General features: G+C 74.7%; 44 protein-coding genes (1 of these 44 running past the window's edge). 22 read left to right on the top strand and 22 right to left on the bottom strand.

Going from position 1 to position 45,997, the window contains the following annotated elements; translation table 11 throughout:
- Nucleotides 1-427, top strand: a 427-nt coding sequence (locus tag Sfr03f_RS29230) for a PP2C family protein-serine/threonine phosphatase (protein WP_159105756.1), incomplete at its 5' end; no start/stop codon positions are given.
- Nucleotides 428-469: 42 nt separating this feature from the next.
- Here the strand turns inward: Sfr03f_RS29230 and Sfr03f_RS29225 are convergent.
- Nucleotides 470-1,201, bottom strand: a complete 732-nt coding sequence (locus Sfr03f_RS29225) for a methyltransferase domain-containing protein (protein WP_108957219.1) — start codon at nucleotides 1,199-1,201, stop codon at nucleotides 470-472.
- 418 nt (nucleotides 1,202-1,619) lie between these two features.
- Between Sfr03f_RS29225 and Sfr03f_RS29220 the strand changes: the two genes are divergently transcribed.
- Nucleotides 1,620-2,204, top strand: coding sequence for a YdeI/OmpD-associated family protein (locus Sfr03f_RS29220; protein ID WP_108957218.1), 585 nt, complete (start codon nucleotides 1,620-1,622; stop codon nucleotides 2,202-2,204).
- 63 nt (nucleotides 2,205-2,267) lie between these two features.
- Here the strand turns inward: Sfr03f_RS29220 and Sfr03f_RS29215 are convergent, their stop codons facing one another.
- Together Sfr03f_RS29215 and Sfr03f_RS29210 are read right to left on the bottom strand one after the other, a co-directional pair.
- The gene (locus tag Sfr03f_RS29215) at nucleotides 2,268-3,551 is read right to left on the bottom strand and encodes a cytochrome P450 family protein (protein WP_108957217.1); all 1,284 of its coding nucleotides are present in this window, start codon (nucleotides 3,549-3,551) and stop codon (nucleotides 2,268-2,270) included.
- A 158-nt stretch (nucleotides 3,552-3,709) separates the two neighbouring features.
- Nucleotides 3,710-4,588, bottom strand: a complete 879-nt coding sequence (locus tag Sfr03f_RS29210) for a universal stress protein (protein WP_174721674.1) — start codon at nucleotides 4,586-4,588, stop codon at nucleotides 3,710-3,712.
- Between the two features lie 167 nt (nucleotides 4,589-4,755).
- Between Sfr03f_RS29210 and Sfr03f_RS29205 the strand changes: the two genes are divergently transcribed.
- Both Sfr03f_RS29205 and Sfr03f_RS29200 read left to right on the top strand, forming a co-directional pair.
- Complete coding sequence (locus tag Sfr03f_RS29205) at nucleotides 4,756-5,559, top strand: alpha/beta fold hydrolase (RefSeq protein ID WP_108957237.1); 804 nt, start codon at nucleotides 4,756-4,758, stop codon at nucleotides 5,557-5,559.
- A 186-nt stretch (nucleotides 5,560-5,745) separates the two neighbouring features.
- On the top strand, nucleotides 5,746-7,791 hold the full coding sequence (locus tag Sfr03f_RS29200) for an NAD(+) synthase (RefSeq protein ID WP_108957215.1): 2,046 nt from the start codon (nucleotides 5,746-5,748) through the stop codon (nucleotides 7,789-7,791).
- Between the two features lie 94 nt (nucleotides 7,792-7,885).
- Here the strand turns inward: Sfr03f_RS29200 and Sfr03f_RS29195 are convergent, their stop codons facing one another.
- Nucleotides 7,886-10,216, bottom strand: coding sequence for an SCO7613 C-terminal domain-containing membrane protein (locus Sfr03f_RS29195; protein WP_108957214.1), 2,331 nt, complete (start codon nucleotides 10,214-10,216; stop codon nucleotides 7,886-7,888).
- Between the two features lie 174 nt (nucleotides 10,217-10,390).
- Here Sfr03f_RS29195 and Sfr03f_RS29190 point away from each other — a divergent pair, with 174 nt between their 5' ends.
- A complete protein-coding gene (locus Sfr03f_RS29190) occupies nucleotides 10,391-10,978 on the top strand; it encodes a hypothetical protein (protein ID WP_108957213.1) in 588 nt (195 codons plus the stop codon).
- Between the two features lie 64 nt (nucleotides 10,979-11,042).
- Here the strand turns inward: Sfr03f_RS29190 and Sfr03f_RS29185 are convergent, their stop codons facing one another.
- On the bottom strand, nucleotides 11,043-12,335 hold the full coding sequence (locus Sfr03f_RS29185; protein ID WP_108957212.1) for a glycoside hydrolase family 16 protein: 1,293 nt from the start codon (nucleotides 12,333-12,335) through the stop codon (nucleotides 11,043-11,045).
- 388 nt (nucleotides 12,336-12,723) lie between these two features.
- Between Sfr03f_RS29185 and Sfr03f_RS29180 the strand changes: the two genes are divergently transcribed.
- Entirely contained in the window at nucleotides 12,724-14,160 is a 1,437-nt protein-coding gene (locus tag Sfr03f_RS29180) for an MFS transporter (RefSeq protein ID WP_108957211.1), read from the top strand.
- Nucleotides 14,161-14,239: 79 nt separating this feature from the next.
- Here the strand turns inward: Sfr03f_RS29180 and Sfr03f_RS29175 are convergent, their stop codons facing one another.
- Together Sfr03f_RS29175 and Sfr03f_RS29170 are read right to left on the bottom strand one after the other, a co-directional pair.
- Nucleotides 14,240-14,851 carry a YceI family protein gene (locus Sfr03f_RS29175; protein WP_245967831.1) on the bottom strand — a complete coding sequence of 204 codons (612 nt, stop codon included), beginning with the start codon at nucleotides 14,849-14,851 and terminating at the stop codon, nucleotides 14,240-14,242.
- Between the two features lie 451 nt (nucleotides 14,852-15,302).
- On the bottom strand, nucleotides 15,303-16,166 hold the full coding sequence (locus Sfr03f_RS29170) for a helix-turn-helix domain-containing protein (protein WP_108957209.1): 864 nt from the start codon (nucleotides 16,164-16,166) through the stop codon (nucleotides 15,303-15,305).
- A 102-nt stretch (nucleotides 16,167-16,268) separates the two neighbouring features.
- On the opposite strand from Sfr03f_RS29170, the gene Sfr03f_RS29165 reads away from it, so the two are divergent.
- Complete coding sequence (locus Sfr03f_RS29165; protein WP_108957208.1) at nucleotides 16,269-17,795, top strand: MFS transporter; 1,527 nt, start codon at nucleotides 16,269-16,271, stop codon at nucleotides 17,793-17,795.
- Nucleotides 17,796-18,174: 379 nt separating this feature from the next.
- Nucleotides 18,175-19,215, top strand: a complete 1,041-nt coding sequence (locus Sfr03f_RS29160; RefSeq protein WP_170145182.1) for a hypothetical protein — start codon at nucleotides 18,175-18,177, stop codon at nucleotides 19,213-19,215.
- 80 nt (nucleotides 19,216-19,295) lie between these two features.
- Here Sfr03f_RS29160 and Sfr03f_RS29155 read toward each other — a convergent pair whose 3' ends face one another.
- Both Sfr03f_RS29155 and Sfr03f_RS29150 read right to left on the bottom strand, forming a co-directional pair.
- Nucleotides 19,296-20,057 (bottom strand): ZIP family metal transporter, encoded by a 762-nt coding sequence (locus tag Sfr03f_RS29155; RefSeq protein ID WP_170145181.1) that lies wholly within the window; start codon nucleotides 20,055-20,057, stop codon nucleotides 19,296-19,298.
- Nucleotides 20,058-20,141: 84 nt separating this feature from the next.
- A complete protein-coding gene (locus Sfr03f_RS29150) occupies nucleotides 20,142-20,600 on the bottom strand; it encodes a VOC family protein (RefSeq protein WP_218028192.1) in 459 nt (152 codons plus the stop codon).
- Between the two features lie 115 nt (nucleotides 20,601-20,715).
- Here Sfr03f_RS29150 and Sfr03f_RS29145 point away from each other — a divergent pair, with 115 nt between their 5' ends.
- A complete protein-coding gene (locus tag Sfr03f_RS29145) occupies nucleotides 20,716-21,288 on the top strand; it encodes a hypothetical protein (RefSeq protein ID WP_108957205.1) in 573 nt (190 codons plus the stop codon).
- A gap of 164 nt (nucleotides 21,289-21,452) precedes the next feature.
- On the opposite strand, the gene Sfr03f_RS29140 is transcribed toward Sfr03f_RS29145, so the two are convergent.
- Entirely contained in the window at nucleotides 21,453-21,668 is a 216-nt protein-coding gene (locus Sfr03f_RS29140) for a DUF4177 domain-containing protein (protein ID WP_108957204.1), read from the bottom strand.
- 244 nt (nucleotides 21,669-21,912) lie between these two features.
- A complete protein-coding gene (locus Sfr03f_RS29135; protein WP_108957203.1) occupies nucleotides 21,913-22,344 on the bottom strand; it encodes a DUF5997 family protein in 432 nt (143 codons plus the stop codon).
- 59 nt (nucleotides 22,345-22,403) lie between these two features.
- Between Sfr03f_RS29135 and Sfr03f_RS29130 the strand changes: the two genes are divergently transcribed.
- Nucleotides 22,404-23,183, top strand: a complete 780-nt coding sequence (locus Sfr03f_RS29130) for a LysR family transcriptional regulator substrate-binding protein (protein ID WP_108957202.1) — start codon at nucleotides 22,404-22,406, stop codon at nucleotides 23,181-23,183.
- A gap of 168 nt (nucleotides 23,184-23,351) precedes the next feature.
- On the opposite strand, the gene Sfr03f_RS29125 is transcribed toward Sfr03f_RS29130, so the two are convergent.
- Nucleotides 23,352-23,831, bottom strand: a complete 480-nt coding sequence (locus Sfr03f_RS29125; protein WP_108957201.1) for an Lrp/AsnC family transcriptional regulator — start codon at nucleotides 23,829-23,831, stop codon at nucleotides 23,352-23,354.
- Nucleotides 23,832-23,991: 160 nt separating this feature from the next.
- On the opposite strand from Sfr03f_RS29125, the gene Sfr03f_RS29120 reads away from it, so the two are divergent.
- Together Sfr03f_RS29120 and Sfr03f_RS29115 are read left to right on the top strand one after the other, a co-directional pair.
- A complete protein-coding gene (locus Sfr03f_RS29120) occupies nucleotides 23,992-25,632 on the top strand; it encodes an FUSC family protein (RefSeq protein WP_372514319.1) in 1,641 nt (546 codons plus the stop codon).
- Between the two features lie 550 nt (nucleotides 25,633-26,182).
- Nucleotides 26,183-27,220, top strand: coding sequence for a lactonase family protein (locus tag Sfr03f_RS29115; protein ID WP_108957235.1), 1,038 nt, complete (start codon nucleotides 26,183-26,185; stop codon nucleotides 27,218-27,220).
- Between the two features lie 117 nt (nucleotides 27,221-27,337).
- Here Sfr03f_RS29115 and Sfr03f_RS29110 read toward each other — a convergent pair whose 3' ends face one another.
- Nucleotides 27,338-28,258 (bottom strand): sirohydrochlorin chelatase, encoded by a 921-nt coding sequence (locus tag Sfr03f_RS29110; RefSeq protein ID WP_108957199.1) that lies wholly within the window; start codon nucleotides 28,256-28,258, stop codon nucleotides 27,338-27,340.
- A 442-nt stretch (nucleotides 28,259-28,700) separates the two neighbouring features.
- Complete coding sequence (locus Sfr03f_RS29105) at nucleotides 28,701-29,696, bottom strand: BadF/BadG/BcrA/BcrD ATPase family protein (RefSeq protein ID WP_108957198.1); 996 nt, start codon at nucleotides 29,694-29,696, stop codon at nucleotides 28,701-28,703.
- 162 nt (nucleotides 29,697-29,858) lie between these two features.
- Between Sfr03f_RS29105 and Sfr03f_RS29100 the strand changes: the two genes are divergently transcribed.
- The 3 genes from Sfr03f_RS29100 to Sfr03f_RS29090 all read left to right on the top strand — a co-directional run bounded on the left by Sfr03f_RS29100 (nucleotide 29,859) and on the right by Sfr03f_RS29090 (nucleotide 31,895).
- Complete coding sequence (locus tag Sfr03f_RS29100; RefSeq protein WP_108957197.1) at nucleotides 29,859-30,536, top strand: uracil-DNA glycosylase; 678 nt, start codon at nucleotides 29,859-29,861, stop codon at nucleotides 30,534-30,536.
- Between the two features lie 391 nt (nucleotides 30,537-30,927).
- Nucleotides 30,928-31,323, top strand: a complete 396-nt coding sequence (locus tag Sfr03f_RS29095) for a hypothetical protein (protein WP_245967824.1) — start codon at nucleotides 30,928-30,930, stop codon at nucleotides 31,321-31,323.
- Entirely contained in the window at nucleotides 31,233-31,895 is a 663-nt protein-coding gene (locus Sfr03f_RS29090) for a COG4315 family predicted lipoprotein (RefSeq protein WP_245967830.1), read from the top strand. The genes Sfr03f_RS29095 and Sfr03f_RS29090 overlap by 91 nt, the downstream gene beginning before the upstream one ends.
- 61 nt (nucleotides 31,896-31,956) lie before the next feature.
- On the opposite strand, the gene Sfr03f_RS29085 is transcribed toward Sfr03f_RS29090, so the two are convergent.
- A complete protein-coding gene (locus Sfr03f_RS29085) occupies nucleotides 31,957-33,045 on the bottom strand; it encodes a WD40/YVTN/BNR-like repeat-containing protein (protein ID WP_108957233.1) in 1,089 nt (362 codons plus the stop codon).
- A 161-nt stretch (nucleotides 33,046-33,206) separates the two neighbouring features.
- On the bottom strand, nucleotides 33,207-33,899 hold the full coding sequence (locus Sfr03f_RS29080) for a DUF305 domain-containing protein (RefSeq protein WP_245967823.1): 693 nt from the start codon (nucleotides 33,897-33,899) through the stop codon (nucleotides 33,207-33,209).
- A 161-nt stretch (nucleotides 33,900-34,060) separates the two neighbouring features.
- Here Sfr03f_RS29080 and Sfr03f_RS29075 point away from each other — a divergent pair, with 161 nt between their 5' ends.
- Nucleotides 34,061-35,551 (top strand): LVIVD repeat-containing protein, encoded by a 1,491-nt coding sequence (locus Sfr03f_RS29075; protein WP_159105755.1) that lies wholly within the window; start codon nucleotides 34,061-34,063, stop codon nucleotides 35,549-35,551.
- A 269-nt stretch (nucleotides 35,552-35,820) separates the two neighbouring features.
- On the opposite strand, the gene Sfr03f_RS29070 is transcribed toward Sfr03f_RS29075, so the two are convergent.
- The 4 genes from Sfr03f_RS29070 to Sfr03f_RS29055 form a co-directional block, all read right to left on the bottom strand.
- Nucleotides 35,821-36,528, bottom strand: coding sequence for an HAD family hydrolase (locus tag Sfr03f_RS29070; RefSeq protein ID WP_245967822.1), 708 nt, complete (start codon nucleotides 36,526-36,528; stop codon nucleotides 35,821-35,823).
- Complete coding sequence (locus Sfr03f_RS29065) at nucleotides 36,525-37,277, bottom strand: phosphatase PAP2 family protein (protein WP_108957195.1); 753 nt, start codon at nucleotides 37,275-37,277, stop codon at nucleotides 36,525-36,527. Before Sfr03f_RS29065 ends, Sfr03f_RS29070 begins: the two co-directional genes overlap by 4 nt.
- Nucleotides 37,278-37,378: 101 nt before the next feature.
- Nucleotides 37,379-38,323 (bottom strand): M56 family metallopeptidase, encoded by a 945-nt coding sequence (locus Sfr03f_RS29060; protein ID WP_108957194.1) that lies wholly within the window; start codon nucleotides 38,321-38,323, stop codon nucleotides 37,379-37,381.
- 115 nt (nucleotides 38,324-38,438) lie between these two features.
- The gene (locus tag Sfr03f_RS29055; RefSeq protein ID WP_108957193.1) at nucleotides 38,439-39,104 is read right to left on the bottom strand and encodes a DUF5134 domain-containing protein; all 666 of its coding nucleotides are present in this window, start codon (nucleotides 39,102-39,104) and stop codon (nucleotides 38,439-38,441) included.
- Nucleotides 39,105-39,310: 206 nt separating this feature from the next.
- Between Sfr03f_RS29055 and Sfr03f_RS29050 the strand changes: the two genes are divergently transcribed.
- A complete protein-coding gene (locus Sfr03f_RS29050; RefSeq protein ID WP_108957192.1) occupies nucleotides 39,311-41,074 on the top strand; it encodes an FUSC family protein in 1,764 nt (587 codons plus the stop codon).
- Entirely contained in the window at nucleotides 41,071-41,622 is a 552-nt protein-coding gene (locus Sfr03f_RS29045; protein WP_108957191.1) for a MarR family winged helix-turn-helix transcriptional regulator, read from the top strand. Before Sfr03f_RS29050 ends, Sfr03f_RS29045 begins: the two co-directional genes overlap by 4 nt.
- Before the next feature lie 19 nt (nucleotides 41,623-41,641).
- Here the strand turns inward: Sfr03f_RS29045 and Sfr03f_RS29040 are convergent, their stop codons facing one another.
- Nucleotides 41,642-42,046 (bottom strand): VOC family protein, encoded by a 405-nt coding sequence (locus tag Sfr03f_RS29040; RefSeq protein ID WP_108957190.1) that lies wholly within the window; start codon nucleotides 42,044-42,046, stop codon nucleotides 41,642-41,644.
- Nucleotides 42,047-42,073: 27 nt separating this feature from the next.
- On the opposite strand from Sfr03f_RS29040, the gene Sfr03f_RS29035 reads away from it, so the two are divergent.
- On the top strand, nucleotides 42,074-42,643 hold the full coding sequence (locus Sfr03f_RS29035; protein ID WP_108957189.1) for a GNAT family N-acetyltransferase: 570 nt from the start codon (nucleotides 42,074-42,076) through the stop codon (nucleotides 42,641-42,643).
- A gap of 6 nt (nucleotides 42,644-42,649) precedes the next feature.
- Here the strand turns inward: Sfr03f_RS29035 and Sfr03f_RS29030 are convergent, their stop codons facing one another.
- Nucleotides 42,650-43,318, bottom strand: a complete 669-nt coding sequence (locus Sfr03f_RS29030; RefSeq protein ID WP_108957188.1) for a glycerophosphodiester phosphodiesterase — start codon at nucleotides 43,316-43,318, stop codon at nucleotides 42,650-42,652.
- A 250-nt stretch (nucleotides 43,319-43,568) separates the two neighbouring features.
- Here Sfr03f_RS29030 and Sfr03f_RS29025 point away from each other — a divergent pair, with 250 nt between their 5' ends.
- From Sfr03f_RS29025 to Sfr03f_RS29015, 3 genes are all read left to right on the top strand, one after another.
- Entirely contained in the window at nucleotides 43,569-44,975 is a 1,407-nt protein-coding gene (locus Sfr03f_RS29025; protein WP_108957187.1) for a DUF6421 family protein, read from the top strand.
- A gap of 67 nt (nucleotides 44,976-45,042) precedes the next feature.
- Entirely contained in the window at nucleotides 45,043-45,795 is a 753-nt protein-coding gene (locus Sfr03f_RS29020; protein WP_108957186.1) for an SDR family NAD(P)-dependent oxidoreductase, read from the top strand.
- Nucleotides 45,792-45,997, top strand: the 5' portion of a protein-coding gene (locus Sfr03f_RS29015; protein WP_108957185.1) for a threonine aldolase family protein. 868 nt of this gene lie beyond the right edge of the window; only the first 206 of its 1,074 coding nucleotides appear in the window; its start codon is at nucleotides 45,792-45,794; its stop codon lies beyond the right edge, outside the window. Before Sfr03f_RS29020 ends, Sfr03f_RS29015 begins: the two co-directional genes overlap by 4 nt.

Here is a 45,997-nt window from a genome sequence, read left to right as displayed (position 1 = left end):
CTGCACGGTCGTCGTGGGCCTCGTCGAGCCCGACCTCGCGCGCGGCGCGGCCCGCGTCCGGCTGGCCTCCGGCGGTCACCCCCCTGCCCTGCTGCTGCGGGGGACCGGCGAGGTGGAGTACCTGCACACACCCGGCGGGATGCTGGTCGGCGTCGCGGTGGACGCCGACTTCGTGGCGACGACCGCCACCCTCGGGCCCGGCGACACCCTGCTGCTCTACACGGACGGGCTCACCGAGGCCCGGACCGGGGCGCGGCCCGGGGAGCTCTTCGACGCGGAGGGCCTGTGCGACTTCGTCCGCGGCCTCGGGCCCAGCGGGGCGCCCCGGCTGGTCGCCGAGATCGAGGCCCTCCTGGACCGCTTCGGCGAGGCCCTCGACGACGACACCGCCCTCCTCGCCCTGGGAGTGCCGGCGGGCACTCCCTGAGGGGGCGCGCCTGCCCTGGCCGCCGGGCGCCGCCTGCCCGGACTACCGGGCGCCGTCCGCCGTGATCGGGTGGCGGCGGCCCGTGAACGTGTGGGCCACCCCCGTCTGCCAGCCCGGGAGCGGCAGGACGCGCACGCCGTCGAAGCCCGCCCGCCGCATCCGGGCGGCGAACTCGGGCGCGGTGTCGAACCTGAGGACGCTGTGCCACAGGTGACGGTAGAGCGCCCCGTCGCCGGTCAGGGCGCCCAGCGGCATCACGACGCCCCGGCAGACGGCGGACCACACCAGACGGTCGGCACGGCGGCCGCCCAGCGTGTACTCGTGCGCCACCAGACGGCCGTCGGGGACCAGCAGGTCGTGGACGCCGCGCAGCACCGCGTCGGGGGCGGCGACGTTGCGGAACAGGTAGGCGGCGAAGACGGCGTCGAACGGGCCGTGCCCGCCGTCCGCGGTGAGCTCCTCCGCCGTGGCGTGGACGAAGCGCACCCGCTCCAGTCCCCGGCGGCCCCGCGCCCGGGCCAGCATCGCCGACGACGCGTCCGCGCCCACGATCTCCGCCCGCGGGAACGCGGCCGCCAGCGCCGCGGTCGACGCCCCCGTGCCGCACCCCAGGTCCAGCACCCGGCGGCCCGCGCCGCCGTCCGGCAGGGCCAGGCGGCGGGCGGAGCGGCGCAGGTGGGCGTGGTAACCCGGGTTGAGGGAGACCAGACGGTCGTAGGAGTCGGCGCCGCGGTCGAAGGCGGCGGTCAGTTCGGCGTCGTGCAGCAGGGTCATCGATCGGCTCCAGGAAGCGGTACGGGGTCGGCGGTACGGGGCCGGCGGTACGGGATCGGCAGGACGGTCACGGCACCTCGTGGGCGGTGCCGACGGCACGGGTTCTCACGCGCACGGAGTATCGCGCCGCCCGACACCGCCCACGCGGCACCGGCACGGCGGGTGTCCGCCCAACGGGTGATCCACCCACGTGTTCGGGCCAACGGCCGGTCACGGATGCGGCCCGGGGCACCCAGGCAGTTGGGCGCCCGGCCCGGCGGACACGCGGCGGGGCGATCTACCCGGACGCCGGTCGTCCCTCGCGCGGCGCGGACGGCCCCCGATCTCCCGCCTCCCGTCGGAACACCGTGCGCACGCCCTTCCGCCGCCCTCCCCGACAGCGGCTCGGCGAGCGCGCGGCCGGGTTAGCCTGGCCCGCATGGAGGAGTTCAGCGGGGTGGAGGTCGTCGCCTTCCGGGACGCGGCGGCCTTCGACAGCTGGCTGGCCGAGCACCACGGCCGCCGCGAGGGCGTGTGGGTGAAGGTCGCGAAGAAGGCGTCGGGGATCGCGTCGATCACGGACGACGAACTGGTCGACGTGGGGCTGTGCTGGGGCTGGATCTCCGGGCAGCGCCGGGGCCTGGACGACCGGTACTACCTGCAGAAGTACGGGCCGCGAAGGCCCAGGAGCCTGTGGTCGCGGGTGAACGTCGAGAAGGTCGCGGCGCTGACGGCGGCGGGCCGCATGCGGGAACCCGGCCTGGCCGAGGTCCGCCGGGCCCGCGAGGACGGCCGCTGGGACCGCGCCTACGCGTCGCAGGCGACAGCCGTCGTCCCGGACGACCTCGCGGCGGCGCTCGCGGAGGACCCGGCGGCGAGCGCGGCCTTCGACGCGCTCGACCGGACCGCCCGCTACCTGGTGCTGCTCCCGCTGCTGCAGGCCGCGACGCCGGAGACCCGGAGGACGCGGCTCGAGCGGGCGGTGCGGGACCTGTCACAGGGGCGGAACACCGGCGACCGGTGACACCCCGGTGCTCCGCCTCCGGGCCGGCGCCCCGCCCGCGCGGCCGCTCGGGCGGGGCGCGGCTCAGGTGGTGAGGAACACCGGCACCTCGGTGACCGCGTTGGAGACGAGACCGGGGCGGCGGGGAAGATCGTCGCCGCCCGCCGGACGGATGCCGGGGAAGCGGGTGAAGAGGCCTTCGAGGGCGACCTCCACCTCGAGGCGGGCCAGCGGCGCGCCGATGCAGAAGTGCGGGCCGTGACCGAAGGACAGGTGCCGGAACGCCGGACGGCCGAGGTCGAAGACGGCGCCGCTCTCCCCGTACTCCCGCTCGTCACGGCCCGCCGAGGCGTAGGAGGCGAGAACGGCCTCGCCCTTGCGGATCAGCGTGCCCCCGACCTCGAAGTCCTCCAGGGCGTACCGCAGCGGGAAGTGGTTGACCGGGGAGTCCCAGCGCTGGGTCTCCTCGGTGACCGCCGACCAGGGGGCCTCGCCGGAACGCAGCAGCGCCAGCTGGTCGGGGTGGGTGAGCAGGGCGCGGATCGCGTTGCCCATCAGGTTGATCGTGGTCTCGTGCCCCGCCACCAGCAACTGCAGCAGCGTGCCCACGAGTTCCTGGGCGCTGAGCCTGCTGCCGTCCGCCTCGCGGGCGGCGATCAGCGCGGTGGTGAGGTCGTCGCCGGGCTCCCTGGTCCGCAGGTCGACCAGGTCGGCGAGGAGGGCGAAGGCGTCCCGCTGGACCGTGGCCATGTCCGGCCTGCCGGGACCCGTTCCGGCGCCGACGATGCCGTTGCTGAGCTCGTGCATCCGGTCCCACCGGTCGCGGGGCAGGCCGGTCAGCTCGCAGATCACCTGGATCGGCAGCGGCATGCAGAACTCGGGCCGCAGGTCGACCACTTCACCGGCCGGGTGCCGGGCGAGCCGGTCCAGCAGCCCGGACACCAGAGCCTCCACGCGCGGGCGCAGCCGCTCGACCCGGCGGGGGGTGAAGGCCTGGCCGAGCAGGTTGCGCAGGCGCCGGTGGTCCGCCCCGTCGGAGGTCAGCAGACCGGGGACGACCACGAAGTTGATCATCGGCCAGTCGGCGGGCACCCGGCCCTCGGCGAGGGCGCTCCAGTGCGAGGGATGCTTGCCCACCCGCGGATCGGCGAGCAGGTCCCGCAGGGTCGCGTAGTGGGGGACCACCCACGCCTCGACACCCTGCGGGAGCGCCACCCGGGTCGCGGGACCGGCCTCCCGGAGCCGGGCGTTCTGCTCGTGCGCGGTATCGCCGAGGGCCGTGATGTCGACGGTTCCGGTTCCGGTTTCGGCCCCGGCCCCGGTTTCGGCTCCGGAGAAGGGGCAGCTGAGGGCTTCGGGCTCGGCCATGCGGGCACTCCACGGGTCGGCTCGGTCGGCGGGTGTCGCCGGGCCAACAGCCCCTGGAGAAGGGGCAGATGCTGTTCCCCCGTGCGACTGTGCGACTGGGCCGGATCGTACAGGCAGGGCGGTGCCGACGACCCCGCCGCTGCGGGCCCCCGTGGACGTCAGTGCCGGCCGCGGACCACGACCACCGGGCAGTCGGCGTGGTGGAGCAGCGCCTGGCTGACCGACCCGAGGAGCATGCCCTGGAAGCCGCCCCGCCCACGGGCGCCGGTCACCAGCAGCCGGGCCCCGCCGCTCGCCTCCAGCAGCGCGGGGCGGATCCGGGAGCGGACCAGCCGCGCCTCGACCCGCACGTCGGGGTGGGCGGCCCGGTGCGGGGCCAGCGTCTCGTCCAGCAGCCCTTGCTGCACCTGCTCGAGCCGGTCGACGTCCACCACGATGCGCATCGGGTCGAGGGGGTCGTCCAGGCCGCGTTCGCTGCGGGTGTTCCACACGTGCATGGCCACCAGCCGGGCCCCGCGCAACGAGGCCTCGGCGAAGGCGAAGGCGACCGCCGCCTCGCCGGCCTCCGAGCCGTCGACGGCCAGCAGCACAGGGCCGGTGGGGGAGGGGCGGCCCCGCACCACCATGAGCGGGCAGTGGCCGTGGGCGGCCAGGTGGACGGCGGTGGAGCCCAGCAGGAGCGAGGAGAAGGAGTTCAGGCCCCGGCTGCCCACCACGGCGAGGGACGCCGACCGGGACTCGATGGTCAGCACCTCCAGCGGCTCGCCGGACACCACCGAACGGGTGACCTCGAGGCCCGGCACCCGCTCCCGGGCCCGTTGCTCCGCCTCGGTGGGCACCCCGTGCACGAGCCCGGTCAGGCGCCGCCCGGACATCTCCGGCGGCGGGGTGACGCCCGGCACGCGCGCCTGCCGCCCTCCGAAGGCGTGCACGACGCGCAGGGGGACGCCGCGCAGGCTCGCCTCGTCGGCCGCGGCGTCGACCGCGGCGAAACCGGACGGCGAACCGTCCACCCCGACGATCACTGGCTCGTCCACTTCCCCGCTCCCGTCCCGGCCCGTCCGCCTCCGTCACCCGAGGTCCGCGTCCAGCCTCCCCGAGCGGGCGCGCCGGGGCCACCGGACGGGGCCCGCTCGGGACGGGTTCACGACCGCGATCGTCAAAGTGTTCGATCTTCGGCCGGCCGGCTGGCAGCATGGCGGCCATGACGTCGGCACCCCGCCCCGAACCCTCCCGTGCCTGCCTCGTCGTCGACGGGCGGCGGCTGTCCTACCTCGACTTCGGAGGGCCGGGGCCGGTCCTGGTCGCCCTGCACGGTCACTTCGGCGAGGGCCGCACCTTCACCGCGCTGGCCGAGCACCTCGCCCCGCACTGGCGGGTGATCGCCCCGGACCAGCGCGGGCACGGTCACTCGGACCGCCCGGCCCACTTCTCGAGGGAGGGCTACCTCGCCGACCTCGCCGCGCTCCTCGACCACCTCGCCCTCGGGCCCGTGGTCCTGCTCGGCCACTCGCTGGGCGGGCTCAACGCCTACCAGTTCGCCGCCCGGCACCCGGAGCGGGTGCGTGCGCTGGTGGTGGAGGACGTCGGGGCCGAGATCGCCGGCGACCTGTCCTTCTGCCTCGCCTGGCCCCACCGCGCGCCCACCCGTGCCGCCCTGGTCGAGCGGCTGGCGGACTCGGCGCGCTACCTGACGGACGCCGTGCGCGAGTTCCCGGACGGGTGGGGCCTGGCCTTCCGGCCGCAGGACATGGTGGTCTCCCACGCCGCGGTCCGGGGCGACCACTGGGCCGACTGGCTCGCCGGCGACTGCCCCGCCCTCCTCGTCCACGGCCTCCGCAGCGACAGCCTCGACGCGGCACTGGCCCGGGAGATGACCGCCCGCCGCCCCCGCACCCGCCTCGTCACCCTCGACACCGGCCACACCGTCCACGAGAGCGACCCCACCGGCTTCGCCGAAGCGGTCGACGACTTCCTCCACCCCCTGCGGCAGCAGAACCGGCGGTGACGGCGCGGGAGCGCAGCCGGTCCCGCTCGACGCGGACGTCGCCGGCGTCGCTCGCGGGGAGATCGCCGGGCGGCGGCCTCCGCCTCAGGTGCGTCCAACGGCAGGTCGTAGGGTGAGAGGTGCCCTGACCGGGCCGACCCGCCGTCGTCATGGCCCGCCCGTCCACCTTCTGGGGAGAACGTCCCGTTGAACTTCTGGTCGCTCTACCGGCACGGCTTCGCGCGGATCGCCGCCTGCACCGGTCACTCCGCCGTCGCCGACCCCGCCGCCAACGCCGAAGCCGTCCTGACCCAGGCCCGCCGCTGTGACGAGGACGGCGTCGCCGTCGCCCTCTTCCCGGAGATGAACCTCTGCGGCTACTCCATCGAGGACCTGCTGCTCCAGGACGCCCTGCTCGACGAGGTGGAGTCGGCGCTCGCCGCCGTGGTGGCCGGCTCCTCCGGCCTGCTGCCCGTCCTGGTGGTCGGCGCCCCGCTGCGGCACCGCAACCGGATCTACAACTGCGCCGTGGTGGTGCACCGCGGCAGGATCCTCGGCGTCGCGCCCAAGTCCTACCTGCCGAACTACCGCGAGTTCTACGAGAAGCGGCAGATCGCCTCCGGCGACGACGAGCGCGGCGGCACCATCCGCGTGGGCGGGCGGTCCGTGCCCTTCGGCCCCGACCTGCTCTTCGCCGCCGAGGACGTGCCGGGGCTCGTGCTGCACGCCGAGGTCTGCGAGGACATGTGGGTGCCGGTGCCGCCGAGCGCCGAGGCCGCGCTGGCCGGCGCGACGGTGCTGCTCAACCTCTCCGGCAGCCCCATCACCGTCGGCCGCGCCGAGGACCGCAAGCTGCTCTGCCGCTCGGCGTCCTCGCGCTGCCTGGCCGCCTACGTCTACGCGGCGGCCGGTCTGGGCGAGTCCAGCACCGACCTGTCCTGGGACGGGCAGACGATGATCTACGAGAACGGCGTCCTGCTCGCCGAGACCGAGCGCTTCCCGCAGGACGACCAGTACTCGGTGGCCGACGTCGACCTCGACCTGCTCCGGCAGGAACGCCTGCGGATGGGCACCTTCGACGACAACCGCCGCACCCACGCCGCCCGCACCGCCGGCTTCCGCGAGGTCTCCTTCCGGCTCGACCCGCCCACCGGGGACCTCGGCCTGCGCCGTCGCCTCGAGCGGTACCCGTTCGTGCCCTCCGACCCCGAGCGTCTGGCCCAGGACTGCTACGAGGCGTACAACATCCAGGTCAGCGCGCTGCAGCAGCGGCTGGGCGCGATCGGGAACCCGAAGATCGTCATCGGCGTCTCCGGCGGCCTCGACTCCACCCACGCGCTGATCGTCGCCGCGCAGACCATGGACCGCGCCGGCCGCCCCCGCAGCGACATCCTGGCGTTCACCCTGCCCGGCTTCGCCACCAGCGACCACACCAAGGGCAACGCGCACAAGCTGATGCGCGCCCTCGGCGTCACCGCCGCCGAACTCGACATCACGCCGACCGCGCGGCTGATGCTCAAGGAGATGGAGCACCCGTTCTCGGCGGGCGAGCCGGTCTACGACGTCACCTTCGAGAACGTGCAGGCCGGCCTGCGCACCGACTACCTGTTCCGGCTGGCCAACCAGCGCGGCGGCATCGTGCTGGGCACCGGCGACCTCTCCGAGCTGGCGCTCGGCTGGAGCACCTACGGCGTCGGCGACCAGATGAGCCACTACAACGTGAACTCCGGCGTCCCGAAGACCCTCATGCAGCACCTGATCCGCTGGGTGATCGGCAGCGGGCAGTTCGACGAGGAGACCGGCCGCACGCTGGCCGCCATCCTCGACACCGAGATCAGCCCCGAGCTGGTGCCCGGTGAGGAGATGCAGTCCACCGAGTCGAAGATCGGCCCGTACGCGCTGCACGACTTCACCCTCTTCCACGTGCTGCGGTACGGGTTCCGGCCGTCCAAGATCGCCTTCCTCGCCTGGCACGCCTGGCACGACGCCGAGGCGGGCGCCTGGCCGGCGAACTTCCCCGAGGCCAAGCGCGTCGCCTACGACCTGCGGGAGATCCGGGACTGGCTCGAGGTCTTCTGCCGCCGGTTCTTCGCCTTCGCGCAGTTCAAGCGGTCCGCGATGCCCAACGGTCCCAAGGTCTCGGCCGGCGGCTCGCTCTCCCCGCGCGGCGACTGGCGGGCCCCCTCCGACAGCTCGGCGGCGACCTGGCTGCGGGACCTGGCCCGCGTCGACGGCGCGCTGGAGAAGGACTAGCCTCCCCACGCACCCACGCAGGCACCCACGCACGGCGGCGGGCCGTGGCACCGGCGTTCCCGGCGCCACGGCCCGCCGCCGTCCTCCGGCCCGCTCAGCCCATCCGCCGCAGGGCCTGACGGGCCCGGCGCGCGTCACGCAGCCGCCGTTCGTAGGTGGTGCCCAGCAGGAGCAGCACCAGGCCGGCCGCCGCCGGGGGAGCCCAGCGGGGGAGGGCGCCGAGGGCCTGGACGAGGTAGGGCGCGAGCTCGTGCAGGGCGTCCAGCACCAGCACCGCGCCGCCCAGCACCAGGGGCGCCTGCAGACGTCGCACCGCTCCGGCCACGGTGACGGCGAGAGCCGCCGTGCCGAGCAGCAGCGGCCGCGTCCAGTGCGGGTCCGCCCAGGCGACGACCAGGCTGGGCAGCAGGGCCACGGCCAGACCGGGGGCGTAGGCCGACCAGGACGACACCGAGGCGTCCCGGCGACGCCGCACCCCGCCCAGGACCAGCACGGGCAGCGCGGCCGGCAGCGCGTACGCCTCCGGGGCGGACACCTCCCAGGCCGCCAGCCGGACCCACGCGGCGAGCACGAACAGCACGGTCGCGAGGTGGGCCACCGGGCGGCGGCCGGGACGCAGCGCGGTCGCCCCGGCGATCACCCCGGACAACGCCAGGGTCAGGGCCAGCACCGGCGGATCGAACGCCGTGAACAGCAGCGCGCACCCTGCGACCACCGCCCCGGTGACGTCCACCGCGAGCGCCGAGGGCCCCGCCCACAGCGGCCGCGACGCGATCAGCGCCGCGACCGCCGGCACCGCGAGCAGCAGCAGACCGGCCGTGGACGCCTCCCAGTCGCGCAGAGCGGCGACCGCCACGACCAGCAGCGCAGCGTGGACCAGGGCGGCCGGCAGCCCGGCCCGGCCGAGCGGGCGGCGCGCCCAGGAAGCCGCCGCGAACAGCGCGACCAGCACCGGCTGCACCACCAGGGGGGCCGCCTCCGTCCGCCCCGACGACAGCGCCACCCCGGCCGAGGCGACCAGGGCCACCACCAGTGCGGTCCACGGGCCGTCCGCGGTCCGCCGGGCGGCCTCCAGGGCCCCCGCGACCACCAGCACCTGGACGGTGAGGCCGGCCCCGCGGGGCAGCTCGGCCACCAGGGGCAGCGCGTACAGCACGGCGGCGCCCAGCACCAGCGCCGCCCGTCGGCCCCGCGCCTGCCACACCGCGTCCGGGCCCGCCGCCAGGAGCGCCGCCGCGAGCACCGCGAGCACGACCGAGGCCGGCAGCCCGTACGGGAACTCCAGCGGCGCGAGCGGCCGCAGCAGCGCGACGACGGGCAGCGGCAGCGCCCACAGCAGCGCCGCCCCCGCCACCGCGGCCGAGGCCCACACCGCCCCACGGCGCAGCACCTCTGGCAGCCGCGTCCGCGTCAGGCCGAGAAGCGCCGACGCGCAGGCCAGGTAACCGGGCACCGCCCACTCCCAGGGCAGCGCGGGCCGGACCACGCCGCCCGCGGCGGCGACCGCGAGCAGGCCCGCGGCCACCGCCGCCGCCATGGCACCCGCGCTCGCCCGCAGCCGCCGGGCCACCGCCGCGGCGATCAGCGCCGCGAAGGCCAGCAGGAGGCTCGCCGTGACCGCCGCACGGGCGCCGTCGGCCGAGACCGACAGCCACAGCGCGCAGGGCACGGCCGTCGCTCCCTCCAGGCAGGCCCCGACGCCCGCCGTCCACCGCACCGGCGGGCGCAGCGGCGAGAGCGCGGCCGCGGCGCCGAGGGCGGACGTGGCCAGCAGCGCCGCGACGAGCGGCTCGAGCGTGCCACCGCCCGCGTCCGACGCCCACAACGGCAGCGCGAGCTGCGCGACGGCGGCCGCGGCCGGCCACGGGCCGCGCAGTTCACGGAAGAGCCATCCGTAGCCTGTCCACAGCGCCGCCAGCAGCGCGCAGGCCGTCGCCGCGTAGGCCGCCACCGGCGCGTCCGGCAGGGCCACCCGGTACAGGGCGTAGGCGTCGAGCACGGTCAGCGTCATGCCGAGCCCGGCCAGCGACTCCGCCGTCGCCCGCAGCCCGCGTCGCAGCAGCGGCACGGGTGAGGCCAGCACCACGGTGGTGAGGGCGCCCAGTACCACGGCCCGGCCGCCGATGCCCAGCGAGCCCCACGCCACCACGGTGAACACCAGCGAGGCGATGCCGAGCAGCAGTCCGCCCAGCAGCAGGAGCAGGTTCTGCACGTCGGGACCGGACGCCTCGCTCCGTGGCGCCCGCCGCGGGGACGAAGTCTGCGCCCAGGGCGCGGGGGAGGGCGCCGGGGCGTTCGCCGCCCACAGCGCGCCGACCAGCCAACCGCGGCGGGCCAGCAGCTGTGCGCGCCGCGCGTCCAGGGACCGCAACTCGGCGTCGATGAGCCGCAGCTCCTCGGCCGGCGGAGGTGGTGGTGTCGTCATACCGGCACCATGACGGCGAAGCGGCCCCACGCACATGAGTGCGGATACTCAGAACCGGTACTCACCCGCTCCCGCCGACGGGGGAGGGGTGCCGTGGAGGAGACGGAGGCGACAGGTACGGTTTTGTCGGACGCTTGTCTTCTTCGAGCGCTGTCGTGTCAGGAAGGGAAACACATGGACGTCGGACTCAAGCGTGAGCTCGAGCGGAAGGTGCGGGCCGGCGAGCGCCTGACCCGGGAGGACGGCATCGCGCTGTACGAGTCGGACGACATGGCCTGGCTGGGCGCGCTGGCCCACGAGGCGCGCACCGCGCGTCACGGCGACGTGGCCTGGTTCGACGGCGCCGGGGCCGGCGGCGGTCTGGCCTTCGGTGTCGGCGGGCGGCGCGAGCGTGCCGCCGACGTCGACGCGATGCTGCGGCTGCGCGAGGAGTGGGACGGGAGCGAGCAGGCAGCCGTCCCGACCGGGGACCGGTCCCTGTCCGGCCTCGAGGTCCTCAAGACCTACGCGGTGGCCCGGCTGGTGCTGGACAACGTGCCGCACCTGAAGGTGTTCCGCGCGACCTACGGCGACCGCACCGCCCAGCTGGCGCTGCAGCACGGCGCCGACGAGATCGACGGTCCGGCGGGTGACGAGGTCGTGGAGCTCGTGCAGGACGCCGGATTCCGTCCCCTCCAGCACGACGGCGCCTACACGGTCGTCCGCGAGTTCGACGGCCCCGACCCCGCGCGGCGCGACCAGCCGCAGGCGATGCGGCTCTGACCCGGTACGACACGGGGCGGTGAGGCCGGACTCCGGCCGCACCGCCCCGTGTCGTGTGCGGTCGTCAGCCGACGGTCCACTTCTGGTTGGCGCCGCCCGTGCAGGTCCAGATCTGCAGGCGGGTGCCGTCGGCCGAGGAGTTGCCCTTGGCGTCCAGGCACTTGCCGGAGCCCGTGTTGGTCAGGTCGCGGGCCGCGGTGTACGTCCACTTCTGCGCGTTGGTGCCGTTGCAGGTCCACAGCTGCACCACGGCGCCGTCGGCCGTCGAGCCGCCCGAGACGTCCAGGCACTTGCCCAGGGCGCGCACCGTGCCGTCACCGGGGAAGCTCCACTGCTGGGCCGCGTTCCCCGTGCAGTTGTGCAGCTGGATCGGCGTGCCGTCGGCGGTCGCGGCCCCCGCCACGTCCACGCACATGCCGCCGATGCCGCGGATGGGGCCCGAGGTGGGCGTGGTCCCGCCGTCCGAGGTGGAGACGCGGACGTAGTCGATCGTCATGGTCTGCGGGAAGCTGGTGGAACCGTCCGGGCTGCCGGGCCAGTTGCCGCCCACCGCCAGGTTGAGGATCAGGAAGAACGGGTGGTCGAAGACCCACCGGTCGCCGCCCAGGTCCGCCGGGGTCCGCGTCTGGTAGGCGTTGCCGTCGACGTACCAGGTGATCGAGTTGGGGCTCCAGTTCACGGCGAAGGTGTGGAAGCCGTCGGCGAACGCCTGCCCGCCGGGCAGGGTGTAACCGGCGCCGATGCCCTCACCGCCGGAGTAACCCGGACCGTGCAGCGTGCCGTGCACGGTGCCCGGCTCGCGGCCGATGTTCTCCATGATGTCGATCTCGCCGCTGTTGGGCCAGCCCGCGCTGCCCAGGTCGTTGCCGAGCATCCAGAACGCCGGCCAGATGCCCTGCCCGCGCGGAATCTTGATCCGGGCCTCGAACCGGCCGTACGCCTGGGTGAAGGTGCGGGCCGTGTTGAGGCGTGCCGACGTGTACTGGCAGCTGCCGTACCAGCACTGCAGCCCGGTGTCGGTGTTCTTGCGGGCCGTGATGACGAGGTTGCCGTTGCCGTCCAGAGCCGCGTTGTTCCGGCTGTTGGTGTAGTACTGCAGCTCGTTGTTGCCGTTGCCCGTACCGCCGGTCTCCAGCGTCCACTTCGCGGGGTCGGGGGCGCTGCCTGCGGCACCGTTGAACTCGTCCGCCCAAGTCTGCGCGGCGGCCGCCGAGGCCGCTCGGTCGGGGGCGGTCGCCGCGGCGGCGCGCGGGGCGCCCGCCCCCTGCGCGACCAGCAGCGCGGCCGCGAGGACGGCGACGAGCAGGAGCGTGAGCGTGGTGACGGGCAGTCGTCTCGTCGAGCGTGCAACTGTCATGGCGTGTACGTCCCTTGAGCGTGGGGGAGGGGGCCTGTGCGCACGTGCCGATCGGAGCGGTCGCCCGTGGGTGGGACGGAGCCGCTCCGCTTGTCATCCCAGATGGTATGGACCATGTGGGGTGCGGCCAATGGTGCGTGCGACGAAGAACCGGCCCCGCGCGGAACATGGCCGGATCCGGCCAGCGGCCCGGGCGGGCCCGGCGACGACCCTCCGGCGGCCTTCCGTCGGCTTTTCGGCTTTTCGGCGTTCCTCCGGTGGGTCGCGCACCGGAGCGAAAGCCGCATCGCGAACCTTCCGCCCGCCGCCGTGACGATCAATGGGCCGGTTCGTCCGGGAAGTGGGACGGACCCTGTTCCACGGCACGGCCGGTGCTTAGCCTCTGCGCATGACACACGAGACACCCGCGGAGGAGAAGCCGGTGCGCGGGAATGCGCCGGCCGGAGCCTCCGGTGCGCGGCGGGGGACCGCCTCCATCGAGGGCGCGGCGAGCGGAGGCGCGGTGAAGGCCTCCACCGGTGCCCTGTTGCGCTACTCGGCCGGGTCGCTCGGGATGGGCGTCTGGATCACCGTGCCCGGCATGCTGCTGCTCTACTTCATGACCGACACCCTGGGTGTCGGTCCCGCCCTCGCCGGCGTCACGCTGCTGATCCCCAAGGTCGTCGACGCGGTGGCCCACCCCGCGCTCGGGACCTGGTCGGACCGTGAGGCGAGGCGTCACGGGCACCGCCGGCGGATGCTCAGCGTGGGCCTTGCCCTGGCGTTCGCGCTCACCGCCCTGTTCACCGTGCCCTCCGGGCTCTCCGGCGTCGGCGCGGCGCTCTGGGTCGGCGTGACGTACACGGCGGGCAACCTGCTGTTCGCCTGCTTCCAGGTCCCCTACGTCACGACCCCCACCGAACTGCGGGTCGGCTACCACGAACGTACCCGCGTCTTCATGTTCCGGATGGCCGCGCTCACCGTCGGCCTGCTGGCCACCGGCGTCGCGGCGCCGGCCCTGGTGGCCTCCGGGGAACGCGACGCGTACTCCCGCGCGGCGATGATGCTGGCCGCCTTCATGATCGTCACCGGCCTGGTCGCGGTGCGCGGGGTGCGCCGCCTCACCGAGGAGTGCGGCACCCTGCCGCCTCCCGACGAGGGCCACTCCGTCCTCGCCGACGTCCGCACCGCACTGCGGGACCGGGACTTCCGCCCGCTGCTCCTCGCCTACCTCGTCACCAGCACCACCACCCACCTGTTCCTGGCGGCGGTGCCCTACTACACGGCGTACATCCTGGGCGACGAGAAGCTGACCTCCGTGCTGATGGGCGCCTTCCTCGGCCCCGCCGTCCTGGTCGGCCCGCTCTGGCAGGCGCTGTCCCGCCGCCACGGCAAACAGCGCGCCCTGATGACCGCGCAGGCGCTGTTCCTGGCCGGCTGCCTCGGCCTCTGGCCGGCCGGCGAGCTGGGCGCCGCGGCCACGGTCGCCCTGGCCGTCCTGCTGGGCGTCGCCTTCGCCGGTCTCCAGCTGCTCTCCTTCAGCATGCTGTCCGACGCCGTCGCCGCCGCCGAGGCACGGGGCGGCACCCGCGCGGGCGCCTACTCCGGCATCTGGACCGCCACCGACGCGACCGGGACGGCGCTGGGCCCCTACCTCTACGCCCTCGCACTCGCCGTCGGCGGCTGCGTGGCCACCACCGAGGGCACCGCGCCGCAGCCGCAGCGCGCGCTGGACCTGCTGCTGATCGGCTTCACGGCGCTTCCCGCCGCCCTGATGGCACTGGCCCTGTTCTTCCAGCGCCGCTGCCGCCTCGACGAGCGGGGGCGACCGGAAACGGTCGCCTGATCGGGGCATGACATGCAGACGACCGCAGGGGCGCCGAAGGCCCTGCGGTCACCTGCGCGGTCACGCCTTCGCGGGCACGTCACAGGGCGGGCGCCGAGCGGATCGCCGCGATGTCGAACTGCAGCCGCACCTTCTCGCTCACCATGGCGCCGCCCTCCGCCAGCCTGCTGTCGTAGGTCAGGCCCCAGTCCGAACGGTTGATGGTGGTGGTGCCGTCGAATCCGGCCCGCTGGTAGCCGAACGGGTCGGTCACGTTGCCGATGTAGGTCAGCTCCAGCGTCACCGGCCGGGTGACGTCCTTGATGGTGAGGTCCCCGGTCATCAGGAAGACGTCGCCGCCGGCCGTCTCCACGGAGGTGCTGACGAACCGCATCGTGGGGTAGTTGGCGGAGTCGAGGAAGTCGCGCCCGATCAGGTGCGCGTCGCGCTGCTCCACCCCGGTGTCCACGCTGCCCGTGTTGATCACGATCTCGGCCTGGGAGCGGGTCGGCTTGGTGCCGTGGAAGAACAGGCGGCTGCTGTACTCCCGGAAGCACCCCCGGACCGTTGTCACCATGGCGTGCCGCACGGAGAAGCCGACCCGGCTGTGGGCCGGGTCGACGAACCACTCGCCGGTCAGCGAGGCGAGGTCGGGGTCGAAGGGGGCCACCTGCGCGAAGGCCGATCTGGCCTCGACGGCGGGATCCGTCACGGCGAGGGTCTCCGGACGGCCGGGGGCCGCGGTTCGCTTGAACAGACTCACACTTCACCTGTTTATTCGCTCGGGACTGCACGCACGACTGCGGGATCTTAATTCAGAGGCCCACATTCCGGCACCGTATGCAGGCGGGCGCAAAATCCCCACACATTCCGCACGGGCTGAACCTGATACCCGCTCATGGCGATCCCATGCGTCCCGCATGCGATGTACGGAAGGCGTGGGAAACCTGCCTGTTCAGGGCTGTGCACGGTAGTCGCTCCCCGGTGCGGGCGCGGCATCGGTGGCAGGTGAAACAGGTCACTGGCGCAGAGATTCCCTCACGGTCACCCACCGAAGAGGGGAAGTCGATTACCGCCGGTTACCGAGATATCCGGGAGATGCTCCGGCAATTTCCCGAAGTGGTGACGGAAGCTCGATTGCCCTGCATTGCGCCCGAATTGCGTCAGCCCGTCCCCCGGCACAGCAGACTGAGCGCGTCGGCCGACGCGGAGCCCGGTTCGGCGGTGTGGGTCAGCAGGCGCCGACCGTCGCCGTCCGGCAGGTGCAGCACCTCGTAGTGGAGTTCCAGACGGCCCACGTGAGGATGGTGGAGCCGCTTGGTGCCGCTGGAGCACAGCCGGACGTCGTGCCGCGCCCACAGGGCGGCGAACTCCTGGCTGCGGATGGACAGCTCTCCGATCAGCTCGGCGAGCGGGCGGTCGTCCGGGCGGTGGGCGGCCGAGTAGCGCAGCGAGGAGACGGCCAGCGCGGCCTCCTCGTCCCAGTCGCGGTACAGCTCACGGGTGTGCGCGTCCAGGAACAGCATGCGCAGCAGGTTGGGGCGGGCGTCGGGGTCGTCCGGCGCGGCGGGATCGAGGTGCCCGGCGAGCAGGGCGTGGCCCAGCGGGTTCCACGCCAGCACGTCGTTGCGCCGGCCCAGCAGCAGGGCGGGCACCGTGGGCATGGACGCCAGCAGGCGGACCGCCCCCTGGCCCGGGCTCTCCACCGGGTCGGGGCGACGGGCCGCCGGGACCGGCCGGACCAACGCGAACAGGTGCGCGCGCTCGTCGGCGTCCAGGCGCAGCGCACGGGCGAGCGCCTCGACGACGGCGTCCCCGGCGTTCACCGACTGCCCCTGCTCGAGCCGCGTGTAGTAGTTCACCGAAATCCCGGCCAGCTGGGCCAGCTCCTCCCGGCGCAGCCCCGGGACCCGCCGAGCACCCCAGGTGGTCAGCCCCGCCGCCTCCGGGGTCACGGCGGCGCGTCGGGTCCGCAGGAAGTGGCCGAGGCCGCCGGCGCCCTTGTCGTGCTCTGTGCGAGAAGACATGGCTCCAGTATCGGAGCGGCCCGGACGACGTGCCTGCCCCTGTCAGTGGTACCAAGGAGCGGGATCTGGCTGCGCCCAGGCGGCGGACGCAGGCTCGGAGCCATGACCACCACCGACACCACCGACACCGGCGAAGCCCTGCGGACCGCCGGGAGCGCCCGAGCCCTGCGCGGTGCGGGCGCCCGGACCGCCGGCCCGCGGCACCAGCAGCCGGCCGGCCCCGGTCTGCGGGACCGGCTCGCCCTCCTCGTCCTGCTGACCGCGAGCTTCACGCTCGCCGTCGACTTCTCGATCCTCAACGTCGCCCTGCCACGCATCGGTTCCGACCTGGGCTTCGCCCTCGCCGACCTGCAGTGGATCGCGACCTCCTTCGCCCTGTGCGCCGCCGGGTTCACGCTGTTCTTCGGCCGCTGCGCCGACCTGTTCGGCCGTCGGCGGCAGTTCCTCGCCGGGATCGCCCTGCTGGGGCTGGCCTCGCTCGTCGGCGGACTCGCGGACACCCCGTGGCTGCTGCTCACCGCACGCGTCGCGCAGGGAGTGGCGACCGCCGCCGTCACCCCGGCCGCCCTGTCGCTGCTGACCACCTCGTTCCCCGAAGGACCGCTGCGCGAGCGGGCGCTCGGCCTCAACGGCGCGCTGATGGCGGCGGGCTTCACCACGGGCGCCGTCCTCGGCGGACTGCTGACCGACCTGATCAGCTGGCGCTGGGCCTTCCACGTCAACGTGGTCGTGGCCGTGGTGGTGCTGGCGGTCGGCCCGGCCGTGCTGCGGGAAGGACGGACCGAGCAGCGTTCCCGGCTCGACCTGCCGGGCGCCGTCACGGTCACGCTCGCACTGATCGCGCTCGTCCTCGGCCTCACCCGGGCGGGCGAGAGGTCCTGGACCGACCCCGGCTGCTGGGCCGCCCTCGCCGCCGCGTCCGTGCTGCTCGCGCTCTTCGTCCGGATCGAGAACCGGGTCGCCCGCCCGCTGCTGCCGCCGCGCCTGCTGACCCGCCGGTCCGTGGGCTGGGGGAACCTCGCCGGGACGCTGGCCTTCGCCACCGAGACGACCCTGGTCTTCCTGCTGACCCTGTACCTCCAGGAGGTGCGCGGTTTCACCCCGCTCCAGGCGGGCCTGACCTTCGCCGTCCTCGGGGCGGGCACGGTGGCCGGCGGTCTGGCGGGCCCGCGGATCATCGCCCGGATCGGCGGCACGCGCACGGTGGTCGCCGGGTTCACGCTGCAGGCCGCGGCGACGGCCCCGCTGCTCCTGCTCGGACACCTGCCCGGCTGGTTCGGCGTGCTGCTGGCGGCGACCTTCGTGGGTGGAGCGGCCAACCTGGTGGCCATCGTCGGCTTCATGGTGACGGCCACCTCCGGCCTCCCCGACGGCGAGCAGGGCGTGGCGACCGGTCTGGCGACGATGAGCCAGCAGGTGGGCATCACCCTCGGCACGCCGGTGATGTCCACGGTGGTCACCCTGGCCGCCGCGGGATCGACCGCGGGCGTGGAGCGCGGAGTGACGGCGGCGATCGCGCTGAACGCCCTGCTGTGCGGGGGCGCCGCCCTGTTGTTCGGCTTCGCGCTGCCGCGGACACGCGCCGTCCGGCAGCGGGGGAGGCAGGACCTGGAGCCGTCGGCGCGCTGACCGACCAGCACCCACCGCCCCCGGCCGGCCGATCCGGAGCCGCCGCCGGGGGCGGCGGCGTGTCGTTACGCCGGCTCCCCGCCCCGAGTCGTACCGGATCCCATCCGGCCGAACAATCGGAGACCGGGCCCGTCGCCGCGGAGGACCGGGCCCGTCGCCGCGGAGGACCGGGCCCGTCGCCGCGGAGGACCGGGCCCGTCGCCGCGGAGGACCGGGCCCGCATCCCCCGACGCACGAGGCACGACACATGAGGCCCGCGGCCACGACGCCCGAGACGCGCGGCCACGACGGCCGAGGCATGAGGCCACGACGCCCGAGGCGCGACACCCGACCTACGACTCACCACTCACCACTGACGACCCGAGTGAGGAACACCCCGATGTCCGCACCCTCCGACGAGGCCCCCGGCCCGCCGCCCCCGGCCTCCCCGACGTCGCCGTCGCCGTCGCCGGGAGCCCTGCGCCGCAGGCTGACCGTCCTCGTGCTGGAACTGACGGTCCTGGTCGTCGCCATGCTCGCGGCCTTCGCCCTGCCCGCCGTCAACGGCGGTCCGCGCGAGATCCCGATCGGCGTCGCCGGACCGGCGTCCACCGCGGAGCGGCTCGAGAAGGCGACCGCCGACACGGAGTGGCAGGTCACCCGTTTCGACGACGTCGAGGAGCTGACCACCGCGGTCCAACACCGGGAGATCGTCGGCGGCATCACCGTCACCCCCACGGGCGTGACGCTCTACCGGGCCGGCGCGGCCGGTCCGCAGGCCGCGGCCGCGCTGACCGCGCTGGCCACGGGCGCGGCCGGGCGTCAGCACGCCGAGCTCACCGTCAAGGACCTGGCGCCCTTCCCGGAGGGCGACCCGCGCGGGGCCGGATTCGCCGCCGCGGCCCTGCCGATGGTGTTCGGCGGCATCGTCCCGGCCGCCGCCCTGGCCCGGCTCTTCCCCGGCCGGCCGCGATACCGCCTCGCGGGCGGCGTGCTGTTCTCCCTCACGGCGGGCTTCGCGGTGACCGCGGTGCTCCAGTACGGCATCGGCTCGCTGTCGGGCCACTACGGGACGACCGCGCTCGGCCTGTCCCTGGGCATCGCGGCCCTGGCCTTCACGCTCCTGGGACTGGAGGCGGTGTTCGGGCTGCCCGGCCTGGTCGTCGGCGCGGCACTGATGATGCTGCTCGCCAACCCGCTCTCCGGCCTCGTCACCGGCCCGCACTGGCTCCCGGGCGGCTGGGCCGACGTCGGACAGCTCCTGCCGCCCGGCGCCTCCGGCAGCCTGCTGCGCGCCAACGCCTTCTTCCACGGCATCAACGCCCTGGGCCCGGCACTCGTCCTCGCCTGCTGGGTCCTGCTCGGAGTCACCCTCCTCCTCACCGGCGGCCGGATCCGAGCCCGCCGGGCGGAGCGGGCACGGCGGGACACCGCCGTCTGAACCCCTCCCGGCCACCGCTGCCGTCGGCGCCGGGGAGCGGGGGAGCGGCTGCCGTCCGGGCCGGCCCCGGCCGGGCGGCCTCACGCGTGCGAGAGACCGAAGGACACCAGGAAGCCGCAGACCGTCACCAGACCGATGGCGAGGTGCGCGTCCTCGAAGGCCTCCGGGATCATCGTGTCCGCGACCATCGCCAGGATCGCCCCGGCGGCCACCGCCGTCACCGCCGCGATCACGGCGGGGGAGAACGCGCCCACCACCGTGTACCCGAGCACCGCCGACACCGTGCTGGCCGCCGCGATCGCGCCCCACACGCCGAAGACGAACCCCTTGCTCCGGCCCGCCTTGCGCATGCCCGCCGAACTCGACAGCCCCTCCGGCACGTTGCTGATGAACACCGCGACCACCGTGACCAGGCTGACCGCCCCGCCGTCCAGCAGGCTGACGCCGATCACCGCGGACTCGGGCACCCCGTCCAGCAGCGCGCCCAGGGCCAGCGCGGTGCCGGAGCCGCCCTGCTCCTGCTCCGAGGGCTGCCGGTGCGCCGCGTGCCGCCCCGACCGCTTCCGGTGCCGCGCTCCCCGGCGTGCCAGCCAGAGGTTGCCCAGGGTGTACGCCAGCGCGCCGACCAGCGTCCCGAAGGCCGCCGGAGCCAGCCCCGCCTGGTCGTAGGCCTCGCCCACCAGCTCGAAGGAGACCGCGGAGAGCAGCACGCCGGCGCCGAAGGCCATCACCGTGGCGATCACCTTCGGCGGCACCCGCACCCCGAAGCCGACCACCGCCCCCAGCAACAGCGCCGATCCGGCCACGAACCCCCAGAGCCCCGCCTCCACCACTTCAGCCATAAGGCACCTCCTACCCGAAGGTCCGCGGACGAGCCCGCCCGGCCGACGGCTTTCACGCGCCCGGTGGATTCACCGCGGGTACGGTCACGGACCCGCGTCCGCCTCCCCGAACCCGATCAGGGCGCCCCGGGCGTCGAACCGGGCGGTGCGCGCCCAGGCGAGCTCCCAGCGGTTTCCCTCCGGATCGGCGACGTAGGCGGAACGGCCGCCCCACTCCCGGTCCGTGGGCTCCGCGACCGGCAGCGCGCCGGCGTCCACGGCGGCGCGGAAGGCGGCGTCCACGTCCTCGCGGCGGTCCAGGTTGCAGGCGAGCGTCACACCCGACCAGCCCGGCGCCGGGCGCGGCGCGCCGGGGGCGGACTCGGCGGCCAGGTCGTCGAGCGGGTACAGGGCGAGCAGCACGCCGCCCAGCAGGAAGCCCGCCCAGGCGTCGTCGCTCCCGGGCGCCTCCTCCCAGCCGAGGCCGCGGTAGAAGCGCCGGAGCGCCGGCAGGTCACGGGCGCCGAGGGTCAGCACGGACAGACGTGCGGGAAGTCGGGACACGGCGGGAGGCTAACGCACCGGTAGGACACCGGCACCTGACTCCGTGTCACCCGTGTCGGTGACCCGGCCGCGTGGTGCGGTGCGCGCACTGGGCCGAACGGAGCAAGGTGGCAGCGTGATCCGAACCCGGCAGCTGGCCCTCGCCCTCATCGCCCCCTTCCTGGTCACCGGTTGCGTCGCCGTGACGCCCGACGCGCCCCGCCCGCCGCGCGACGCCGCCACGGCCACCGTCAGCCGTCCGGCGGCCGAGCGGAGCGCGCCACCTCAGGACCGGGGCGAGCTGGTCGAGAGCGGCGAGCGCAAGCGCCGTGCGACGGAGGACCGGACGAAGGACCAGGAGAAGGAGCAGGAGAAGGGCCGGGAGAAGGCGGGCGGACGGAGCCGCGCCGGTGAAGGGACGCGGGTGCGGACGCAGGGGCGGGGTGAACCCGCCGCGGGCAGGCCCGCGCCCCGGGCCGAGATCCGGTCCGGGGCGCCGGGAGCGCGACGGCCCGCCCTCGGGCGGCCCCGGGCGAAGGCGGAGCGGCCGAGGGCCCAGCTGCGTCCCGTGCCGCCCCGGCCCCGGCGGCACGGCGGACACGGGTCCGGCGGCCGTGGGGGGTTCCGGATGGGCGAGTGGTGCCGGCAGGCCCGCGGGGTGGCCTCCTCGGACGTCGTGTCCCTGTGCCACCGGGCGTACGGGCACTGACGCCCGCCCTCCGGCAGTGCCGGCAGCGCCGTGCGGGTGCCCCGCTCGAGCTCCGGCCGTGCGGGTGCCCCGCTCGCGCCTCGGCCGTGCGGATGTCCCGGCCGCCGTCGTGCCGGTGCGGGCCGCCGCCGGGGAGGGGCGGCGGCCGGCGGTCGCGCGAGGCGTCAGACGCGCGGGCGCTCCAGGGTCAGCAGCAGGCCCTCGACCGCGCCGGGACCTATGCGGCCCTTCACGTCGGCGGACGTGATCGTCTTCAGGCGCCAGCCCTCCTCGGCGTGCTTGTTGAGGGTCTTCTCCAGCTTGTCGCCGTCCAGCGCGTCGCCGATCAGCGACTCACGGAAGGTGACGACCTTGTACTCGTACACGGTGGGCGTGCTCATGCGGGGGTGCCTCCAGGCGGCGTTCGTCGGCGCGGGCCGACATGATCGATCCGACAGGGGCACAGCCAACCACCTCCCGCCCCGCGGCGCGACGCCCTCGGACTCCTCCCTCGCAGGTGACGGCGTACGACGCCCGCGAACGACGGCGTGCGGCGACGCGTGGGGGCGACGGCGTGCGGCGACGGCGGAGGGGCCGGCCCGCACGGCGGCGCGACCGGCCCCTCGGCCGAGCCGGGCAGGCGGCTCAGCGGCCGGCGTTCTCGCGCCCGGCGTCGCTCCCGGCCTTGGCCGCCTTCGCGGCCTTCTCGGCGTGCAGCTGCTTGACGCGCTCCTGCTCCTTGCGGACGTCGGCCTGGAGGGCCTGCTCCCGCTCCAGCCACTCGGGGCGCTCGTCGCGCAGCGCGTCGATCTGCTCGGTGGTCAGCGCCTCGGTGATGCCGGCGCGGGCCAGGCCGGAGGCGGAGACGCCCAGCCGCGCCGCGACGACCTGACGGGGGTGCGGGCCGTTGCGCCGCAGCTCCCGCAGCCACTCGGGCGGGTCGGCCTGGAGCTGGTTCAGCTCGGCGCGCGAGACGACGCCCTCCCGGAACTCGGCGGGCGTGGCCTCGAGGTACACACCCAGCTTCTTCGCCGCGGTCGCGGGCTTCATCGTCTGGGTGCTCTGGTGCGACTTCATACCGCCAAGCGTAACGACCGCGCGGAGCGCCTCCGACCACGCCGGGTAGCCTGGGCCGGGTGACAGACTCCGCCGCATCCCCCGTCTTCCGGCTCGCCTACGTACCGGGAGCCACGCCCGCCAAGTGGGTGCGGATCTGGAACGAACGTTTCCCCGGCACCCCGCTCGAACTGACGCCGGTGGAGGCGCACGAGGCCCAGGAGCTGCTGCGCACCGGCGGCGCGGACGCCGGACTGGTCCGCCTCCCCGTCGACCGCGACGTGTTCAGCGCCATCCCGCTCTACACCGAGACGACGGTGGCCGTGGTCCCCAAGGATCACCTGATCACCGCCGCGGAGGAGATCTCCGTCGAGGACCTCGCCGAGGAGGTCGTCCTGCACCCGCTGGACGACGTGCTCGGCTGGGAGCGGCCACCGGGCGAGGAGGCCTTCGAACGGCCGGCCACCACCGGGGACGCGATCGAGCTGGTCGCGGCGAACATCGGCGTGCTGATCGTGCCGCAGTCCCTGGCCCGCCTCCACCACCGGCGCGACCTCACCTACCGGACCGTCACCGACGCGCCGCAGTCGGAGGTGGCGCTGGCCTGGCCGCAGGACGCCACCACGGACGCGGTGGACGACTTCGTGGGCGTGGTGCGGGGGCGCACCGCCAACAGCACCCGGGGACGGCGGGCCGCCGAGCCCGAGCGGAAGCAGGAGCCCGCCCGCGCGGCCCGCAAGGCCCCGCAGGGCGGCAGGCAGAAGCCGCAGGGCGGCGGCGGGCGGGGCAACCGCTCCGCCGCGGCCGGCGGCAAGGGCGGCGCCCCGCGCCGCGGCGGCAGGCCCAAGCGGCGGGGCTGATCGCAGGCCCGAGCGGCGGGGCTGATCGCAGGCCCGAGCGGCGGGGCTGATCGCAGGCCCGAGCGGCGGGGCTGACCGCAGGCCCGAGCGGTGGGGCTGATCGCAGGCCCCCGGGTCCGAGGGGTGCGGCGCGGACCCGTGGCGAGGGCCGCGCCCGTGCCGCTCGGCTCAGGGGGAGGCGACCGCGCGGCCCACGGACTCCACCAGCGGCAGCAGGCGGTACGGCACGCGCTCGCGCAACGCCACCTCCGTGCGGGTGCGGACCACCCCGGGGAGGCTGATCAGCTTCTGGATCACGTCCTCCAGGTGGCCGTTGTCCCGCGCCACCACACGGGTGAGCAGATCCCCGCCACCCGTGATGGAGAAGGCCTCGACGATCTCCGGCACCGCCGCCAGCTCGTCACCCACCTCGTCCAGGTGCCCCTGGGTCACCTCGATGTGGACGAACGCCAGCACCGGGTGCCCCAGCGCGGCGGGCGACAGCGCCGGTCCGGTCCCCGTGATCACCCCCCGCCGCTCCAGCTGGTCCAGCCGGGCCTGCAGGGTGCCCCGGGCCACCCCGAGGATGCGCGCGTACTCACGCGCGCTGGTGCGCGGCTGCTCCAGCAGCAGCCGCAGGATGCGGGTGTCGAGCTCGTCCACGGACATGGCCGCCGACTGTAGCAACGGGCCGGTCGCCCGCCTTTGCGCCGGGGTGCCCGAAAGGTGGTCCGATGGCCCTCTCCCGGCCGAAGTCCGCCCTTGGCCATTGTGCCAATGGCCCGGTGTTCCGGAGGTCGTTTGAGCCATCGGCATCCTTCGTGGTGAAATGGTCGAGTCAATGGCGCTGCGGGTCTCCGCGGCGTCTTTTTTGTGCCGCTTTTCATGGCGCCGGTTCGGCCGGGCACCGCGGGACGGCGTCGAGGAGGGTGAGACCTTGGTCCTGACACAGAGGAAGCCGTGGGCGCGGGCTTTCGTGCCGCCGGCCGACCCCGGGCTGGTCCGGCTGCGCTTCGCCTCGCGGGGCGTGCTCGGCATCGCCGCGGCCGTCGCGGCCTGCGGGCTGATCGGCCAGGACATCGCCGGCCTGGCGACCGGCGGGCTGGCCGCCCTGCTGGTGCTGTTCACCGTCACCGACCCGACGGTGCGCGGCCAGGCCGTCACGGTCGCGCTCCAGCCGCTGGTGGGGCTGCCCGTGCTGGCCGCCGCAGCGCTGCTGCACGGGCGTCCGGTGACCGGTGGCCTGGTCTTCGTGGCGATCGGCGGCCTCGGCGTGTACGCGCGCCGCTGGGGACCGCGCGGCCACACCTTGGGCGCCTTCGCCTTCATGTGCTTCTTCGTGGCCCAGTTCGGCCGTGTCACGCCCGCGACGCTGCCGTCCCTCTGCGTCGCCGTCCTGGTCTCCGTCGCCGTCGCGGCCGTGGTCCGGTTCGGCCTGTGGTGCTACGAGCGCCGCCTTCCGCAGCCCGTCCCGCCGACGCCGCCGGCCGGTGGCACCGGTCTGCGCCGCATCACCACCCGGCAGGCCGTGCAGGTGACCGCCGGCTGCCTCTTCTCGCTCCCGGTGGGCCACCTGCTCTCGCACGAGCGGTGGTACTGGGCCGTCGGCGCGACCTGGTGGATCTTCGTCAACGTCACCTCCCGCGGTGAGACCGCCGTCCGCGGTTTCCGCCGGGTGCTGGGCACCTGCCTGGGCGCGCTCCTCGGCCTCGTCCTCACCCTGCCGCTGCACGGGGCGCCGGTCCCCTCGGCGGTCGTCGCGGCCGTCGCCGTCTTCGGCATCTTCTACACGGCGCAGACCTCCTACACCTGGATGATGCTGTCGGTGACGGTCCTCGCCCAGGCCCTCTACGGGCTGGCCGGGCTGCTCGACGGCCACCTGCTGGTGCTGCGGGTGGCCGAGACGCTGGCCGGCGCGGCCGGCGCCTGGCTGGCCGTGCTGCTGGTGCTGCCGGTCACCACCCACGCCTTCAACGACGCGTGGATCCGGCGCGCCGTGCGGTGCGTGCACGCCTGCACCACCGAGGCCGCGGCGCGGCTGGCCGGCCACCCCGGCGCGGATCCGGCACCCCGGGTGGCCGAGCTCGAGGCGCTGCTGGCGCAGGTGCGCAAGACCGTCGCCCCGCTGGTGCACCCCCTGTACCTGGGCCGGGAGCGCCGGGAGCGGGCCCGGCAGGTGCTGGTGCTGCTCGACGAGTGCGCCCGCGAGGTCCGCGCGCTGGTGTCGGTGGCCGCCGACCCCGAGGCCTCGCACGACGCCCGGCTGGCCGCCGCGTGCTGGCGGGTGGAGGCGGCCGTCGAGGCGCTCACCGGGCCGGCCGCCGGACGGTTGGTGGAAACCGGGCGGCGGGAGGCGGTCGCGGAGGGGGCGCTGGCCCACCTGCACGGCGTGGAGCGGGCCCTGGTCGCCCTGGCCGAGCCGCTGCGGGCCTCCATGCCCGCCGGGGCCGCCACGCCGGCCCGCGTCTGACGGGCCCCGAGGGGCGCCCCGCGGCGCTCAGTGGGCGGGAGCCCGGCCGCGGCCCATGGGCGGAGCCCGTCGCCTCCCGTTGGCGAGAGCCTGTCCTGCCCTGTGGGTGGGTGCCGTCCGCGGTCCATGGGCGGAGCCTGTCGTACGCGTCGGTGGGTGCCGTCCGCGGTCTACTGGCTGAGCCCGCCGTGCCCCCTGGGCGGGAGCCGTCCGCGGTCCGTCGAGGAAGCTCGTCGCGCCCCGTGGGCGGAAGCCCGCCGCACCCCGTGGGCGGGAGCCTACGGCGTTCCTTGGGCGGAAGCCCGCCGCGGTCCTTGGTCGGGAGCCGGCCGGGGTCTTTGGGCGGGAGCCCGTAGCGCCCCTCGGCTGGGGCGGCGACATCCGGGGAAGTGTGCCGGATTTGGTCTAGGCCAATCGCCGCCGACTGCTACCGTCACAGGGACCGGCGCACCGGCGGACCGCTGACCCGCCCGGCACAGCAGACGGGCACGGCAAACGGGCACGGCAAACGGGTGCGGCACACGGGCACGGCGGCGAGAGGGGACCAGTGGTGACGGACGGCGGCGGGGCGCGGGGGTCCAGGGCGTACATCGGGTCCTTCACCGCGGCCGGAGGCCCCGGCCTGGTCACCGCCGACCGCGACCCGCGTACGGGGGCGCTCACCCTCACCGGCGCCTGCGACGACCTTCCCGACCCGTCCTACCTGGCCCTGTCCGAGGACGGCGGCGTGCTCTACGCGGTGAGCGAGACCGCCCGGGGCGCCGTGGCCGCCTACCGCGTCACCGGAGAGTTCCCCGTCCGTCTCGGGCCGCCCGTGCCGGTCGGTGGGAGCGGTCCCACCCACCTGGGTCTCGTCGCCGGCCAGGTGCTCACCGCCAACTACAGTTCCGGCAGCGTCTCCGCACTGCGGACCCGCCCCGACGGCGGCCTGCGGCGGGCCCCCGCCGCCGTACTGGCACACACCGGATCCGGTCCCTCCAGCCTGCGTCAGCAGGGACCGCACGCCCACCAGGTGCAGCCCGACCCCACCTGCCGCTGGGCGGTCAGCGTCGACCTCGGCACCGACTCCGTGCGGGTCTGCGCGGTCGGGGAGGACGGCCTCCGGGTGCACCGGGAGATCAAGATGCGCCCCGGTTCCGGGCCCCGCCACCTGGCCTTCCACCCGGACGGCGACCGCGCCTACGTGGTCAACGAACTGACCCCCACCGTCACCGTCTGCCGCTGGAGTGCCGCGCAGGGGCTGCTGGAGCCGCTCCGCGAGCTCGGCGTGCTGGAAGGGCCGCCCGAGGGCGACGCGTACCCCTCGGGCGTCGTGGCGTCCGCCGACGGCCGGTCCGTGTGGACCGCGACCCGCGGGGCGGACCTGATCTCGGTGTTCGCCGTCGACGGGGAGACCCTGTGCCTGCGGGCCACCGTGCCCTGCGGGGGGCACTGGCCCCGCGCCCTCACCGCCTGCGGACGTTTCCTCTACGTGGCCAACGAGCGCTCGGGCGACGTCACCTGGTTCGAGACCGACCCCGCCACCGGCGTGCCGGAGCGGCGCGGATCGGTCGCGGTCCCGGCCGCCTCCTGCGTGGTCGTCGCCTGAAGGCGGCCAGGACGCGCGACGGCCGCGGGCCCCGCTCCCGGATCCCTGAGGGATCGAGGAACGGGGCCCGCGGCCGTCGTCGTGCCGACTGCCACCGGTCTCCGCAGGACCGGCGGCTCAGCGGACCGGCATGCCCTGGGGCTGCTGGGGCGCGATGCCCAGGGCGGTCGTGTACTTGGCGAGGGCCAGCTTGCCGACGGCCGGGTAGGCGCCCAGCGGCTCGGAGGCCGGGCAGCCGGCCTCCTGCGCGGCGGCCTCCAGCAGCTCCGGCTGGACCTCGGGACCGATCAGGTACGGGGCGAGCGCGAGCTGCTGCGAACCCGCGTTGCGCAGCTGCTCGGTCACGGAGGCGAGGGAACCCTCCTGGTCCAGCGCCGCCGCCATGACCGGCACGGCGAGCCGCGCGGCCAGCAGCATGCCGGTGATCCCGGCCGCCTGGACGGCCTCCTCGCCGCCCACGGTCGCCAGGACGATGCCGTCGGCGGCCGTGTGCACGGTGAACAGGCGGGCGCGGTCGGCGCGGGCGTGACCGGCTTCCGACAGCCGCACGTGCAGCGCCTCGGCCAGCAGCGGGTGCGGGCCCAGCGCGTCGGTCAGGTCGGCGGCGACCCGGCTGTCCATGACCGCCTGGCGCACCTGGCGCAGCAGGGCGCTGTCCGGGCCGGCCAGCAGCGGCACCACGACGGCCACCGGGCCGTCGGGCTCCTGCACGTCCGAGCCGGCGGCGCGCGCCAGCTCGAAGCGCGCGGTCCGCTCCTCGGCGGCGCGCGCCAGGACGGACTGCAGGGTGGGGAATTCCTCGTCGTCCCCGTCCAGGTAACCGATGCGCCCGTCCAGGCCGGGCAGCTCGGAGCGCGCGATGCTCACGACCTCCTCGGCGAGGCTGCGGGTCGCGGTGCTCGGGGTGCCGGGCACCGCGAGCACCAGCGCGGGCGCGCCCTCGGGGGCAGCCAAGGGCTCAGGCCGGCGGTGCCGGCCGGGCTGGCGGGGTCGCGGCATTCGTACAGGCAGGCCTGCGGGCCCAGTGGGGGAGCTCATGGTGCCGCATGCTAGTGGCTCCAGGGGCTCCTCTGTTCGGGGAGGGGGCGGGTGAGCGGTATCCGTCCGCATTTGTCCGTCCGGCGGTGTGACAAGCGGAATGGTTTTGTTCACTCCGGGCGCGCACCGTGCGGGCTCCGTGCCGCGCGGTGACGGGCCTCGCGAGCAGGGGCTGGGGGTGAGTGCGCCGGCGTCCGGACCTGCCTGACGCCGCATCATACGGAGGCCGCTGTCGCCGTCCGCCGGGGGAGTGGCCGCCCGTGCGGACGGGGCGCGACCTCCGCCGGATCCTCACCTCGGCCCGGTGGGGTCGACGGGGCAAGAAGGGGGATTTGTCGACTTGTGGCCGCTGATCGGCAATTGTGCCCCAGGTGCCGCCGGATCCCGCGCATGCCGGCCCTCTCGCAGCGGGTACGCCCGAGGTGGTGACGGGTCCGACCGTTCAGGCCGGGGTGACGTGCAGCAGGCGCCGGTCGTGGGGCAGGGTCAGGTCGCCGAGGGCGAGTCCCGACGCCAGGCGGAAGGCGCCCAGCAAGGGGTCGCCCTCGGGGGCCACCCGGCGGGCGTGCGGGAGGGCCTTCGCCAGCTCCTCCTCCAGTGGCGCCAGCAGCGCTTCCCCGAGGCCGAGCAGACCGCCCGTCACCGACACCGCGGCATCGCCCCCGTCGGGACAGACCGCGGCCGCCGCGCCGGCCATGTGCCGGGCGGCCTCCCGCAGGATCTCCTCCGCCACCGCGTCCTCGCGCGCACAGGCGGACACCTCGGGCGCGAACGAGGCCAGCACCGCGGGCCGGTCGCTCCGCGGGTACAGGGCCTGCGGCCAGCCGTCCGCCGGGCCGAGCAGGACCTGCCCCCGTTCCAGGAGGGCGGCGGATCCGCCCGGACGGCCGTCATGGGCCCGCAGCGCGGCCTCCAGGCCGGCCCGGCCGATCCACGCGCCGCCTCCGCAGTCGCCCAGCAGATGACCCCAGCCGTCCGCCCGCCGCCAGGACACGAGATCGGTGCCGGTGGCGGTCAGTCCCGTCCCGGCCGCCACCACGGCGCCCGGACGCGCGCCCAGGGCCCCGACGTATGCCGTCACCGCGTCCGAGGACAACGCGACGCCCGCCCACGCGTCCCCGCCGCCGAACCGCGCCGTCAGGGCAGCGGGCACTTCGGCCCGCCAGGCGTCGCCGAGCGAGGCGAACCCCGCCGCGCCCACCGCGACCGCCTCCGGCGCCCCGAACCCGGCCTCGGCCAGCGCCGCATCGGCGAGCGGGGCCAGCAACTCCAGCAGGTGGGCCGGATCGAGTCCCCGCGGTCCCGTCCGCACCGGCTCCCGGCCCGCACGCCGGACCACCGGTCCGCTCGTCGGGGTGCCCACGGCGACCCGCAGCCCCGAGCCGCCGGAGTCCACCGCCAGCAGCACCCGCTCCCGCGGCCCGGTCGGTTCGACCATGGGACGGCACACGTTCCCCTCCTCAGCCAGGACCGGCCGCACGAGCCGCCGGCCAGGGCCGGTGCTCTCGACGAGGACGAAGACTAGCGCCGCGGGGGGTCTTCGTGGGCGGGCTTCAGCAGGTGCGGGGGATGTCGGTGGAGGCCAGTAGGGTGACGCGCTGTGGCACCAAGACCTCTACATGAACTCGTTGAACCGGGCTGGGCGAAGGCCCTGGAACCGGTGGCCGACCGCATCGCCGCGATGGGCGACTTCCTGCGGGCCGAGATCGCGGCCGGCCGGACCTACCTGCCGTCCGGGGCGAACGTCCTGCGGGCGTTCCAGCAGCCCTTCGACGACGTCCGCGTCCTGATCGTGGGTCAGGATCCCTACCCCACACCGGGCATGGCGATCGGGCTGAGCTTCGCGGTCTCGCCGGAGGTGCGTAACCTCCCCGGGAGTCTGGAGAACATCTTCCGGGAGATGCACTCCGACCTCGGACTGCCCCGGCCGTCGAACGGTGATCTGACGCCGTGGACCCGGCAGGGCGTCCTGCTGCTCAACAGGGCTCTCACCACCGCCCCGCGCAAGCCGGGCGCGCACCGCGGCCAGGGCTGGGAAGAGGTGACGGAGCAGGCGATCCGGGCGCTCGCCGCGCGCGGCAAGCCGCTGGTGTCGGTCCTGTGGGGACGCGACGCGCGCAACCTGCGGCCCCTGCTGGGCGACCTCCCGGCGATCGAGTCCGCCCATCCGTCCCCGATGTCCGCCGATCGTGGCTTCTTCGGCTCACGTCCGTTCAGCCGGGTGAACGACCTGCTGCTCCGGCAGGGCGCGGAGCAGGTGGACTGGCGCCTGCCGTAGGCCCGGGGCCCGCCGCTTCCTGCTGCGGCTCCGGCCCTGACCGACCGCCCGCCCGCCCGGCTGCCGGTGACCGGGCGGGCGCCGTGCTGTCCGGGACGTGAGCGAGCAGGCGCTGCCCGGTGACCCCGCGGCGCCGCGGCCCCTCCGGCGTCGTCGCGCGCTGGTCCGTCCGGACGCCCACGGGTCGCCGGAAAGCGTGGAACCCGTTCCCGCCCGCCCGCGTACGCCCCGTCCGCGCGGAATCTCGCGCTGCACTGTTCCCCGCGGGTGTCCCCGCACCGTTCCTTGCGGGCGTCCCCGTGTCCGCACCGGTCGCCCTCCCTGCCGTCCGTCCTCACGAGAGGGGCGTCTGCCGATGCCGCAGGGCGCACACCGCCGGTCCCCGTCCCGCGTGCCCGGACCGCTCGAGCTGCTGACGCGAGTCGTGGCGGCGGCGGGGCTGGCCGTGGACGCCTACCTCCACGTCGACCTCGCGTCCACCTACGACGCCGGCGCGGCCACCGTCAGCCAGGGCACGCTCTTCCGCGTCGAGGCCGTGCTGGCGGCACTGGCCGCGCTGGTGGTGCTGTTCTTCCGCAGCCGCCTCCTCCGCGCGTACGCCTTCCTGGTCGCGGCCGGCGGACTCGCGGCCGTGCTGCTCTACCGCTACGTCGACGTCGGGGCGTTCGGGCCGTTTCCGGACATGTACGAGCCCGTCTGGTACACGAAGAAGGTGGTCAGCGCAGCCGCCCAGGCCGTGGCCACGGTGGCGACAGCCGTACTCCTCGCCCTTCCCCGACGGCGCTGACGCCCGCAGAGATCACCGCCCTTCACCTCCCCTGGAGATCCCGTGGAAAAGCTTTCCGGACCGGTCCGCGTCCTCGCGGTGGTCGCCCCGACGGCCCTCACCATCGGCGGCTGCTCGAAGGGAGGCTCGGGCACCCCGCGCCGGACAAGGCCAAGCGTTCCTCGCCCACCGCCTCACCCACATCCGCCACGGGTGGCGCGGCCGGTCTGACCCTGCGCACCGCAGGCGACCTCGGCAAGATCCTCGCCGACGGTAAGGGCCGCACCCTGTACCTCTTCGAGGCGGACACGTCGGCGAAGTCGACCTGCGACGGCGCCTGCGCGGGCGTCTGGCCTCCGTCGACCACGCAGGGCGCGCCGAAGGCCGGGCCGGGTGTCGACGCCTCGAAGCTGAGCACCACGACCCGCGACGACGGCAAGAAGCAGGTCGTCTACAACGGCCACCCGCTCTACTCCTACAAGGGCGACGGCGCGGCCGGAGACACCAACGGCCAAGGCCTCGACCAGTTCGGCGCGAAGTGGTACGTCCTCGACGCCTCCGGCAAGAAGATCGACAAGGAGCGCACCGACTGAACTCCGCGACGGCGAGGGAGCGGGCGGTGTTTCCGCCCGTGCGGGGAGGCCCGGGCGCGGGTCAGCCGACGACGGCGGCGCGGACACAGAGCACGTCCGGCAGGTGCGCGGCCAGCTGCCGCCAGCTCTCGCCCTCGTCCGCGGAGGCGTAGACCTCGCCGTTGCGGGTGCCGAAGTACACGCCCGCCGGGTCGGCGTCGTCGGTGCAGAGGGCGTCGCGGAGCACCACCCCGTAGTGGTCCTCGTCGGGCAGCCCCGCCGACAGCGGCTCCCAGCTGCCGCCGCCGTCCGAGGTGCGGAAGACCCGCAGGCGGCGCCCGGCCGGGACCCGGTCGGAGTCGGCGTTGACCGGGAAGAGGTAGGCCGTGTCGCCGCGGTGCGGATGGGCGGCGACGGCGAAACCGAAGGTGGTCGGCAGAGTGTCGCCGATGTCCGTCCAGGACCCGCCCCCGTCGTCGCTGCGGTAGACGCCCCAGTGGTTCTGCAGGTACAGCCGCTCCGGGTCGGCGGCGTCCCGGGAGATCTTGTGGACGCACTGCCCGAACTCCGGGTCCGGGTCCGGCAGGAAGACCGCCGAGACGCCGGAGTTGGACGGCGACCAGCTCGCGCCGCCGTCCGCGCTGCGGAAGACGCCCGCGGCGGACACCGCCACGGTGAGGGCGGCCGCGTCGCGGGCGTCGGTGAGGATGGTGTGCAGCCCCTCGCCGCCTCCGCCGGGCGCCCAGCGCGAGCGGGTGGGATGCTCCCACAGCGGACGCACCAGGGTGAAGCTCTCGCCACGGTCCTCCGAACGGAACAGCGCGGCGGGCTCGGTGCCGGCGTACACCACGCCGGGTTCGGCGGCGGACGGGTGCAACTGCCAGACGCGCTCCAGGGACGCGCCGGTGTCCTCGGGGAACCGCACGGCGGGGCGGGCCGGTTCGGTCCAGGTGCGGCCCAGGTCGTCGGAGTGGAACACCGACGGCCCCCAGTGGGAACTCACACCACCGACCAGGATCCGGGGCGCGGGGCCGCGGGTGTCCAGGGCCACCGAGTGGACGGCCTGCGCGTTGAAGTGCGGATCGGGGTCGAACTCCCAGTCGCCGCCGGACCGGCGGCGGCCGAGGAACAGGCCCTTGTTCGTGCCTACGGCGAGCAGTACGTCGGCCATGCCGGCCACCTCTCAGGACGTCGTCGTCCGGATGGGAGTGATGCGGTCACGGCCAGTCTGCATGCAGCCACCGACAACGCCCCGTAGCGACGGCGACACCGCAGGTAGGCATCCCGGTCCCGCCCGCCGTCCGGCGGACTCCCGCGGCCGAGGGCGCCGTCTCAGCCGCGGCGCATGTCCTCCATGCGCGCGATCTCGGTGGTCTGGGTGGCGATCACGTCGTCGGCCATCTCCTCGGCCCGGATGTTGTTGCCGCCGGCCTTCACGTCTCCGGCCATGGCGATCGCTCCCTCGTGGTGGGCGATCATCAGATCGAGGAAGATCCGGTCGAAGGCGGCGCCCTCGGCCGCCCGGAGCTCCTTCATCTGCCGGTCGGTCGCCATCCCCTGCATCTTCGCGTGCTGGTGTCCCGCGGTGTCCTTCTCCGCGCCGTGCTCGTCCAGCCAGCCCTTCATCATGTCGATCTCCGCGCCCTGCACGTCGGCGATGCGCGAGGCCAGACCCTTCAGCTGCTTCGACTTCGCCCGGTCCGGGGCGAGCCGGGCCATCTGCAGGGCCTGTTCGTGGTGCTGGATCATCATCTGCACGTAGGCGACGTCGGCCCCGTTGGGGGAGTCGTCCTCGCGGCGGTGCTCGGCCGCGTCCTCGGGGGACAGTGTCTTGTTCGCCTCCCCGGGCCTGCCCGGCGCGAGAACCGAAGACCCCTTGGCGGTACCGGACTTGGCGTCGGAGCCGGAGTCGCAGCCGCCGAGCGCGAGGACGGCCAGGGCCAGCGAGGCGGTGACGAGCGAAGCTCGTGTAGCGCGGCGTACGAGCACGGCGACCTCCCGGGGGAAGAGCGATTGACGGTTCATCGTGTCTGCCGTCGACTGTCCTAGCACGGTTTCAGCTGCGCGTGATCAAAAAATCTTATGGCAATCACATTGCGCTCTATTGATCTGTGCATGATGCAGACGATACTCAGGGGCGTCCGTGCCCGCTCGGTTGCGCGCACGGGTCGACGAGGGAGGACGAAGTGCTCAGACGAAACCCCCGAACGCACCGCGGACGGCTGGGGATCGCGGCCACCGCCGCCGGTCTGCTGGCCGCTCTGCTCACGGCCACCCCCGCCGGGGCCGTACCCGGCCCGGGAGACATCCCGGAGAAGAAGATCTCCAGCAGCGCCCAGGCCGAGGTCGAGGCGGCCATCGAGAGCGGCGAGATACCCGGCGTGGACGAGATCGTCCACAGCGACAACATCGAGCACGTCAGCAACACCCCGAAGGACCTGCTGCCCGGCACCAACTCGGACCTCGCCTTCCAGGGCGACTACGCGTTCTCCGGCAACTACGACGGCTTCAAGATCTTCGACATCAAGAACCCGAAGAAGCCGAAGGTCGTCGCCCAGGTGCTCTGCCCCGGATCGCAGAACGACATATCGGTCTCGGGCGACCTGCTCTTCCTCTCCACCGACTCGTCGCGCAGCGACGACTCCTGCAACAGCACCACGCAGCCGGTGACGGAGAAGTCCTCCTGGGAGGGCATGAAGATCTTCGACATCAGCGACATCAGGAACCCGCAGTACGTGGCGTCCGTCGAGACCGCCTGCGGCTCGCACACCCACACGCTGGTGCCGGACCGCGACGACGTCTACGTCTACGTCTCCTCGTACTCGCCGAACGCCGCCTACCCGGACTGCCAGCCTCCGCACGACGGCATCTCGGTCATCAAGGTCCCGACCGACGCGCCCGAGACGGCGGCCATCGTCAACTTCCCGGTGCTCTTCCCCGGTGAGGGCGAGCTCGGCGGCGGCAACCCCGGCTCCCCGGTGAACCCGGGCGTCTCCCGCACCACCGGCTGCCACGACATCACCGCCCTTCCGTCCCGGAAGATCGCGGCGGGCGCCTGCATGGGCGACGGCATCCTGCTGGACATCTCCGACCCGGCGAACCCGAAGGTCATCGAGCAGGTCCAGGACAACGTGAACTTCGCGTTCTGGCACTCCGCGACCTTCAACACGGACGCCGACAAGGTCGTCTTCACCGACGAGCTCGGCGGCGGCGGCATGGCCACCTGCAACGCCGAGATCGGTCCCAACCGGGGCGCCAACGGCATCTACGACCTGGTGGGCAAGGGCCGCAACCTGGAGCTGCGCTTCGCCGGCTACTACAAGATCCCGCGCCACCAGGCCGAGACCGAGAACTGCGTCGCGCACAACGGCTCGATCGTCCCGGTCAGGGGCAAGGACATCATGGTCCAGTCCTGGTACCAGGGCGGCGTGTCGGTGTGGGACTTCACCGACTCGGCGCACCCGAAGGAGATCGCCTACTTCGAGCGCGGCCCGCTGCCCAACGGCGCCGGCGGCGGCACCTGGTCGACGTACTGGTACAACGGCTACCTGTACTCGAACGACATGGCCAAGGGCTTCGACGTCCTGAAGCTCAACGACAGGCGCACCAACCAGGCCAACGGTGTGCACCTGAAGGGCCTCAACGCCCAGACGCAGCCGGAGTACTTCAAGCGGTGACCCGGGACCGGACGGCTGGCCAGGCCGTCCGGACCCGTTCCGGCACACCCGGCCCGCCGTGCGGCCCCTCCGCACGGCGGGACCGTCGTTTCCGGGCGGCACGCTCCACCCCGCGGGTCGTCGGGCCCCCCGCCCAACGGCGGGCGGGGTCCGGCCGGGGGAACCCTCCGAGAAACCCGTTGACCGCGCGGCAGCCCGGCGACATCCTGGTGGGCCCGTCCGGGGCGACGCGGGGGAGCGCCTCGGACGGGACCGGGCCCGACCGCCCCCTAGGCGGGAGCCGTGACGGCCGCGAGGACTCCGCGCAGCGCGTCGGGCCGCAGGCCGGCCGGGAGATGGTCGACGAAGTGCACCGCGCAGCCGAGCACGGCCGCGCCGCCGTCGGCCCGGCGGTCGTCACCCACCATCAGCGTCCGTCCGGCCTCCGCGTCCAGCGCGTCCAGGGCGATGCGGAAGAGCTCGGGCTCCGGCTTCTGGACCCCGTGCTCGAACGACAGGGTGTAGGCGTCGACATAGGGGTCGAGCCCATGGGCGCGGAACACGGGGCGCAGGTCCCAGCCGATGTTGCTGACCACACCCACGCGCAGGCCACGGGCGCGCAGCTCCCGCAGCACCTCCAGGGCGTCCGGGTAGGGCTGCCAGGCGGCGGGTGTCATGTGCCGGTCGTACAGCGCGTCGTGCAGCGCCGGGTCCGGCAGCGCCACCCGGCGGGACAAGCCCGTGTAGACATCCCGGTGCAGCTCCGGGGTACGGTCGCGGATCCGCCAGGCGTCCGCCAGCTCGGCGGGCAGCTCCCGGGGGGCCGGGCCGCCGGGCAGTGCCCCCGCCTCCTCGAGCGCGCGGGCGGTGCGGGCGATCTCGTCCTCCGCCATGGGTGTGCCGGTTTCGCGCAGCACGGCGCGCAGCCAGGTCTCCGCGGGCTCGACGCGCAGCAGCGTTCCGGAGAAGTCGAACAGCACGGTGGTGTAGGCGGTCACGGACGCGAGCGTAGACCCGTACGGGGCCGCGCGGTGGGGCGCGGACCCGACTTCCTCAGCAGGGGCAGACGTTCGTGCACCACGAGCGCCGCGGCCACCACCAGCGCGCCCAGCAGCCAGCCGCCCACCACATCGGACAGCCAGTGCACGCCCAGCCAGACCCGGGTGAGCCCCACGCCCACGACGGAGACGGCCGCCACGGTCACGGCCGCGCGCCAGGCCCCGCGCCCGACGCCCCGGCGGTGCAGCACCCACAGCAGCAGCGCGCAGCAGACCGTCGCCGTCATCGCGTGACCCGAAGGGAAGGCGGCGTACCGGGCGTGGTCCACCGGGTCGGGCCACACCGGACGGGGCCGGGCGACGGCGGCCTTGAGCACCTGCTGCGTCAGGGCGGCCACCAGGACGACGCCCAGCAGCCACAGCGCCGACCACCACTGTCCCCGCCGCCAGGCCAGCCACACGGCGACCGCGAGGGTCAGCGCGCGCAGCGTGAGCGGGTCCCAGACCCAGTCGGTGAGCACCCGGAAGAGCGCCGTGAGCCCGTCCTCCCGCACCGCCCAGCGGTGGGTGGTGCGGGCCACCTCCGCGTCCAGGGTCATCAGCGGCTGCCAGGAGGCGTCCACCAGGGCGAGCAGCACCAGGGAGCACGACGCCAGCACGACGGCGGCCCGCAGAGCCGTGTCGTGCAGCCGCGACGGCGGTCCGGGAGGAGGTGCGGTGGGGGGCGAGGCATGCGGGGAGAAGCGCATGGGGCCGATACTGACCCGGCCCGGCTCGCTGAAACCCCCCTTTCGGGCCCTCCTGTCCCCGATGACCCGCGAAGGGCGGGGGCGGTTGGGCCGTCCGGCGGTCAGCCGAGGTGCAGCACGCCCAGCCCCGGCGCGAAGGCGATCAGCAGCGGGACCGCCGGGACCAGCGCGCCCGCGGCGGTCAGGCCGAGGCGGCGCACCGGGCTCAGCCGGCGCGGCGGGGTGATCAGACGGTGGACGCGGCGAGGGACGTCGTCCTGCCCGGCGGAGGGCGTGGGGCCGAAGACGCCACGGTCCTCGTTGAGGCCCACCAGGGCCAGGGCCACGGCCAGACGCCCGTGCCGGCGGGAGGCCGAGTCGTCGGCGGCCAGCTCCACCAGCCGGTGGATCTCGTCCCGGAACGCGGAGAACACCGGCACCCGCGGAAAGCCCTCGGCCAGGGCCGAGGAACAGTGCAGCAGCCAGTCGTGACGCGCCCGCGCGTGCCCCTGCTCGTGGGCGAGCACCGCGTCCACCTCCCGCTCGCCCAGGCGGCGCAGGGCGGCCGTCGTGATCACCAGGCGAGGCGTCGGGCCGGGCAGCCACCAGGCGTCCGGCCGGTCGCCCTCCAGCACCACCAGCCCCTCGCCCGCAGCGGCCTCGCCGGGCAGCGCGGGCGCCCGCTCCAGCAGCGCGGCCCGCTCCCGGCGGAGACGGGAGCGGGCCCGCACCACCTCGCGGGCCAGCATGGCCCCCGTCCACAGCGCCCCGGCGGCCAGCGCCACCGCGGTCGCCGCGGCCCACGGCCCCGCGACGCCGCCGGGGACGTACACGTCGACCACGTCGCTGGGAGCAGGCGCGAAGACCCGGCCGCGCACCGCCTGCCAGGCCGCGGCGGCGCTGAGCGTCATCGACAGCGCGAAGCACAGCAGCACGGCCGCGACGACGCACTGCCAGACCCAGAGAGCGACCACGGGCTCCCGGTCCACATCGGCCCGCGCCAGAAGACGGGGAGCGACGACGGCGGTCAGTGCGCCGAGCAGCAACAGTGCCGCGGGGACCATCATGGAGGCAGCGTAGGATCCCCGCCCGCGCCGTGGAACCGGCCCGCGCACCGAGTGACGCATGCCACGGCGCCGTCCGTCCGGCCGAGGACCTCCGCCCTCGCGACGCGGGCGGCTGTCACATCGTCAGGAGCATCGCCAGCATGGCGATCCCCATCCCCAGCCGGCACGCCCGGGCCAGCTCCGGCCGGTCCCCCCAGCGCACCGCGCCGACGGCCGGAGCCGAGGACGGCGCCGGCGTCGAGGAAGCCGGGACGCCCGCGGGCCCCGACGACCGCGCGGGCCCCGACGGTCCCAGGGCCCCCGAGGGAACCACGGTCCTCGGCCGCACGGCGGGCTCGGGCGGGCCCGCGGGCAGCAGCCGGGCGCCGGAGAGGAGGACGTACCCGGTGAAGTAGACCAGCAGAACACCCGTCAGTAGGGGCAGGCCCGTGACGCCGTGACCCGCGTGGCCGGCCGGCGCCGCAGTCATCGCCAGCGCCATGTACACCATGGCCAGCGAGCCGACCGCGTGATGCAGGTGGTGCGCGCCGCGCCGGGCGGCCCACAGCGCGTGCAACGCCGCCCCGGCGAAGACGGCCGCGTACACCGGCCACACCCAGCGGGGCGGGTCCAGGGCGGCAGCGGGGACGGCCATCGCCGCCATGCCGAACCCCATCACCGCCTCCCCGGCGGCCGTCCTGCGCTGCTCCTCCACGTCGCTGGCCGTCCGCAGGACGCAGTACGCGCCCGCCGCCGCGCACAGGGCCACCAGCAGCCATCCGGTCGTGACCGGTCCGTGCACTCCCGCCCCCTTGGTCGAGGTGCCGCCTCCCCGGCGGTCGGTCGAGGGATGCCCGTCCCGGACGGCGCGCATACGGGCGCAGGGGGGCGTACGGGGAGCATCTGGCCGGAGCGTGACGGATGCCGCAGGTCTTTTACCGGTGAAACACCTGCTAACGTCGTAGGGGAACACCGCTCCGTCTCCGCCGTCGCACGAGGAGGACCCCTTTGGGACGCCCGCCGCTGCTCAGGGTCCTGCGGCCCGGCCGCCCGGCCGAGATCTGGTACAAGCACGCCGTCAGCGTGGTCGTGGCCACCGCGCCGCCCAACCTGCTGCTCGTCGCCCTGGACCGGCTCGACCTCGCGATGTACACGATGGCCGGCTCCCTGTGCGCCCTCTACGCCCACAACCGCCCCTACGCGGCCCGGGCCCGGGCGCTGGCCCTGGTGGTCGCCGGCATGGTCGCCGGTCTCGCGGTGGCGCTGACCGCGGCCTCGCTCACCTCCTCGGGCGTGGTGCTGGTCGCCGTGGGTGCGGTGCTGGCCGCGCTGCACAAGGCGCTCTGCGACGCGACCCGCATCGGGCCGCCGGGGAACGTGATCCTCACCTTCGTCTCCTCGGCGGCGCTGTTCGCCCCGCAGACCCTGGGCGAGGTCCCCGGTCACGTCGGACTCGCCCTCGCCGCGGGCGCGTTCTCCTGGCTGGTGGGCATGGCGCCGGGCGTCCTGCGCCCGCACGGGCCCGAACGCCGGGCCGTCGTCCAGGCGCTGGGCGCGGTCGCCCGGTACGCGGAGGCCGCCCGGCCCCTGGAAGCCTCCGCACCCGTCGCGTCCGGGCCGTCCGCCGCCTCCGGGCCGTCCGCCGGGTCCGCGCCGTCCGGCGCGTCCGGACCGTCCGCCGGCCCGCACGGCGAAGCGGCCCGCGCGGACGCCGCCGCGGCGGTGCAGAACGCCTGGCAGACCCTGCTGATGACCGGCCGGCGCTCCGCCTCCCGCCGCCCCCTCGGCGCCCTGCTCGTGCGCGCCGAGTCCGTCCTCGCCGCACCCGCCCCCGACGACGCGGCCGTGCTGCGGGAACGGGCGAGTCGGCTGCACGGCCTGAGCCGCGTGCCGGACACCGCCGGGCCCGTACTGGACGCGGAGGGCGAGGGAGAACTGCTGGGCGTCGAGGTCGAGCGGGCCTCCGCCACCCCCTCGCTGCTGCGGCGCCTGGCGCCGCTGCGCGCCGTGGCCCTCCGCACGCTGCTGGGCTGCGCCCTGGCCGGCTGGGCCTCGCTGGCGCTGGGCATCGGGCGGCCCTACTGGGCCCTGGTCACCGCCGCGGCGCTGTTCCAGACCACCCTCTCGCTGACCTGGAACCGCGGCGTCCAGCGGGTCGTCGGCAACCTGGCGGGCGTGCTGCTCTTCGTGCTCCTGGCACCCGTCGCCCACCTGAACCAGTGGACGCTCGTCCTGACCGGCCTCGCCCTCAACTTCGGCGCCGAGGCGCTCATCTCCCGCAACTACTGGCTCGGAAGCGTCTGCGTCACCCCGATGGCCCTGCTCATCACCGAGTACGCCCAGTGGCAGGACACCCCCGGCCTGGTGGTCGACCGGGCGGTGGACACGCTCGTCGGGGCGCTGGTCGGCCTGCTGGCCGCCGCGGTGGTCACCGACCGCCGGGCCGTGGACCGGGTGACCGTCGCACTGCGCCACGCCGAGGCGGCGCGGCACCGGGCCGAGGCGCTGCTCGCCGCTCCCGCGACCGGCCCCGGCACCCTGGCCGTGGCCCGGCGGGAGCTGGCCGCGGCCCTGGTCGGTCTGCGGGGCGCGACCCAGGCGGCGTCCGGCGAGTGGTGGGCGCGGGCGCTGCCCACGCAGGACGTGACGACGGAGGAGCGGGCGGGACACCGTACGCTCGCGGCGACGGTACGCCACCCGGGCCCCGGCACCGCCGCGACGGCGGGTCCGCGGTACCGCCCGGCCACGACCACGGAGGACGCCACGTCATGACGGACAACGGGGACCGCACCGGCGGGGGAGGCACGGGAGTCGAGGGTCCGGCGGACACGGTCGCCGCGGTGGTCCGGCAGTGGCGCGAGGTCCTCCCCGAGCTGGACACCGAGCCGATGCACCTGATCGGCCGGATCAACCGCAGCGCCGCGCTGCTGCGGCAGGCCGAGGAGGCGCCCCTGCGGCGGGCGGGACTCACCCGGGCGGAGTTCGAGCTGCTGGGAGCCCTGCGCCGCACCGGGCGGGAGCTCACGCCGGGCGACCTGGCCCGGGAGACGTTCTCCTCGGGAGCGGCGGTGACCAAACGGCTCAAGCAGCTCGCCGCACGGGACCTGGTGGACCGGCGCGCCGACGCCAGGGACCGGCGGGTGGTGCTGGTGCGCCTCACCGAGACGGGCCGGGAGACGGTCGACGCGGTGCTGCCGCAGCAGCTGTCCTTCGAGGCGGACGTCCTGTCCGGGCTGGCCGGCGACGAACGCGACCGGCTCGCGGCCCTGCTCGGCAAGCTCCTGGGCCAGCTGGAGGGGCGGATCCCGCCCATGCTGTGAATCGGCCCGGCGGTGCGGCTCAGATGCCCGGCCGGTACCGCAGCGGATGGTCCGCGGGGATCTCCACCAGTACGATCGGCAGGCCGTCCGGGTCGGCGATCCACATCTCGATCAGCCCCCAGGGCTCGCGCACCGGCTCCCGGACGATCTCCACGCCGCGCTCCGCCAGCTCCTCCCGCGCCGCCGCCACGTCGGCGACCTGGAGCCACAGGCGGACCGGGCCGCCCGGGGCGGCGGGCTCGGCGGGCTCCCGCCGCCCCGACAGCTCCAGGAACCCGCCGCCGAGGAAGTACACCGTCCCCCGTTCCTCGCCGGCGCCGAACTCCCGGTACACCGCGAGGCCGAGCCTCTCGCCGTAGAACGCCCGGGAGGCCGCCGGATCGAGGGGGCGGACCAACGTCCTGCCGCTCAGTACATGCACCATGGGCGGCAGCCTAGACACGGAGAGAAGATGCACCCGACCGACCACGCCGCCCTTCCGCTGGTCTTCCGCGACGCCACCGCCGAGGACGTCGACGCCCTGGTCGACCTCATCCAGTCCGCCTACCGCGGCGACTCCAGCAGGTCCGGCTGGACCACCGAGGCGGACATCCTCGACGGACAGCGCACCGACGCGGCGGGGGTGCGGGAGGTCCTCCACCACCCCTCGGGCCGCCTGCTGGTCGCCGAACGCGACGGCCTCCTGGTGGCCTGCTGCCAGCTGGAACACCGGGGGGACCACGCGTACTTCGGCATGTTCGCGGTACGGCCCGGCCTCCAGGGCGGGGGAGTGGGCCGGGCCGTCCTGGCCGAGGCCGAGCGCCACGTCCGCGTGAGCTGGGGCGCCACGGAGATGCACATGACAGTGATCACCGTGCGCGAGGAGCTGATCGCCTGGTACGAGCGCCGGGGCTACCGCCGCACGGGGAGGACCAGCCCCTTCCCGTACGGCGACGAGCGGTTCGGCCGACCCCGCCGCGACGACCTGGAGTTCGAACTGCTGGTGAAGGAACTCACCGTTCCCGGGGTCGGCCCCGCCTGACCGGGGTCAGCCCCGCTTGATCTCCGGACGGTCGGTGACCACCCCGTCGAGCCCGAAGGCGTGCGCGAGGCGCAGCTGCTCCGGGGTGTTGACCGTCCAGGCCAGGACGCGGAGGTCCGCCTGCCGGGCCCGCTGCATCGTCTCCAGGGTGAGGCGGCGGATGTTCAGGGACATCGTGCGGGCCCCGGCGCGGACCGCCCGGTCGACGACCTCCGCGTCGTAGCGGCTCGCCACCAGCGCCGTCCGCACGCCCGGCACCAGGCGGGCGATCTCCTCGACCGCCTCCGCGTGGAACGAGATCACCTCCACCCGCTCCACCAGGTCGCGCCGCAGCAGCACCTCGGCCAGCCGCTGCGCGGCCGCCACGTCCTTGATCTCGGCCTGCAGCGGCGCCGTGACCGCGTCCAGCACCTCCTCGAACACCGGAACGCGCTCGCCCGCCCCGGCGTCCAGTGCCCGCAGTTCCTCCAGCGTCCGCTCGGCGATCGCCCCCGTGCCGTCGGTGGTGCGGTCGACCGTCGCATCGTGCATCACCACCAGCGCGCCGTCCTTGCTCAGGTGCAGGTCCAGCTCGATCACGTCCAGACCGGCCTTCTCGGCCGCGACGAACGAGCGCAGCGTGTTCTCCGGCTCGACGCCCATGAGTCCGCGGTGGCCGATGGTGAGGAAAGACAAGATCTTCTCGCTCCCGTGCGGGTGTGCTTCTTCTTCGAAACCTTCGGAGGTCCCCCGTCCCGCAGCCTAGGGGCCGCTGCCTCGCGGCGTGTTCCGACCCGGCCCGGATGTCACCCGGACAGCCGCTTGACAGTAAAATCGCCGCTCAAACGGGGCAGGCACAGCAAGTTTTCCCAAGATCCCCCCTTGCTGAAAAAGAAGATGGTGCTTACGGTGAGTCCACCCGAGGTACTCCCGTGGAGGGCGAGACATGACGGAGGTTCTTGTGCAGGTGGGCACTCAGGGGCAGCAGCAGGGTCCCGGGACGCGGGTGGTCGACCACCCGGCGTGGCCCGCGCTCAAGGGCGCGGTGGAGCGCATCCGACCCTGGCAGGGCAAGGACGGCTCCATCGACCTCGCCGCCGGCGGCGCCCCGTCCCGTGACGAGGCCGAGCGCGCCGTGACCGAGGTGATCGACGCGGTCACCGCGCTGGCGCCGCTCCTGCCGCACGACGCGGCCTACCACGAGGCGCTGGTCGAGGACCTGCGCCGGTGGGCCGAGGGCGGCTTCGGCGTCCCGGACTTCCTGGACTCGCTGATGGCCTTCCAGCCGGCCGAGCGCCGCGAGGACGGCCTGCAGCACCTGGTCGTCTTCCCGATGTACACGCAGAACGGCAACCCGGACCGCAACCTCGAGGCCGTCGTGCTGCGCATGGTGTGGCCCGACTGGCTGGCCGAGCTGGAGCGGACCCGCTACGACAACCCGCTCTTCTGCGCCATCACCTTCGAGGACTTCACCTCCGGCTACGACACCAACTCGGCCGTCCTCTTCCCGGAGACCGTCGCCGTCCGCGAGGCCCCCGAGCGCTTCACCTGGGGCGGCATCTTCTGCGACCGCGAGGCCGCGCGCTTCCGCCGGGTCACCGACGCCGCCGTGGACATCCTCGGCCTCCGTCTCCCCGAGGACGTCGCCGCGATGCTCGACGACCAGCAGCGCTGCCAGGACGCGTTCGTGCTGTGGGACCTGGTCCACGACCGCACGCACAGCCACGGCGACCTGCCGTTCGACCCGTTCATGATCAAGCAGCGCCAGCCGTTCTGGATGTACGGCCTGGAGGAGCTGCGCTGCGACCTCACCGCCTTCAAGGAGGCCGTGAAGCTCGAGGCCGAGGGCGTGCCGCAGGCCCGCGACGTGCAGATGGCGGTCCTCTTCGACCGCATGTTCCGCTTCCCGGTCACCGGTGAGCGCCACCGCAACTACGACGGTCTCGGCGGGCAGCTGCTCTTCGCCTACCTGCACAAGCACGACGTGGTCCGCTGGACCGACAACAAGCTGCACATCGACTGGCAGCGCGCCCCCGAGGTCACCAACCAGCTCTGCGCGGAGATCGAGACGCTCTACCGCGACGGCATCGACCGGCCGAAGCTGGTCCACTGGTTCGCGGGCTACGAGCTGGTCTCCACCTACCTCGCGCCGCACCCCGGCTCCCGGTGGGCCAAGGGCCCCGACGCCCTCGACCTGACGCAGCCGCCGCGCAAGCTGGTCGACGACGTGCTGCCGGACGAGTTTCCGCTGAGCATGTTCTACGAGGCCCTCGCCAAGAAGCTCAAGCAGGTGATCGCCTCGACCAAGGGCATCACCGCCGAGACGGGCGGCGAGCTGCCCGCCGCCGCGTAAGGCGGATCCGCGGCCCGGCCCAGCAGGAGGCCGGACGAGTCAGCGACACGCCTGGGAGGCGAGAGCGATGGGGAACGGAAACGGAGCGCTCGAGGGGGCGGTCGTCGCGGTGGCCGGCGCGGGCGGCGCGGCCGGAAGGGCGACGCTGCTGCGCCTGGCCGAGGCCGGCGCGGTGGTCGTCGCCTCGGACAACGACCCGGTGCGCCTGGCGGAGGCCGTGGACGCGGCCCGTTACGCGCACGGCGGGGCCACGGTCACCGGCGAGCCGGTCGACCTGCTGGACCTCGGGGCGGCGCGCGCCTGGGCGGCCGAGACCGAGAAGGAGTACGGCCGGATCGACGGCCTGGTGCACCTGGTCGGCGGGTGGCGGGGCAGCGCCTCCTTCCCGCAGACCGACATGGCGGACTGGGAGCTGCTGGAGAAACTGCTGGTCCGCACCGTCCAGCACACCTCCCTGGCCTTCCACGACGCCCTGGTGCGCAGCGACCGCGGCCGGTTCGTGCTGATCAGCGCCGCCGGGGCGGCGAAGCCCACCGCGGGCAACGCCGCCTACGGCGCGGCCAAGGCCGCCGCCGAGGCCTGGACGCTGGCCCTCGCGGACGCCTTCCGCAAGGAGGGGGGCGAGGAGGGGCCGGCCGCGGCGGCTGCCATCCTGGTGGTGAAGGCACTGGTGCACGACGCCATGCGCGCCGAGCGCCCGAACGCGAAGTTCGCGGGCTTCACCGACGTCAAGGACCTGGCCGAGGCCGTCGCCGGCGTCTGGGACGAGCCCGCCAGTGAAGTGAACGGAAACCGTCTGTGGCTGACCGAGAAGCCGTGAACCCTCCGAAGACCGACGCGCGCCGGCGTCACGACCCGTCGGTCCGCGGCTTCGCCAGCGACAACTACGCGGGGGTCCACCCCGAGGTGCTCGCCGCCCTGGCCGTGGCCAACGGCGGGCACCAGGTCGCCTACGGCGAGGACGTGTACACGGAGCACCTCCAGCAGGTCGTGCGCGGCCACTTCGGCGCCACCGCCGAGGC

It is taken from the genome of Streptomyces fragilis (assembly GCF_003112515.1).
Taxonomy (GTDB): Bacteria; Actinomycetota; Actinomycetes; order Streptomycetales; family Streptomycetaceae; genus Streptomyces; species Streptomyces fragilis.
This window is presented reverse-complemented; position numbering and strand designations above follow the sequence as displayed.

Bases quoted from the DNA above. Each gene is read 5' to 3' on its own strand.
- Sfr03f_RS29225 (WP_108957219.1), bottom strand. From the start codon at position 1,201: ATGACCCTGCTGCACGACGCCGAACTGACCGCCGCCTTCGACCGCGGC.
- Sfr03f_RS29220 (WP_108957218.1), top strand. From the start codon at position 1,620: ATGGAGGAGTTCAGCGGGGTGGAGGTCGTCGCCTTCCGGGACGCGGCG.
- Sfr03f_RS29215 (WP_108957217.1), bottom strand. From the start codon at position 3,551: ATGGCCGAGCCCGAAGCCCTCAGCTGCCCCTTCTCCGGAGCCGAAACC.
- Sfr03f_RS29205 (WP_108957237.1), top strand. From the start codon at position 4,756: ATGACGTCGGCACCCCGCCCCGAACCCTCCCGTGCCTGCCTCGTCGTC.
- Sfr03f_RS29195 (WP_108957214.1), bottom strand. From the start codon at position 10,216: ATGACGACACCACCACCTCCGCCGGCCGAGGAGCTGCGGCTCATCGAC.
- Sfr03f_RS29190 (WP_108957213.1), top strand. From the start codon at position 10,391: ATGGACGTCGGACTCAAGCGTGAGCTCGAGCGGAAGGTGCGGGCCGGC.
- Sfr03f_RS29185 (WP_108957212.1), bottom strand. From the start codon at position 12,335: ATGACAGTTGCACGCTCGACGAGACGACTGCCCGTCACCACGCTCACG.
- Sfr03f_RS29180 (WP_108957211.1), top strand. From the start codon at position 12,724: ATGACACACGAGACACCCGCGGAGGAGAAGCCGGTGCGCGGGAATGCG.
- Sfr03f_RS29170 (WP_108957209.1), bottom strand. From the start codon at position 16,166: ATGTCTTCTCGCACAGAGCACGACAAGGGCGCCGGCGGCCTCGGCCAC.
- Sfr03f_RS29165 (WP_108957208.1), top strand. From the start codon at position 16,269: ATGACCACCACCGACACCACCGACACCGGCGAAGCCCTGCGGACCGCC.
- Sfr03f_RS29160 (WP_170145182.1), top strand. From the start codon at position 18,175: ATGTCCGCACCCTCCGACGAGGCCCCCGGCCCGCCGCCCCCGGCCTCC.
- Sfr03f_RS29155 (WP_170145181.1), bottom strand. From the start codon at position 20,057: ATGGCTGAAGTGGTGGAGGCGGGGCTCTGGGGGTTCGTGGCCGGATCG.
- Sfr03f_RS29140 (WP_108957204.1), bottom strand. From the start codon at position 21,668: ATGAGCACGCCCACCGTGTACGAGTACAAGGTCGTCACCTTCCGTGAG.
- Sfr03f_RS29135 (WP_108957203.1), bottom strand. From the start codon at position 22,344: ATGAAGTCGCACCAGAGCACCCAGACGATGAAGCCCGCGACCGCGGCG.
- Sfr03f_RS29125 (WP_108957201.1), bottom strand. From the start codon at position 23,831: ATGTCCGTGGACGAGCTCGACACCCGCATCCTGCGGCTGCTGCTGGAG.
- Sfr03f_RS29120 (WP_372514319.1), top strand. From the start codon at position 23,992: ATGGTCGAGTCAATGGCGCTGCGGGTCTCCGCGGCGTCTTTTTTGTGC.
- Sfr03f_RS29110 (WP_108957199.1), bottom strand. From the start codon at position 28,258: ATGAGCTCCCCCACTGGGCCCGCAGGCCTGCCTGTACGAATGCCGCGA.
- Sfr03f_RS29105 (WP_108957198.1), bottom strand. From the start codon at position 29,696: ATGGTCGAACCGACCGGGCCGCGGGAGCGGGTGCTGCTGGCGGTGGAC.
- Sfr03f_RS29085 (WP_108957233.1), bottom strand. From the start codon at position 33,045: ATGGCCGACGTACTGCTCGCCGTAGGCACGAACAAGGGCCTGTTCCTC.
- Sfr03f_RS29080 (WP_245967823.1), bottom strand. From the start codon at position 33,899: ATGAACCGTCAATCGCTCTTCCCCCGGGAGGTCGCCGTGCTCGTACGC.
- Sfr03f_RS29065 (WP_108957195.1), bottom strand. From the start codon at position 37,277: ATGCGCTTCTCCCCGCATGCCTCGCCCCCCACCGCACCTCCTCCCGGA.
- Sfr03f_RS29060 (WP_108957194.1), bottom strand. From the start codon at position 38,323: ATGATGGTCCCCGCGGCACTGTTGCTGCTCGGCGCACTGACCGCCGTC.
- Sfr03f_RS29045 (WP_108957191.1), top strand. From the start codon at position 41,071: ATGACGGACAACGGGGACCGCACCGGCGGGGGAGGCACGGGAGTCGAG.
- Sfr03f_RS29040 (WP_108957190.1), bottom strand. From the start codon at position 42,046: ATGGTGCATGTACTGAGCGGCAGGACGTTGGTCCGCCCCCTCGATCCG.
- Sfr03f_RS29035 (WP_108957189.1), top strand. From the start codon at position 42,074: ATGCACCCGACCGACCACGCCGCCCTTCCGCTGGTCTTCCGCGACGCC.
- Sfr03f_RS29025 (WP_108957187.1), top strand. From the start codon at position 43,569: ATGACGGAGGTTCTTGTGCAGGTGGGCACTCAGGGGCAGCAGCAGGGT.
- Sfr03f_RS29020 (WP_108957186.1), top strand. From the start codon at position 45,043: ATGGGGAACGGAAACGGAGCGCTCGAGGGGGCGGTCGTCGCGGTGGCC.